The organism is Comamonas sp. A23 (genome assembly GCF_004522605.1).
In the GTDB taxonomy this organism is placed as follows: domain Bacteria; phylum Pseudomonadota; class Gammaproteobacteria; order Burkholderiales; family Burkholderiaceae_C; genus Comamonas; species Comamonas thiooxydans.
This window is the reverse complement of record NZ_RSDT01000005.1, coordinates 172,097-229,767: the sequence shown is the minus strand read 5'-3', so window position 1 is coordinate 229,767 and position 57,671 is coordinate 172,097. Positions and strand designations below refer to the sequence as shown.

Genomic DNA, 57,671 nt, shown 5'->3' with positions numbered 1-57,671 from the left:
CGCCGAGTATGCCTACCACCTGCTCTGGCGCAAGTCCGAAGTAGTTGTTGCACTGTTCTCTGGCCCAGTAGTTCACCTGCCTGATGTGAAGGCACTCTTGTCTGCGTGGACCGGCTTGAGCCCGGGCATGCATACGCTCTTCATCGCTGGATTTCCAGAATTCATCTTCCTCTTCGGCCAACACGTCCATGTCCTCCACCGCAGCGAAGAATGCACCAAAGCTGCGTATATAGAGGGGGATCACCTGGTCGAAGACATACTTCAGGTCTGCTCCATTTTTTGCAGAATTAAATTCGACAGTCATGTAGTCTTCAAGGCATGGAGCCACCTCTGAATGTCGCCGATACCTCCGGCTCAGAAGTCCAATTTCAAGGCGACTGACCTCCTCGTGAAGTCGATAGCTCACTTCATTGACAGGCCAATCCGATCGGTCTTCAAATGTGATGACATCCACATCTGCCAGCCCCCAAGGTGCAGGAAGCCAAGACAAGCTCTTGCATAGCTTTGCGTAGATTTCAGAAGGACTTTCGTCGAAGTCGAATACTCTGCAAACTCTGGTTTGCTGGGCCGTGCCAACTGCTCTTTATTTGTAGCTGATGATGAATGTGGCATATGCATTCGCACTGCCAGGCGTCGGCTCCTGCACGAGCGATGTCCCGATATAGCGGGCCTTCAGTTTGATATTCACCGACTCATTACCAAATTCGCCAGCCATCCACTGCTCTTCTTCCCCAGATACGGACCCGAATCTCACGAGCTGGTCATTCTCTCGTTGAATCTCGATACCTACGTTCTTGGCCACCGAATCCTCGGTAAGGGACAGCGTCGTTGATCGATTCGCCGGATTCTGCGTATCCGAAAATGCAATGAACATTCTTGTGGTTGTGTCGATATCGCCCCCAGAGCATGTAAGGTTCAGGCTGAAATCCTTCCATGGTCCTTTGCCGGCATCCGCTAGATCGGAGACACTGACGTTATCGAGATATACCGGAACCAGTAGGTTATTCGGTTTGCATGTCGGCACTTTAGGATCTACCACAATGCCGGCTCCGTCGATGTAGATCCTTCTAAAGGTATGCCCCAGGTCGACATATCTGGACTGACCGATCAGTCCGCCAATATATCCCCCTGCCGTGATGGGCCCCGTCTTCACCAATTCCACGACAAAGTCTTCAGCTGAGGTGAGAAAGTAGTTTGTACGGTCGTCATAAATCGTTCTAGGCCACCAATTAGGATTGGAACGCTCCCTGATTCGGATCCCCACGCCAGCAACTGAAGTCCTGAAGGTGCCAAACCCGTCCGACTCGCTGCTGGTCATCACGGTGTAGGCCGTTCTTCCCATGACCCTCTTGCACTGAATGAACCCGCCCGAGCCTACGGCCTGGGCGTTCTTCAAATTAATGACTGTTCCCACGGGGACCGACGGATTAAATTCCCCCGTTTCCCACGACTGAATCCGCAAGGTAACCATCGGAACCTCCTCGCCGCTGTCCAGCTTGATAGTGCAGACGCCTTGAGCCTTGACTGCCATTGGTGCAGCCACAAGAAACGAGGTGCACAAGAATCGCAAAATGACCGGCATCAATTTGCGTTTTAGAAATCGTTGATTCGCCATTGAGATTCCACAAATACCTTTTCTGAGCAGAGCATGGTATTTGTGGTTCAGATGGCAATTTCTAGGAATATTCTCAAAAGCTTGGCGTGGGCCGGCTATCACCGTGTTTCGTGCCTCCCTCACTCAGGCTTGCAATCGAGTCGGCTTCAGGCTGACCTGAGGCACTCACAGACCCATGCCGAAGCGGCGGCAATCGCCAACACCAGTTGCTGCACGCCGCCTGTCTTTAACAGCTGTTTTACGCTCCAAACCGGCTGTTCGAATCGCATGGCCGCCACGCAACGGTTCAAAGGGCCGCTTCTGCGTGCCGCGACAGGTTCGTGTCGTCCCTAAGCAGTCTGTCAACGCCTGAAGAATGAGCGAGCTCTTCGAGAGCACCGCTTGTTATTGCAGACGGCTTCACAGACGAAAACGCGGGCTTGCGCGAGCCATGGCGGGGTCGGACCGGCCTTGCGCACCCTGCGCCGGCGGCCGCAGAAGCACACCAATACAGGTATTAACCCGAATAAAGTCGCTGAAACTGGCTAAAATCGCGCCCATCCCGCGGGAGAGCGGAGCCTTTAGAGGGTTCCCGCCGAAGGCGCAAACTCCCATAATCGCTCAGGCAATAAGTACCGCAGGTGGGTCTGACAAGACCCGGATATCGCCAACTGGAGAGCAGCCCGCAACCACAAGTCTGCAGGGCTCACCGAAGGGGCAAGCATGTCCACCGCGAAGGTGCTCATGCGCAACTCTCAGGTAAAAGGACAGCGGGAGAGGCAAGCCGGACACTCCCGCCGATGTGAGTGGCTGGTCTATTTTCAAGTGCCTTCATGCTTCCTTCCGTCTCTTTGCTGGACTCGTTCCAGGCCTCCAACTTCACCGTCATGCTGGTCATCTATCTGGTGGCCATTACCGCCGAAGCCATGTCCGGCGCACTCGCCGCAGGCCGGCGCAATATGGATATCTTCGGCGTCGTCGTCATCGCCTTTGTCACTGCCCTGGGAGGCGGCACCATCCGCGACATGGTGCTGGGCCACTACCCCATCGGCTGGACCCAGCACCCTGAGTATGTGTATCTGGTCATCAGCTTCGGTCTGCTGACCACCGTGATTGCACGCCATATGCACAGGCTCAAGCAGGTGTTTCTGCTGCTGGACGCCATGGGTCTGATCGCCTTTTCGCTGATCGGCTGCAATACCGCGCTGGAGCTGGGCTACCCCACCATCGTCATCATCATGGCCGGCATGATTACCGGCATCAGCGGCGGCATCTTGCGCGATGTGCTCTGCAACCAGGTCCCCGTGGTGTTCCGCCGCGAGCTGTATGCCAGCGTGTCGCTGTCCGTATGCCTGATGTTCCTGGGCCTGCGCTATCTGGATGTCAGCCCCAATATCAGCACCATCGTGTGCTTTGCCGGCGGTCTTGCCTTCCGTCTGGCCGCCATTCGTTTCAAATGGCGCCTGCCGGTTTTTTCGTACCAGCAGCGCTGGGAATAAGATCGAGCTCCCCCTGTGGCGCTGCGCGCCTTTCCCCTCTCTTGCGACGCAGGAGGGGGACGCAGTCATCGCTGCGGGGCGGCCCTTGCCTGGCTGCTCTGACCTAGACTGCGCCATGCATTACCCATGTAGTTTCACTTTCCATGTCTGAACCGATCACATGGATGCCGGATGGCACCCCCTACAGCTCCAGATTCGGCGATCGCTATCACAGCGAGTTCGGCGGCCTCGACCAGGCCAGCCAGGTTTTTCTCGGTGGCTGCAACCTGCCAGCAGCCTGGGCCGATGCAGCGCAGTGGCGCATCCTGGAGACCGGCTTTGGCTTCGGCCTGAATTTCCTGGTCACCTGGGCGGCATGGAAGGCCGATCCCAGACGCCCGCGCATTCTGCATTTTGTCTCGGTGGAGGCCTACCCTGTCTCGCGCGAGGATCTGCTCGCGTTTTTGCCGGCCGATGAGGTACTGCGCGCGCTTGGCGAACAACTGGCCGAGCAATGGTGGGGACTGCTGCCGGGCGTGCATCGCCTTTCCTTTGATGACGGCCAGGTGCTGCTGACGCTCTATATAGGCGATGCCAGGACCATGCTGCGCAAGCAGCAGATGACGGCGGACAGCGTGTATCTGGATGGCTTCTCTCCCCAGCTCAACCCCGAGATGTGGGATGAAGATGCCATGAAGAACATTGCCCGCCATTGCCGCCGGGGCACGCAGCTTGCCACCTGGTGCGTGGCCGGCCATGTGCGCCTGGCGCTCAAGGCTCAGGGTTTTGAAGTCAAGAAGCGCGCTGGCGTGCCGCCCAAGCGCCATAACCTGCATGCAGCCTACAACCCGGCCTGGGAGCCACGCCATCGCCCGGACGGCCTGCCTGCGCCCGTGAGCCAGGCCGGCCGCTGCCTGGTGCTGGGGGCGGGCCTGGCAGGAGCCGCCGCTGCCGCCAGCCTGGCAAGACGCGGCTGGGAAGTGACGGTTCTGGATGCTGCGGCCGGGCCTGCGGCAGGAGCATCAGGCCTGCCAGCCGGCTTGTTTTGCCCGCATATTTCGCCCGATGACAGTGTTCTATCGCGCCTGTCCAGAAGCGGCGTACGCACAACGCTACAAAATCTGCAGCAACTGAGCCAAGCGCAAAAGTTGCATCCAGCCCAGGACTGGGCCCATGGCGGCGTGCTGGAGCATGACCTGAACGAGCCCTCCCATCTGCCCAGGTCATGGCTGCAACCCGGCAGCGAGAACAGCCCCTGGGGCCTGCACTGGAGTGCGCCTGCGCTGCCGGCTCAGTTGGCTGCGGCACAGCTGCCTGCAGACAGCCACGCCGTATGGCATGAGCAGGCTGGCTGGGTACGCCCCGCACAACTGGTGCGCGCGCTGCTGCAAGCCCCCGGGATTCATTGGCAGGGCCATGCCCGAGCTTCGCGCCTGGTGCGCGATGAAGTGCGCAATAGCTGGCAAGTGCTGGATGCGCAGGGCCAGATCCTGGCCGAAGCCCCCATGCTGGTGCTGGCCCTTGGCCCGGACACCAAGCCCTTGTTGCAAGCCAGCGGCCTGTCAGCAGGAGAATGGGAGCTGCAAGCCATACGCGGCCAGGTCAGCGTGGCCGAGCATGATGCAGGGACGCTGGCGGCCATGCCGCCCTTCCCCGTCAACGGTCATGGCAATCTGGTGCCGGACTTCCCCTCGGCCGACCGGGCCGGCGCGCACCAGTGGATCATGGGATCGACCTTCGAGCGCGATGTGACCGAGCTGCCGCCCACGGCTGCCGACCAGCAGGCCGCCCATGCCAGCAATGGCGAAAAGCTGGCCGCTTTGCTGCCGGGCTGCAGGCAGGCGCTGCGTTCCTTCTTCGATGCTGACCAGCGCCCTGCCACCTGGGCGCGCCTGCGTTGCGCGGCCTATGACCGTCTGCCGCTGGCAGGCCCTGCCGGGCAGTCGGCAGCCGATCTACCGGGCCTGTGGGTGCTGACGGGGCTGGGCTCACGCGGGCTGACGCTGTCCATGCTTTGCGGCGAGCTGCTGGCGGCACGCCTGCATGGCGAGCCGCTGCCGCTGGATGCCAGGCTGGCTCAGGCCCTGGGTACGCAGCGCCTGTGGAGCCGCTCTCTGCAGCAGCCCAGGTAGGCCACTCGCAAAAAAAGCACGCAGCGCTTACGGAGAAGTAAGTGCTGCGTGCCGTTTCGGCCCTGATTCTGAAGCCGGGTTTATTCGCTGCTTAACGATGCCACGGTGACCAGGGGCTCGAGTCTGGTCGCCAGCACCTTGTCCAGCGTCTTGCCGTCCATGTCCACGACTTCAAAGCGCCAGTCTTCCCACTCCACCACGTCGGCCTCGGTGGGCACGCGGCCCAGCAGCAGCATGATCATGCCGCTCAAGGTGTGATAGCGGCCACGCTCTTCCTCGGGCACGGTATGCAGGCTCAGGCGGTCCTTGAGTTCGGGCACGGGAATATGGCCGTCCAGCAGCCAGCTGCCGTCTTCACGCTGCACGGCCCAGCTGGTTTCGGGATCACGCGGCTGGAATTCGCCGGTAATCGCCTCGATCAGGTCCTGAAGCGTGACAATGCCCTGCACCTCGCCGTACTCGTCGATCACAAAGGCCATATGCAGATCGGAAGTGCGGAAGTTGTCCAGCAACTCCATGCCGGTAATGGTCTCGGGCACATAGAGGGCAGCCTGCAGAGGCTGGTCCTTGAGCGCCTGCCTGCCCTTGTTGAGCAAGGCCTGCGTCAGCCACTGGCGGGCGTTGAGCACGCCCACGATATTGTTCATATCGCCGCGCACGACCGGAAAGCGCGCATGGTCGGCCTGTTCGACACGGGCCAGAGTCTCTTCGAGGCTCTCGTCGATATCGAGACAGATGACATCGCTGCGCGGCACCATCAGCGAGCCGATCTGGCGATCGTCCAGACGGAACACATTGCGCACCATGGTGTGCTCCTGCGACTCGATCACGCCGGCTGTGTGGCCTTCCACCAAAATGGCCTGGATTTCCTCTTCGGTCACCACGCTGCCATTGCTTTCCTTGACGCCCAGGACCTTGAGCAGGCCGCGCGTCGATGCCGACAGCAGCCAGACAAAAGGTTTGGTGGCCAGGGCCAGGAAGTTGATGGGACGCGAGATCAGACGCGCCAGGGCCTCGGGATGGGTCTGGCCCAGGCGCTTGGGAACCAGCTCGCCCACAACGATGGAGAAGTAGGTGATCAGCACCACCACCAGGCCGGTGGAGAGGTAGTCGGCGTATTTCTGGGTCATGCCCAGGGTGATCAGCCAGTTCTCCAGCGGGCCGGCCAGAGCCGCCTCGCCGACGATGCCGTTGAGCACGCCGATGGAGGTGATACCGATCTGGATGGTGGAGAGGAAACGCGTCGGATCCTCTCCCAATTTGATAGCAGCTGCCGCGCCGCTGTCGCCCTCATCCACCAGTTTCTGCATGCGGGTCTTGCGGGCGGTGACCAGCGCAATTTCCGACATGGCGAAGACGCCGTTCAGACAGATGAGAGCGAAAAGTATGGCTATTTCCATAGTCAGGCACCCGCTTTCAATCCAGGCGCCTCAATCATTGAACAAGCCTTGATTCTAGAGAATGCCCGGCGCAGGGCCGCTCACAAAATGCAAGCGCGCAGAAAGGAAATTGGTTCAAGCGCTCCGTACGGGCGTTCTGGCAGCTCTTCACATATTCATTCAGATATATATGAAGCACTAAATAATCGTTTGTTTTTATATAAAGCCTCTCTACAGTTCAGTCCAACGATCCAAGTGCAATGCCACCCGAGGCAAGGCATCCGCTCCACGGAAGAACTGAAGACATGTATCAATACACCGATTTCGACAAAGCGTTCGTCAAGCAACGCGCCGACCAGTTCCGTGACCAGCTCCAACGCTGGCAGGCAGGCAAGCTCACGGAAGACGACTTCCGCCCGCTACGCCTGCAAAACGGCTGGTATGTGCAGCGCTATGCCCCCATGCTGCGCGTGGCCGTGCCCTACGGCGAAATCAACTCGGCCCAGATCCGCGTGCTGGCCAAGGTGGCCCGCGAGTACGACGAGCCCGAGGCCGAAGTCTTCAAACAGGCCCTGGAAGGCCAGGGCAAGCTGGGCACGACCTATCTGCCCAAGAACTGCGCCCACTTCACCACCCGCACCAATGTGCAGTTCAACTGGATTCCGCTGAGCAAGTCCGCCGATGTGATGGATCTGCTGGCATCGGTGAACCTGCACGGCATCCAGACCAGCGGCAACTGCATCCGCAACACCACCACCGATGCGCTGGCCGGTATCGCACCCGACGAGATCATCGACCCCCGTCCCTACGCTGAAATTCTGCGTCAGTGGACCACGCTGCACCCCGAGTTCGCGTTTCTGCCACGCAAGTTCAAGATCGCCATCACCGGCGCCAGCGAAGACCGCGCCGCCACGGGCTGGCATGACGTGGGCCTGCACATGGTCAAGAACGAAGCCGGCGAGATCGGCTTCAAGGTCTTCGTGGGCGGCGGCATGGGCCGCACGCCCGTGATCGGCACCGTGATCCGCGAGTTCCTGCCCTGGAACCAGATTATGAATTACATCGAGGCCATCGTCCGCGTCTACAACGAGCTGGGCCGCCGCGACAACAAGTACAAGGCCCGTATCAAGATTCTGGTCAAGGCCGAAGGCCAGGCCTATATCGATGCCGTGGAAGAGGAATTCCGCCAGATCGTCGAAGTGGACGGCGGCCCTCACACCGTGCCCCAGGCCGAGTTCGATCGCGTGTCTGCCATGTTCACCACGCCCGCTCTGCCCGTGGTGGCCGATGCCGCAGGCGATGAGCAGGCCCTGATTGCCCAGACTGCCAAGGAACCCGCCTTTGCACGCTGGATTGCCCGCAACGTCCACGCCCACCGCGTGGCCGGTCTGCGCGCCGTGACCCTGTCCTTCAAGCGTGTGGGCCAGGCCCCCGGCGATGCACAAAGCGAACAGCTCGACGCACTGGCTCATCTGGTGGACAAGTTCTCTGCCGGCGAAGCCCGCGTGACGCACGACCAGAACGTGATGCTGCCCTGGGTGCAGGTCGGCCAGCTGCATGCGCTGTGGACCGAGGCCAAGGCCCTGGGTCTGGCCAGCACCAATGTGGCGCTGCTCACCGACATGATCGCCTGCCCCGGCGGCGACTTCTGCGCGCTGGCCAATGCCCGCAGCCTGCCGATTGCCGACGCCATCACGGCCCGCTACCAGGATCTGGACGAGCTGGACGACATCGGCGAGATCGATCTGCATATCAGCGGTTGCATCAACAGCTGCGGCCACCACCACAGCGGCCATATCGGCATTCTGGGCGTGGATAAGGACGGCAAGGAGTGGTACCAGGTCACGCTGGGCGGCTCCGACGGCTCGACCCTGTCCGGCCAGGCCGTGGCCGGCAAGGTCATCGGCCCCTCGTTCAGCGCAGCCGAAGTGCCCGATGTGATCGAAGCCGTGCTCAGCACCTATCGCGACCTGCGCCAGCCCGGCGAGCACTTCATCGACGCCGTGCGCCGCATCGGCCTGGACCCCTTCAAGGAAGCCGGCAAGGCAGCCCGCCACCCTGTGGAAGCCGAAGAAGAAGCGCTGGCCTGAAGCCATAAGAACAAGGATAGAGTCATGAAAATTCTGGCAAGCAACGAATACCAGGCCCCCAGCGAGAGCACCGGCAATGTGCTGGTGCTGGCCAACGATGTGAACGCCCTTGAGGTGAATCTGGACGGCATCACCCAGGTGGACCTGTACTTCCCCAACTTCACCGACGGCCGCGCCTTCAGCCAGGCCTATCTGCTGCGCCGCCGTCTGAAGTTTGCGGGCGACATCCGTGCCACCGGCGATGTGCTGATCGACCAGCTGGTTCAGATGGAGCGCACGGGCTTCAGCAGCGCCGTGCTGCGCGAAGGCGTGGACGCCGCCGATGCGCAGCGCCAGTTCGAGCGCTTTGGCGGTTTCTACCAGGCCGATGCCGTGCACACACAGCCCCATTTCGTAGAGGTGCAAGCATGAGCCAGCTCGCCCCCGCAGCCAATCTGGCACAAATCAATGCCGAGCTGGGCCGCGACGCCCAGGCACTGGTTAACTGGGCCGTGGGCCTGGGTCAGCCCACCATAGTCACGACCAACTTCCGCCCCTTCGAGGCGGTGATCCTGCACATGGTGACGCGCGCGAATCCCGACGTGCCCGTGGTCTGGATGGACAACGGCTACAACACCGAAGCCACCTATCAGTTTGCCGATGCGGTGACCAAGCAACTTGGGCTCAACCTCAAGATCTACCTGCCGCTGCGCTCACGCGCCCACCGCGAGGCCGTGGAAGGCGCCACGCCGGCGCTGGACGATCCGCGCCATGCGGCCTTCACAGAAGAAGTGAAGCTGGAGCCCTTTGCCCGCGCCCTGCGCGAAACCGCACCCAAGGTCTGGTTCACCGCCCTGCGCGCCACCGACACCGCCGTGCGAGCACAGATGGAGCCCGTGAGCATCAATCCCGACGGTCTGATCAAGGTTGCGCCTCTGCTGCACTGGTCGTCCAAGGAGCTGTACGAGTACTGCGAAAAGCACGGCCTGCCCAACAACTTTGACTATGTGGACCCGACCAAGGGTGAAGACAACCGCGAATGCGGCCTTCATTTGAGTCACTGACGTGCTCCCCCTGAGCCGCTTTGCGGCCTCCCTCTTTCTCGCTGTGCGGAAGGGGGACGACAGCATCGCGGAGGGGCGGCCCTTGCTCGCTGCATCTTGTTCAGGTTGCGCCAGCTTTTAGGTCTTGCTTAATAAAAAAAGATAGCTGCTAGCCAAATAGCCATAAGCGCTACAGCATTATTTGATTGGATAAAAAATGAACGCTCGTGTGGATACTTCCGTGTTGAGCCATCTCAGCAACCGCCACCTGGATGCACTGGAAGAAGAAACCATTTTCATCCTGCGCGAAGTGGCCGCCACCTTTGAACGCCCCACCCTGCTGTTTTCGGGCGGCAAGGATTCGCTGGTCATGCTGCGCTGCGCCGAAAAGGCCTTTGGCGCGGGCCGCATTCCCTATCCCTTGCTGATGATCGACACCGGCCACAACTTCCCTGAAGTGACCGATTTCCGCGACCAGCGAGCCAAGGAACTGGGCGCCGAGCTGATCGTGCGCAGCGTGGAAGACTCCATGGCGCGCGGCACTGTGCGTCTGGCACACCCCGGCGAATCGCGCAATGTGCACCAGTCGGTGACGCTGCTGGAGGCGATTGACGAGTTCCGCTTCGATGCCCTGATCGGCGGCGCGCGCCGCGACGAGGAAAAGGCCCGCGCCAAGGAGCGTATCTTCAGCCACCGCGACAGCTTCGGCCAGTGGCAGCCCAAGGCCCAGCGCCCCGAGCTGTGGACGCTGTTCAACACCCGCATTGCACAGGGCGAGCATTTCCGTGTCTTCCCCATCAGCAACTGGACCGAGCTGGATGTGTGGCAGTACATCGCCCGTGAAAACATCGCCCTGCCATCGATCTACTACACCCACAAGCGCGATGTCGTGGAGCGCAAGGGCCTGCTGGTGCCCGTGACTGAACTGACCCCGCCGCGTGAGGGCGAGGAAGTCGTGCAGCGCGATGTGCGTTTCCGTACCGTGGGCGACATCACCTGCACCTGCCCCGTGGAAAGCACGGCAGCAACGGCCGAAGACATCGTGATCGAAACCCTGGCCGCCGAGGTCAGCGAACGTGGCGCGACGCGCATGGACGACAAGACCAGCGAAGCGTCCATGGAAAAGCGCAAGAAAGACGGTTACTTCTAAGGCATCCCCTGAGGCGCTACGCGCCTTCCCCTTCTCTGGAGCTTCGCTCCGGAAGGGGACGACACCCTCGGTGCGCGGCGGCGCTTCCTCGGTGTCTCTGAGTTGGGACATGTCGGTTTTTAGAAAGAATGCGATGACTGAGACTATTAATTCCGTAGCTGCTAGCGCAAACCCATCAAGCGCTTCAGGCCAATTTGATGCACATAACAGCAGCGCACTGCGCTTTATCACCTGCGGCTCGGTCGATGACGGCAAGAGCACGCTGATCGGTCGTCTGCTGGTGGACACCCGCGCCGTGCTGCAGGATCAGCTGGCCGGCGTCACCAAGTCCGGCGAGACGGATCTGGCCCTGCTGACCGACGGCCTGGCCGCCGAGCGCGAGCAAGGCATCACGATCGATGTGGCCTACCGCTACTTCGCCACCGAGTCGCGCAAGTTCATCATCGGCGATGCTCCCGGTCACGAGCAGTACACACGCAATATGGTGACGGCCGCATCGAGCGCCGATGCCGCCGTGGTGCTGGTCGATGCCACCAAGCTGGACTGGAAGAATGCCGATCTGGAGCTGCTGCCCCAGACCCGCCGCCACAGCCTGCTGGCCCATCTGCTGCGCGTGAATTCGCTGGTGTTTGCCGTCAACAAGCTCGATGCCGTGGAAGACCCGGCCCTGGCCTTTTCCCATATCAGCGCGGCGCTGCAGAAGTTCACTGCCTCCGCAGACATCAAGATTACGGCCACCGTGCCCGTGTCCGCGCTCAAGGGCTACAACGTGGTCAACAGCACTGACGGCTGGGCCGGCTACCACGGCCCCAGCCTGCTGCAACTGCTGGAACAACTGCCCAACACGCCGACCGACAGCGATCTGGCGCTGGCCTTCCCCGTGCAGTGGGTGGAGAAGTTCTCTTCTTCGTCCGACACCAGCCAGGGCCGCCGCGTGTTCTGGGGCCGTGTCGCCACAGGGGTGGCCCAAGTCGGTGCCCAGGTGCAGATTCTGCCCAGCGGCCAGCTCGCGACCGTGGCCCAGGTCATCGACCATGCCCGCGCGCCCAAGGAAGTGGCGGCAGGCCTGTCCGCCGGCATCACGCTGGACCGCGAGGTCGATGTCTCGCGCGGCGACTGGATCATTGCCGCCCCCGTGCAAGCCGAAGTGGCCGAGGACGACTTTGATGCCCCTGCTGCCGCAAGCCCATGGCCCAGCAGCCGCGAGATCACCGCCACCGTGGCCTGGATGGACACCGAGCCCCTGGTGCCCGGTCGCGTTTACTGGGCGCTGCATGGCCATCGCTGGGTCAAGGCCAAGGCGCGCCGCTTGGTGCACCGCCTCAATATCAATACACTGGACAAGGAAGACGCCCAGCAGCTCGAGGCCAATGCCATCGGCCAGGTGGAGCTGGTGCTGCAGGAAGCCATCCCGACCGCCCCCTTCACCCAAGCTCGCCAGCTGGGCTCGCTGATTCTGGTGGACACCGCCAGCAATGCAACAGCCGGTGCTGCGCTGGTGAACTGAAGCCAATGAAGACAGGGCCGCAACGGCGATCTGACCGTCAAACCAGATCTCCATACGGCCTTATCCAGCCAGGCACTGGCGCTGCGCGGGAAAAAACCTAAAATCACGGGGTTTTACCAATCCCCACCCAAGAAGAAGATTCTCAATGACTCACGTCGTTACCGAAAACTGCATCAAGTGCAAGTACACCGATTGCGTGGACGTTTGCCCCGTGGACTGCTTCCGTGAAGGCCCCAACTTTCTGGTGATCGATCCCGATGAATGCATTGACTGCGCCGTCTGCATTCCCGAGTGCCCGGCCAATGCCATCTTTGCCGAAGAAGATGTGCCTGCCGATCAACTGGCCTTCATCAAGCTGAACGTGGATCTGTCCCAGCTCAAGAGCTGGAAGAGCATCACCAAGCGCAAGGCTTCGCTGCCCGACGCCGACGAGTGGAATGGCAAGCCGAACAAAGTGGATTTGCTGGAGCGCTAACCCAGTCTGGGCGCGGACTGCGCTACGCTTGCCTGCATGAGCCTGTCCAACGCAACGACCAACGCTTCCCTCTCACTACAACCCGCCGTGGAAACCGACGCCATCATCATTGGCGCAGGTCCGGCGGGTTTGTTTCAGGCCTTTCAGCTTGGCCTGCAGGGCATTCAAGCCCATTTGATCGATGCCCTGCCCCATGTGGGCGGCCAGTGCAGCCAGCTCTACGCACACAAGCCCATCTACGACATCCCCGGCATTCCCGTCTGCACGGGCCTGGAGCTGGTGCAACTGCTGGAAAAGCAGATCGCGCCCATGCAGGTGACCCGCCATCTGTCCCAGCAAGTACAGACTCTGCAAGCCCTTGACGACGGGCGCTGGCAGGTCGGCACCACGGCAGGAGCGCTGTTCCATACCCGCACCGTCTTCATCGCCGCAGGCGTCGGCGCGTTCGTGCCCAAGGCCCTCAAGGCGCCAGGAGTGGATGAGCTCGGCACGGGCCAGTTGCACTATCACCCGCAGCAGCTGGACATGGCTGCAGGCCGCCAGGCGCTGGTCTATGGCGGCGATGAGGAAGCCGTAGCAGCAGCCATTGACTGCAGTTCAAGCGCGGCCAGAACCGTTCTCATGCACCGCCGTGACAGCTTCAATGCCGAGCCGGCGCAACTGACCCGGCTTCAGCAGTTGCGCGAATCTGGCGCTGTCGAAGTGCTGATCGGCCAGATCACCGAGGTGCGGCACGGCGATGGCCGGCTGGAGGCCGTGCAATGGATGGACGGCGAAGGCAATGAACATCTGCAGCCTGTCGAACAGCTGCTGGTCTACCAGGGCATTTCACCCAAGCTGGGTCCTTTGACGGACTGGGGACTGGCACTGGAGCGCAAACAACTGGCGGTGGATCCGGCAACGCTTGCCACCAGCGCCCCGGGGATTTATGCCATTGGCGACATCGTCAGCTACAGCGGCAAGAAACGGCTGATCCTCTGCGCCTTCCACGAGGCCACCATGGCCGCGTTTGCAGCCGCCGAATACCTGCAAGGCAGCAAGCCTTTGCTGGAGTACACGACGACCAGCGCGCGCCTGCATGCCATCCTGGGCGTGTCTCACTGAAGAGCCGCCAGTGCCTTGTCTCGGACTCCTTGGAGTCTGCTGCTTCTGAGGCAGGCATAAAAAAACCGCTATCCCTCGGGATAGCGGTGTAAATCACGACGGGGTCAGACCCCACCGCGCGCACTTTGATCTCGGCTCAATGGCCATGTGCCGGCTTGACCGGAATGATGGGCACTTCCTTGCCTTCCTTGTCGTAGACCTTGCCACCTTCGACGCGGTCGCCATCGGCCAGGGCTTCCAGCACATGCTGGCTCAGGGCGCGGCCATAGCCGGCTTCAAAGACGGAAGGCTGATCGGAATTGCCTTGCTTGAAGTGGTTGTAGAGCAGGTTCAGGGTCACGGCAACCAGGGCCGTTGCGCTGATGCCCGAGTGAAAGATCGTGGCAAACCATGCGGGGAACTGGTCATAGAACTTGGGAGCCACCACCGGCAGCAGACCCGCGCTCACCGAGGTGGCAACAATGATCAGATTCATATTGTTGTTGTATTCCACCTTGGCCAGGGTACGGATGCCGCTGGCAGCCACGGTACCGAACAGCACCAGACCGGCACCGCCCAGCACGGAGGGAGGCACGCAGGCCACGATGCGGCCCATCACCGGCAGCACGCCAAACACGATCAGGATCAGGCCGGAGAAAGCCACCACGAAACGGCTCTTGATTCCGGTCACGGCCACCAGACCCACGTTCTGTGCAAAAGCGCTTTGCGTGAAGCCGCCGAAGATGGGAGCCACGATGCTGGAGAGCATGTCGGCGCGCAGACCATCACCCAGACGGCGACCGTCCACGGGGCTGTCCACGATTTCGCCCACGGCCAGCACGTCGGCCGAGGTTTCCACCAGGATCACCAGAATCACGATGAACATGGAGATGGTGGCAGCCATGTCGAAAGTGGGCCAGCCGAAGTGCAAAGGCGTAGGCACCGCAAAAATGGGGCCGTTGAACACTTGCGAGAAATCGGCCTTGCCGATGAAGACGGCCGTGATGGTACCCACCACGATCGCCACCAGAATCGACAGGCGCGACAGCATGGCATTGCCCAGCTTGCTGAACAGCAGCACCATGAACAGCGACAGACCGGCCAGGCCGATATTGCCCATGCTGCCGTAATCAGCAGACTTGGCATTGCCGCCCATGGCCCAATGCGCAGCCACAGGCATCAGCGACATGCCGATCACCGTGATCACGCAGCCGTTGACCAGCGGCGGGAAGAATTTGGTGATGCGTGAGAAAACCGGCGCAATGATCAGACCCAGTACCGAGGCGTACATGACGGCCCCCAGCACGCCCTGCATGCCACCACCGGTGTGCAGAATGCTGACCATGGTGGCCACGCCTGCGAACGAAACGCCCTGAACCAGAGGCAGACGGCAGCCGAAGAAAGGGATGCCCAGGGTCTGCAGCAAGGTTGCCACACCACCCATGAACAGGCAGGCGGTCACCAGCAGACCGGCATCGGCAGCAGACATGCCAGCCGCTTCAGCGACGATCAGAGGCACCGCCACGATGCCGCCGTACATGGTCAACACATGTTGCAAGCCATACATGAGGTTGGCGGTGACGCCAAGATTCTCATCTTCGGGGCGCTTGACGGCCGCATCCCTGGATGCTCCGGTCTGATCGTTCATCTTTGTCTCCTAAATTACCTACTCACCAAGGCTCTAGAGGCCTTTCGCTCTGTCCGGTCGACTTGCAGCAACTCTTTCGGCAGCGATCTTTTCCGATCGCCCCGGCGAGGCCTTGTGCTGCAGCCAGTCGCTCTTCTTCGAGAGCGATCCGACCTATGGAAAAGAGCAAACCACTCTTTCATTCACCCAAGTCAGTCTTTCAATCTCCTTTGATTGCAGGACATCCGCCGGATGGACTATTCCATTACGCAATCAAAGCCATACCCAGAAGGGCATGAGTCGAGACTTTACGTTGCCAGAAGACCAAAATTGTCTACAGTTTTGTATACAAAGTGCTGACCAGAACCTTTCCAAAGCAAAAAAGCACACGCATTGGCTGCGATCGGGCGCCGGAAATTGATGCAGATCATGCCCGTCAAGGCATTCATGCCCTCTATAAAGAACAAAAGGATGCAAGACACATTCCCAGTTGTGTCTTGCATCCAGCAGAGAAGAGAAAAGAGAAATCTGGAGCGCTGATCAGTCTTCCTCGGCCTGAGCGATGCCGGGAAACAGTACATCGGTAAAGCCGAAACGGCTGAAATCGCGCACCCTCATCGGATAGAGCTTGCCCCAGAGGTGGTCGCACTCATGCTGGACCACGCGCGCGTGAAAGCCCTCGACCGTGCGATCAATCGGGTCGCCGTAGATATCAAAGCCGGTGTAGCGCACCTTGTTCCAGCGTGGCACCATGGCTCGCAGACCGGGAACTGACAGACAGCCTTCCCAATCCAGCTGCTCCTCTTCACCGATGGGTGTGATGACTGGATTGATCAGCACGGTACGAGGCACTATGGGGGCATCCGGATAACGGGGATTGGGCTCACCCGAGCCAAACACCACCATCTGCAAATCCTCGCCGATCTGCGGCGCCGCCAGGCCGGCACCGTTGGCAGCATGCATGGTGTCCAGCAAATCCTTGAGAAGCAGATGCAGCGCATCCGTATCAAATTCAGTCACCGGCTTGGCAAGCCTCAGCAGACGGGGATCACCCATCTTCAAAATGGTACGTACAGTCATATATCAATACAGCGTGCAGCAACCACCGGGTCACCGCACTGTTCAATCATCAAAAGCATAGCGTCGCCACCAATCCACGTGAACGGTGCGGCCAGTTCGGGCATCAGGCACAGAGAATTTAATGAAATTGTGATGAACTTCCTGCGAGCCCATTTTTACACCCTATAATCTAGGTCTTCTTCCTCAATAGCTCAGTCGGTAGAGCGCCGGACTGTTAATCCGTAGGTCCCTGGTTCGAGCCCAGGTTGAGGAGCCAAGAATTTCGATGCTTTGCGGATATCAAAGCATCACACCGACATATTCCTCAATAGCTCAGTCGGTAGAGCGCCGGACTGTTAATCCGTAGGTCCCTGGTTCGAGCCCAGGTTGAGGAGCCAAAATTTAATCGCCTTGCAATCGCTCAAGGCATGTCACACCGACACATTCCTCAATAGCTCAGTCGGTAGAGCGCCGGACTGTTAATCCGTAGGTCCCTGGTTCGAGCCCAGGTTGAGGAGCCATTCAAAAGCCTGTATGCAAGTCATACAGGCTTTTTCTTTTATCTGCTCAGGCGGCTCTCACCACGCCCACCGAAGCACCCACGGGTGGCGCATCTACAGCGACGGCCTTGTGTGCAGAGTGAGGGACATAGGGATAGTGATGCGGCACCACGGGAATATGCTGCTCGCCCTGCTCCCAGGCTCGCAATTCATCTTCCAGTCGAGCAGCACGTTCGGCATACATCTGAGCGGAGGACTGGTAGTACTCCGCCGCGATAGTGTGCTCCAGAACAGCCATGCGCGCCTCTTGCAGATAGGCACGCGTACGGCGGATATAGCGCGGTTCGGAACGTCCAAAACCGAAGATCTTGCCGAAAAACATGACCAGCCTCCTTTTCCGGTAACAACGCAAATCCGTCACGACTCCTCAACCGATGGAGCAATGTTGCCAGCGTAATGTCTCCGTTTCAAGACATCTGTCCCACAGCAAGAGTTCGCCTCGTAGGAGGGGCACCCGCCACTTGCGGCCGCCCGCCCAAAGCCGGCTCCAGGCAGGGCCTGAAACACTGCTTTCCTGTCACAAAGCCCAACTCAGGAATCAATCAGACACATTGTTCGGGTATTTCCGCCCCCACATCGCCCGGCGAGCAAGGGCTTGCCGGCGATTCAAGCAAGGGCAAACACGCAGGACTCCCGCCGCGAACCGCTGCCAATCCCGGCCTGCCCATGCGCTGCGGCAGGCAAGAGCACCCGCCATCAAGACTGGATCGCTACAGAATTCAATGCAGCATCCCTGCCGCACAGACAGGCACAACCCAGCGAGTCAGTTGCCCCGCAGGAAGTTCTGCACCCCTTCGGCCACATGAACACCAGAGGACATACAGGCCGTGAGCAGATAGCCGCCCGTGGGGGCCTCCCAGTCCAGCATTTCTCCCGCACAGAAGACGCCAGGCAGAGCGGCACACATCCCCCGCGCATCCAGAGCCTCCAGACGAACTCCGCCTGCCGTGCTGATGGCCTCATCGATGGGGCGCGGCGCGATCACCGTCAAAGGCACCGCCTTGATCGTGGATGCCAGGCGCTTCATGTCCGCCATGCCATCCTTGCCAAGCACCTCATACAGCAAACCCGCCTTGATGCCATCAAGCCCCAGACGCCCCTTGAGATGACTGCTGAGGCTGCGCGAGCCGCGCGGCCGCATCACCTCCTGCTGCACACGCTCCACACTCCACTGCGGCAACAGGTCCAGCTCGAAGCGCGCAGTGCCCTGGCGGGCAATGCAGTCCCGCAACAGGGAGGAGACAGCATAGATCAGGCTCCCCTCCACCCCTGTCTGCGTCGCAACAAATTCACCTTGACGTTCAAAGCCGGCACTTTGCTCGTCCGCAAACTTCAAGACCACCGACTTGAACGGCTGCCCGGCAAAGCGCTGAGCAAAGACCTCGCTCCAGCCGGCTTCACGCCCTTGCGGCCAGCCCACATCAAAGCCACAGTTGGCCGCCTGCAACGGGGCAATGCCCACCCCCTTGTCCTGCAGCAGCGAAACCCAAGCGCCGTCCGAGCCCAGACGCGCCCAGCTGCCGCCGCCCGTCGCCAGCACCAAAGCCTTGCAGCCAATCTTGACCCTGGCACTTTCTGTCTGAAGAACCGGCTTGCCATCCTCTGCCCAGCCGATCCAGCGGTGACGCATATGAAACTGCACGCCCTGCGACTTCATACGCACCAGCCAGGCACGCAGCAGCGGCGCTGCCTTCATATCCGCAGGGAACACTCTTCCGGATGTCCCCACAAAGGTATCAAAACCCAGCTCCTTGACCCAGGCCTGAAGCTCGCTCGCCCCCCACTTTTCGAGCCAGGGAGTCAAATCTGCAGAGCGGCAGCCATAGCGAGTGACAAAGCTCGAGAACTCCTCGGAGTGCGTAAGATTGAGGCCGCCTTTGCCGGCCATGAGGAATTTGCGAGCCGCCGAGGCTTTCGCCTCGAACACCCTGACCGACAAGCCGGCCTTCGCCAGTTGCTCGGCCGCCATCAGGCCTGCAGGCCCGGCACCGATCACAGCCACATCACAGACCCATTCGGAATCGGCCATCAAGGGCTCCGAGACACTCATACTTCTACCACCTCAATCTGCCGGCAGCCACCGGCCGCCAAAGGGTGCGCAGAATACCACCGACGGCATTTCTGCAATATTGCGGGCACTATTAGCGCGATAGCTGCAAACAACCAGCCACACACCGTGGCGGGAGATGAGTTTCTGTCACAATCAACTCACTAGGCGAATAGACCGCCTACCTTTTTGATTCAAGAAAATCCAGGACTACAAATGGCCAGCGAATTGATCAAGCACATCACGGATGCAAGCTTTGAGTCTGACGTACTGCAACCCGGCACGACCGTGCTGGTGGATTACTGGGCTGAATGGTGCGGCCCTTGCAAGATGATCGCCCCCATCTTGGACGATGTGGCCGAAGGCTACAAAGGCAAGGTGCAGATCGCCAAGATGAATGTGGACGAAAACCGTGAGATCCCTGCCAAGTTCGGCATTCGCGGCATTCCCACACTGATGTTGTTCAAGGACGGCCAGCTGGCCGCCACCAAGGTTGGCGCGCTGAACAAGACGCAACTGTCCGCCTTCCTCGACCAGCACATCTAATGCATTCAACAAACAGAGCTCCCAATGGAGCTCTGTTTGCTTCTGGGCACCCGCTACCCTCCCCCATTTGCATCTGCTACAGACCCGGCACAGGTTGCAGATGACAAGTCCTCGATAAATTGCTTGCAAGCTGCGCCAGTTTTCCTGTCATAATGTATGAACCGCCGGCCACCGCATGGGACCGCGCTGGATTTTTCTTCAGGCAAGCCTGCCCACTTTCACAGTGTCTCGTTAGGCTCTACGCCTCCCCCCCTGGTTATTCTCACTCCACGCTTGGAGTCATTTCATGCACCTTAATGAACTCAAGGCACTGCACGTGTCTGAAGTCTTGAAGCAGGCCGAAGCGCTTGAGATCGAAAACGTCGGTCGCATGCGCAAGCAGGAACTGATGTTCGCCATCATCAAAAAGCGCGCCAAGGCCGGTGAACAGGTCTTTGCCGACGGCGTGCTGGAAATCCTGCCCGATGGCTTCGGCTTTCTGCGTAGCCCCGATACCAGCTACACCGCCAGCACCGACGATATCTACATCTCGCCCAGTCAGGTGCGCCGCTTCAATCTGCACACCGGCGACATGATCGAAGGCGAAGTGCGCATCCCCAAGGATGGCGAGCGCTACTTTGCCCTGACCAAGCTCGACAAGGTCAACGGCGGCCCACCCGAGCAAAACAAGCACAAGGTGCTGTTTGAGAATCTTACCCCTCTGTTCCCCAAGGAGCAGATGCGCCTTGAGCGCGATATCAAGGGCGAAGAAAACATCACCGGCCGCATCATCGACATCATCGCCCCCATCGGCCGCGGCCAGCGCGCGCTGATCGTGGCACCGCCCAAGAGCGGCAAGACCATGATGATGCAGAGCATTGCGCACGCCATCACAGCCAACCATCCCGATGTGCATCTGATGGTGCTACTGGTGGACGAGCGCCCTGAAGAAGTGACGGAAATGCAGCGCTCGGTGAAGGGCGAAATCATTGCCTCCACGTTCGACGAGCCAGCTACCCGTCACGTGCACGTGGCCGAAATGGTGATCGAGCGCGCCAAGCGCCTGGTGGAACTGGGCAAGGATGTGGTCATCCTGCTGGACTCCATCACCCGCCTGGCCCGCGCCTACAACAACGTCGTGCCCTCGTCGGGCAAGGTGCTGTCGGGCGGTGTGGACTCCAACGCACTGCAGCGCCCCAAACGCTTCTTCGGTGCGGCCCGCAATGTGGAAGAAGGCGGCTCGCTGACCATCATCGCCACGGCACTGGTCGACACCGGCAGCCGCATGGACGAAGTGATCTTTGAAGAATTCAAGGGCACCGGCAACAGCGAACTGCACCTGAACCGTCGCCTCTACGAAAAGCGCGTGTTCCCAGCCATCGAACTCACCAAGAGCGGTACACGCCGCGAGGAGCTGCTGCTGGCTCCCGAGATTCTGCAAAAGACTCGTATCCTGCGCCAGTTCATGTACAACATGGACGAGATCGAGTCCATGGAGCTCATGATCAAGAACATGAAGGCCACCAAAAACAACGTGGAGTTCTTCGACATGATGCGTCGCGGCGGCTAAGGCCTCTTCGTGCATCGAAACAACAAAGCCCCGCCTCGCGGGGCTTTGTTGTTTCTGGCGCTTGACCCCATTGATTGACCTGGCTCAAACTGACTTGCAAGCCGCCCCTCAATACTAGGGATATACATCTATACAAATCTTGCGATAACCGGAAGCCAAAAGCTTTCAAGTCGCAGGTTCTGCATTCATGGCCCCTTCAGCAAATCGCACACCACCCTACAACACCACACCGATGCGCCTGCTGGCAGCAGCCACATTGCTGACAGCGCTGGCAGCCTGCAGCCCGACGGTGCCGATTCTGCAGCCACAGGCCCAGGCCAAGCTACCGGACAAGTGGCCTCAGGAGTGGACAAAAAAACAAGAGAACGCTGCGGCAGCAAATACGGCATCGATTACCTGGCAAGACTTCTACCTTGACCAAAACCTGCAGGAGCTGATTCGCGCAGCTCTTGCCCACAATCAGGACCAGCGCCTCGCATTGCTGCGTGTGCAGGAGGCCCAGGCCGCCTACGACATACAGAGTGCGGCTCGACTGCCGACGATCGGCCTGGGCAGCAGTCATGGCAGAGCACGTGTTCCCGCCGACCTCAACGCCAGCGGCCGCTCCGTCGTCGCCGGCGATCAGCAAGTCTTTGTCGGCCTCAACAGCTGGGAACTCGATCTCTGGGGCCGTGTCAAAAGTCTCAGCGAGGCTGCTTTAGGCAATTATCTGGCGCTGGATGCCACGCAGCATGCGGTTCAATCCAGTCTCGTCAAGCAGGTCGCACTGAATTATCTGGCTCTGCGCAGTCTGGATGAACGCCTGGCCCTGACCCAGCGCACGATTGCCAGCCGAGAGGAATCGCTGCGCATCTTCAAGCGCCGCACCGAGGTGGGCTCCACCTCTCGCTATGCGCTCACGCAGGTACAGACTCTGGTTCACCAGGCCAAGGCCATAGGCACTCAGTTGGCACAGCAGCGCGCGCTGCAGGCCAATGCACTGCAGCAGCTCACGGGGATGGATGCAGACCGCTTGCCGCAAAGCAGCTCCACCGCCGTGATCCTGAAACCGATTCCCGAAGGCCTGCCGTCCGATCTGCTGACACAGCGCCCCGACATCATTGCCGCCGAGTACGGCCTGCAGGCAGCCAAGGCCAATGTGTCTGCCGCGCGCGCTGCGTTTTTGCCTCGCATCGCCCTGACCGGCAGCTGGGGCACGGCCAGTGCGGAGCTCGACGGCCTGTTCAGAAGCGGCAGCCGTGCCTGGCAGTTTGCTCCCACGATTTCGCTACCGATCTTTGACGGCGGCCAGCGCCAGGCCAACCTGAATCTGCAGGCCGTGCGACAGAACATGGCGGTTGTCCAGTACGAAAAAGCCATAGAGACAGCAATGCGCGAAGTGCTGGACGCACTGTCCAGCCGCACCATGCTCGAGCAGCAGCTCGTGGTTCTGACCGATCAGCGCGCTGCACTCAAGGAACGCGCCCGACTGGCCCGGCTGCGCTATGACCAGGGAGCCTCGCCCTATCTCGATGTGCTGGATGCCGAACGCGACCTGCTCAGTGCCGAGCAGCAACTGGTTCAGGGCCGCGAAGCCCTGTTGTCCACCCAGGTCGCTCTCTATGCCGCTTTGGGTGGAGGCTACTTTGCTCAAGGCCAGAGCAGCCCCCCCAGCCCTGCAGCCCTCCAACCTTGACCTGCGAATCCATGTCCATGAACAAGAAATTGACCATCGCCGCGCTCATCGTTGCCGCCGCCGCCCTGGGCGCCTATGGCTGGCAGCAATGGCGCAGCGCACAGGCCTCCGAAGGCCTGGTCAGCGGCAACGGCCGCATCGAAGCCACCGAAATCGACGTCGCCACCAAATACGCCGGCCGCATCGCAGAAATCCTGGTGCAGGAAGGCGAGTTCGTGAAAGCCGGTCAGCCACTGGCGCGCATGCAGATCGAGAGCCTGCAGGCCCAGCAGCGCGAAGCCATCGCCGGTCGTGAGCGCGCCTCTCATGCGGTGACTTCGGCACGCGCCGAAATCGCGCTGCGCGAAAGCCAGTACGCGGCCACCATGGCCACTGTGGCCCAGCGCGAAGCCGAACTGGATGCAGCGCTGCGCCGCGTCAAACGCTCCGAGACACTGGCCCGCGAAGGTGCTTCATCGGAGCAGGAACTGGACGACGACCGGGCCCGGGTCCGCGGCGCCCAGGCCGCGCTCAAGGCCGCCCAGGCCCAGGCCACGGCAGCCAAGGCAGCGATCGACGCGGCCAAGGCCCAGACCATAGGTGCGGAATCGGCGGTGACGGCCGCTGCCGCCACCGTCCAGCGCATCGATGCCGATGTGAAGGACAGCGAACTCACCGCCCCGCGCGACGGCCGCGTGCAATACCGGCTGGCCCAGCCCGGCGAGGTGATCGGCGCCGGCGGCAAGGTGCTGAACATGGTGGATGTCTCGGACGTCTACATCAGCTTCTTCCTGCCCGAGACCGTGGCAGGCCGAGTGGCCCTTGGCACCGAGGTGCGCATCGTGCTGGATGCGGCTCCGCAATATGTGATCCCGGCTCAGGTGTCCTTTGTCGCCAGCACCGCCCAATTCACGCCCAAGACCGTGGAGACGGCCAGCGAAAGACAGAAGCTGATGTTCCGCGTCAAGGCACGTATTGCACCGGATCTGCTGCAAAAGCACCTGACTCAAGTCAAGACAGGCCTGCCCGGCGTGGCCTGGATCAAGCTCGATAAAGAGCGCGAATGGCCGGCCAAGCTGGAGCTGCGCACCGGCGACGCGTCGGCCTCGTGAACGTTGCGGTCCCATTTGCCATGACCCAGCATGTAGCCACCTTGCGCGATGTGACGCTCGCCTACGGCAAGACGCAGGCGCTGCGCGGACTGAGCCTGGAGATTCCTGCAGGCATCATGGTCGGCCTGATCGGCCCTGACGGCGTGGGCAAGTCAAGCCTGTTGTCTTTGATTGCCGGAGCGCGCGCCCTGCAGGGCGGCGAGATACAGGTGCTTGGCGGCGACATGCGCAGCAAAAAGCACCGTGATGCCGTCTGCCCCCGCATTGCCTACATGCCTCAGGGCCTGGGCAAGAACCTCTACCCCACGCTGTCGGTGGAAGAGAATCTGCAGTTCTTCGGGCGCCTTTTCGGTCATGACGCGGCCGAGCGCCGGGCGCGCATCGACGATCTGACCCAGAGCACCGGACTGCAGAAATTCCTCTCCCGCCCTGCCGGCAAGCTCTCGGGCGGCATGAAGCAGAAGCTGGCGCTGTGCTGCGCCCTCATCCACGACCCCGACCTGCTGATTCTCGACGAGCCCACGACCGGCGTGGATCCGCTGGCGCGCGCGCAGTTCTGGGATCTGATCAACCGCATCCGCGGCCAGCGCCCGCAGATGAGCGTGATCGTGGCCACTGCCTATATGGACGAGGCCCAGCGCTTCGACTGGCTGGCGGCCATGGATGACGGCCTGATTCTGGCCACCGGCACCCCCGCCGAGCTGCTGGCGCGCACCGGCATGCCGGCGCTGGAAGCCGCGTTCATCGCGCTGCTGCCCGAGGAGAAGAAACGCGGCCATGCCGCCGTGGTGATCCCTGCACTGCAGACCAGCGATGACGACATCGCCATCGAGGCACGCGATCTCACCATGCGCTTTGGCGACTTTGTGGCCGTGGACCATGTGAATTTCCGTATCCGGCGCGGCGAGATCTTCGGCTTTCTGGGCTCCAACGGCTGCGGCAAATCGACCACCATGAAGATGCTGACCGGGCTGCTGCCCGCCAGCGAGGGCGATGCCTGGCTGTTTGGCAAGAAGATCGATCCGCATGATGTGGCCACGCGCCGGCGCGTGGGCTATATGTCGCAGGCCTTCTCGCTCTACGGCGAGCTGACCGTGCTGCAGAACCTGGTGCTGCACGCCGAACTCTTCCACGTGGATCCGGCCGAGATCCCGGCGCGGGTCGAGGAAATGCTCACCCGTTTCGGGCTCACCGAAGTACGCGAGACGCTGCCCGGCAATATCCCGCTGGGCATGCGCCAGCGCCTGTCGCTGGCCGTGGCCATGGTGCACAAGCCGGAGCTGCTGATTCTCGACGAGCCCACTTCGGGCGTGGACCCCGTGGCTCGCGATCAGTTCTGGCGCCTGCTGATCGAGCTCTCGCGCCGCGACCGCGTGACCATCTTCATCTCCACGCACTTCATGAACGAAGCCGAGCGCTGCGACCGCATGTCCATGATGCATGCGGGCAAGGTGCTGGACAGCGACAGGCCGGCAGCACTGACCGCCAAGCGCGGTGCGGCCACACTGGAGGAGGCCTTCATCGGCTATCTGGTGGAGGCCTCGGGCGAGGCAGCGCCCGTGCTCGATATCAAAAAGGAAGCTGCTGGCGCTGACTCAGACTTATCCCCAGCATCAAAAGTATCTGATACCAATACAGATAAAGCGCAGCAAGCTCCTGTTTCAGAAGCACACAAAGGCCCTGGCTTCAGCCTGCAACGCTTGTGGAGCTATCTGTGGCGCGAGGCGCTGGAGCTGCAGCGTGATCCCGTGCGCGCCACGCTGGCCCTGGTGGGCTCGCTGGTGCTGATGGTGGTGATCGGCTTCGGCATCAGCATGGACGTCGAAGACCTGAAGTTTGCCGTGCTCGACCGCGATCAGAGCACCATCAGCCAGAACTATGTGAACAATCTCGCAGGCTCGCGCTATTTCATTGAAATGCCTCCCATCCAGGATTACGCGGACCTGGACCGGCGCATGAAGAGCGGCGAGCTGGCGCTGGCCATCGAGATACCGCCCGGCTTCGGCCGTGACGTGCTGCGCGGCTCGAAGGTTGCCGTGGGCGCCTGGTTCGACGGCGCCATGCCCCAGCGCGGCGAGACCGTCAAAGGCTATGTCCAGGCCATGCACCAGCTGTGGCTGGTGCAGCAGGCGCGCGAGCGACTGGGCATTCAGCTAGCCAGCCAGGTCAGCCTGGAAACCCGCTTTCGCTACAACCCCGATGTGAAAAGCCTGCCCGCCATGGTGCCGGCCGTGATTCCGCTGCTGCTGATGATGCTGCCCGCCATGCTCACGGCCCTGGCCGTGGTGCGGGAAAAGGAACTGGGCTCCATCGTGAATCTGTACGTCACTCCCGTGACCCGCATCGAGTTTCTGCTGGGCAAGCAGCTGCCTTATGTGGTGCTGGCCATGCTGAATTTCTTTCTGATGTGTGCCATGGCGGTATTCGTGTTCGGCGTGCCCATGACCGGCAGCTTCCCCCTGCTCGTCATGGCCGCCCTGCTCTTCAGCGTCATTGCCACGGGCATGGGACTGCTGGCCTCTGCCGTCACCAGCAGCCAGATTGCCGCCATGTTCTTTGCCATGCTGGGCACCTTGATTCCGGCCACGCAGTTCTCGGGGCTGACCGATCCCGTATCTTCGCTCGAAGGCGCCGGTCGCTGGATTGGCGAGATCTACCCGGCCACCTATATGTTCGCCATCAGCCGCGGCGTCTTCAACAAGGCGCTGGGCCTGCACGATCTGGCGCCTACCTTGCTGCCGCTGCTGATCGCCGTTCCCGTGATCATGGGCGTGGCCATCTGGGCCCTGCCCAAGCAGGAAAAATGATGAAGCTCCCCCTGAGCTGCTGCGCAGCCTCCCCCTCTCTCGCTAACGCGGGAGGGGGACGACAGCCTCGCTGCGGGGCGGCCCTTGCTCGCTGTCCTGGCGGTGGGGCAGCGCCAGTTTCAGCAGCAGCCCTCGTTTTCGTCATGGAGAAACACCATGTGGCATAGCCTGAAAAATATCTGGCGCCTGGGCGTCAAGGAGCTGTGGAGCCTGTGGCGCGACCCGGTGATGCTGGTGCTCATCGTCTACACCTTCACGGCCTCGGTGTACACCGCGGCCACGGCCATGCCCGATACGCTGCACAAGGCGCCGATTGCCATCGTCGACGAAGACCAGTCGCCACTGTCCGCACGCATCACCTCGGCGTTCTACCCGCCTCAGTTCATGCCACCGCAGATGGTGGATTTCAGCCATGTGGATCCCGGGCTGGATGCAGGTGACTTCACCTTCTCGCTGACCATTCCTCCCAACTTCCAGCGCGATGTGCTGGCCGGCAGAAAGGCCGAGCTGCAGCTGAACGTGGATGCCACGCGCATGAGCCAGGCGTTCTCCGGCAGCGGATATGTGCAGCAGATCGTGCTGGCCGAAGTCAACGAGTTCGTGCAGCGTCACCGGGGAGCCAGCGCACTGCCCGTGGACCTGGAGCTGCGCGCCCGCTTCAATCCCGGACTGAACAAGATCTGGTTCGGCGGGCTGATGCAGATCATCAACAACGTCACCATGCTCTCCATCATCCTCACGGGCGCGGCGCTGATCCGCGAACGCGAGCACGGCACCATCGAGCATCTGCTGGTCATGCCCGTGACGCCTACCGAGATCATGCTGGCCAAGGTCTGGTCCATGGGCGCCGTGGTGCTGCTGGCGGCAGGTGTCTCGCTCAATCTGGTCGTGCGCGGCGCGCTCAAGGTGCCCATCGAAGGCAGTCTGCTGCTGTTCATGGCAGGCTCGGCCCTGTGCCTGTTCGCAACCACGGCCATGGGCATCTTTCTGGCCACTGTTGCGCGCAGCATGCCGCAGTTCGGCCTGCTGATGGTGTTGACGCTGCTGCCGCTGCAATTGCTGTCTGGCGGCATGACACCCCGCGAATCCATGCCCCAGCTGGTGCAGGATGTGATGCTGTTCGCCCCCACCACGCACTTTGTGGAGCTGGGTCAGGCGATTCTGTATCGCGGCGCCGGCATAGAAACTGTATGGAAGCCCTTTCTGTGGCTGGCGGGAATCGGCGCCGTGCTGTTCTGGCTGTCGCTGATGCGGTTCAGAAAAACCTTGTCAAGCATGGCCTGAGTTGTGGCCGGGCGCCACGGCAACCATGGCGGGCGTATCGCCTGTTTCTGCTGAAAGTTTTTTCCTTCCAACCCCAAAGCCTCGGCCCATGCCATTCACCACTGAAGAACGCCAATCCCTGCTTGCCCTCAAGGGCGTGGGACCGACGGTACTGAGCCGGCTGGAATCCCTGGGCTACGGCTCGTTTGCCCAGTTGCGTCAGGCCAACGCCCTGGACATCGTCGCCAAGGTCTCGGCCCTCACCGGCTCCAGCTGCTGGAAGAACAGCCCTCAGGCACGCGCCGCCATCCAGGCAAACATCGATGCGGCCAGGCAGCATCCGGCGCAAGAGAGCGAAGCCATTCGGTAAGGCGGCAACCGCCCAGTCTCTGCTCTGGGCCGCCATGAATACCTGCATGGCGTCAAAAAGACTATGAGTCCGCGAGAAGCTGCACCGTATCGCGGGCGGCCACCCACTCCTCATTCGTGGGTTCAACCCCCACCAGTACCCGGCTGTCTGCAGATGAAATGACCGGTGCATGGGCTGCATTGGCCTGGTCATCCAGCCCCAGGCCCAGCCACGCCAGATCGGCGCAGACGCGGGCGCGAATCTCCTCGCTGTGCTCGCCAATGCCCGCCGTGAACACCAGCATGTCCAGCCCGCCCAGCGCAGCGACCAGAGAACCGATCTCGCGCACGATGCGGCGTACAAAGAGGTCCAGCGCGATGCGCGCCCGCTCGCCAGCCTCACCTGAATCCCGGACATGGCGCAGGATCACGCGCGGCTCGGACGAGATGCCCGACACGCCCAGCAGCCCCGAGTCGTGATAGAGCAGACGCCCTACCTCTTGAAGCGTCAGCTTTTCGATCTCCATCAGATAGAGCACGGCTCCCGGGTCCAGCGCCCCGGTGCGCGTGCCCATCATCAATCCGTCCAGGGCCGAGAAGCCCATGGTGGTAGCCACGCTTTGCAGCTGCTGCATGCCGCACAGACTGGCGCCGCTGCCCAGATGGGCGGCGATGGTGCGGCCCCTGGCCCTGTCGCCATGACGCTCGGCCAGCGCGGTCGCCATATAGGCATACGAAAGTCCGTGAAAGCCATAGCGGCGCACGCCGCGCTGCCACCATTCGTAGGGCAGTGGCAGGATCTGTTCCACCTTGGGCAGGCTGTGATGAAAGCCGGTATCAAAGCAGGCAATCTGCACGATGTCGGGGCGCTCGCGCAACAGGATCTCGATGGCCTCCAGCGCAAACGGCTGATGCAGCGGTGCCAGCGGCACATAGCTGCGCAAGTCTCGCAGCACGCCTGCATCGATGCGGGTGGACTCGAAATACTTGCTGCCGCCATGCACCACCCGATGGGCGATCGCCGCCACGGGCCGGTCCTCGAGCCGGGCCGTGATGCGCTCGCGGATGATGCGCAGCGCATCGCGATACGGATGCTCTGTGTCCAGTTCAATGGCAAAGGGCTGGACGCCGGTTTCTCCGAAGTCGGGACCGGGCCCGCCAATCCCCTGCACCTTGCCGTTCCACAGAGGCTTGCGCGGCAGCGGGTGAGCGGCCTCGAATACGGCGAACTTGATGCTCGACGAGCCGCAGTTCAGGACGATGATGACGGAATTGCTCATGCCAGGGCCTTTGTCTGCCGACGGGACAGAGACTGCAGCGTTTGCCAGTTCGGTGCCATCGGCCATGTATTTCAGGGCGGCGTCTGCCGGTAGTGATGTGCGAGCAGCAGCGCAATCGCACAGGATGCAATGCGGGATTCGCGCGAGTCCGCCCGGCTGGTCAGCACGATGGGCACCTTGGCGCCAAGCACGATGCCTGCGCTGGCAGCGCCGCCCAGGTACATGAGCTGCTTGGCCAGCATATTGCCGCTTTCCAGATCGGGCACCAGCAGGATGTCGGCCTGACCGGCCACTGGCGAAGCGATGCCCTTGGTACGCGCGGCCTCGATGGAGACTGCATTGTCGAAAGCCAGCGGCCCGTCCAGCACGCCTCCGGTGATCTGGCCCCGGTCGGCCATCTTGCACAGTGCAGCAGCATCCAGTGTCGCGGGCATGTTGGGGTTGACCGTCTCGACGGCGGCGAGGATGGCGAGCCTGGGCCTTGCCACACCCAGAACCTGTGCCAGCTCGATGGCATTGCGCGCGATATCGGCCTTCTGCAACAGATCGGGGGCCAGATTGATGGCCGCATCGGTGACGATGAAGGGGCGTGGGTAGCTGGCCGTCTGCAACACAAAGCAATGGCTGACACGCCTCTTGGTGCGCAACCCGGCACTGCCGGCAACAACAGCCGCCATCAGCTCGTCGGTGTGCAGGCTGCCTTTCATCAGTGCCTCGACTTCGCCGCTGGCGGCAAGTCTGGCACCACGCTCGGCTGCTGCATGACTGTGCGGCACGTCCTCGATGCGCAGGCCCTGCAGCACGAAACCCTGCGCCAGCGCAATCGCTTCGAGCCTGGCGCGCGGAGCGATCAGGACCGGCTCGATCAGCCCCAGCCGATGCGCATCAAGCGCGGCGGACAGGCTGGTGGCATCGCAGGGATGGACGACCCCCACGCGAACCGGCGGCAGTTCCTTGACAGCCGCCAGCAGCCGGGTCAGGCCGTGATGCGAGGTAACGTCAAGCGGCTGTGCCGCGCCGCCTGATGGCATGGAAACCGCTTGCTGCGAGGCTGGCTGCCGGGGCTGCGCATCGTGGGCGCAGAGCAGCGTCAGCGTGCTCGCGTCACGGGAGGCAACGGTGACGCGCAGGCTGTCGCCGACGTTTATGCCCTCAAACGGCTGCAGCGTCATGTCTGGGCTCGGTTGACTCATCGCACTCCTTTCTTGCCGCGTGGTGCGGCCGGTTTACGTCGCGCAGCAGCCGCAGCCCGCTGGGGAGCTGCAGGAGTCTGCACTGGAGCCGGCGCCAGCTCCAGAGGCTCCTGGATCCGGGGCTGCTGCGCCAGCACGGCCTGCTCGAACAAGGCCTGCACCTGCTGCAAGGCATGTCTCACGGCATCATCCTCTGCGCCGGGCTCCTTATCGATGGCTGCCATCTGGGTGATGGCTTCGCCGGCCTTGCGGATGGTGTCGGCAGGCGTGTTCTTCAGCAGGCCTGGAATGGCTTCAATGGCGGCGCTGCCGCATTGCCTCATCACCAGGGTCTGCTCGCGGATGGCGGCTCGCAGCTCGGCCAGACTCCAGCGCCCAGGTGCTTGCTGCTCCAGCAATTGCGCAGCCAGGTGGTAGTAGCGCTCGTCCACCGCGGGACGCCGGGAGAGCACGCTCAGCAAGCCGCGCAACGTGGCCTCGAGCACGCCCCCCTGATCCACACTGCTCTCGATCTGTCGCTGCCTGCCCGCCATCAGCGCCAGATGCTCGGGGGTGGAGCCAGGATGCTGGCGCACTGCCGCGCTCTCGCCATAAGCATGTCCAGCCAGCGCCTGCATGAGCGGCGAGCCATAGAGCATGTCGAACCACAAGGCGTAGATATGGTCGCGCCGGTCGCGGAAATCATCGAGAGCGCGATCCAGTGCGGCCGAGCACCGCTGCTGCATCTGCAACCAGGGATTGGCCTCATCCACGGGCTGGCGATGTTCGCGTATGTATTCGGCGCTGCTGCGTATCAGGCAAGCCAGCGGGTGCTGGCTGCTCCAGGCTTCAAATTGCAGGCGCATGGGATGCAAGGTCTGCAACCAGTGTGCCGATTGGGAAGTGCTCAGCGCACGCACCCAGGGTTGCCACATGCTGCGATACAGAGCCAGGTTGATGTCGGATACCCGGGCCGCCGCGTCGAAACGGCGATCGGACTCGGGATCGGGCTTGACGATATCGCGCACTTCATCGATGCCGCTGGCACGGATGCTCAACAGATAAGGATCATGGAGCAGCTTTTGCTCCTGCTTCGTGGCATCGTCAACGCTGGCGCGATAAATGCCTGCCGGCAGCAGATTGATCTGCTCGATGGCACTGGCGAACTTGCGGTGCTGCTTGCTGCCGACGGCGCCCGAAACAAAGATGCCCAGGTGGCCGATGCTGTCGTGCGTGCTGAAGATGATGGTCTGGTCGTGGCCGCGCACGTCGTCGTCACTGGCGTACAAATCGGTGATCCAGCCCAGAGCCTGGGCCGGCGGCGTGATGTTGTCGCCATAGGAGCAGAACACGAGGATGGGCGAGCGGATATTGCGCAGATCGATGCGCACCCCGTCCGATGTCAGCAACTGGGCCGTCGACAGCCTGTTGCCTATGAACAGCTTGTCGACGATGTACTGCATCTCCACATCGTTGAGGAAGACATAGCCGCCCCAGTATTTCTCGAAGTCTATATAGCGCTCGGCTTCGGTGTCGGCATTTGCATAGACCTTGTACTGCTTGCTCCAGAGCGTGTTGGCCGGATCGAGCTGCTCGAAGTTCTGCACCAGATGGGCGCCGTCGAAGCGGCCGTGACCCAGATCGCTGGCCAGAGCCGTCATCCAGCTGCCCCCGAGAAGTCCGCCCGAATAACGCATGGGATTGTCACCGGCCCAGTACGACAGGGGCGCTCCGGCAACAATGATGGGCCCGAACAGCTCGGGCCAGACAGCGGCCGTCATCAGGATCTGCCAGCCCGCCTGGCAGTTGCCGATGACCGCCGGCTTTCCCTCACTCTCGGGGTGAAGCTCGGCCACGCGACGCATGAACGCGGCCTCGGCACGCATCACATCTTCCACCGTTTGACCAGGTACGGGATCAGGCAGAAAACCGACGAAGTAGCAAGGGTGACCAGCCTCCAGCGCAGCACCGATCTCGCTGTGGGGCTTGAAGCCACCAATGCCCGGGCCATGCCCGGCACGCGGATCTATCACGACGAATGGACGCTTGGCGGGGTCGGCAGGCCGGTCTTCGGACGCCTGAATGCGCACCAGGCCATAGTTGACAGGTCTTGGGAGGTCCAGCCCCGACATCACGAGTTCCGCGGGGAAATGCAGCACGTTCGGCATCCTGGCCTCACGCTGGGCCCGGTACTGGTCGCCCACCTGCCGCTCGATGTCGGCATACAGCACGGCACGTTGAGCGGCGTCCACCGCATAGGCCCCGGCAGCCCTCCACCACGCAAAAGGATCAACAGACCCGTTGGTCGACGGACCGGCCCCGCTGGGTTTGCTCATGTCGTGCTCCCGAAGTCACAATCTTCTCGCTCAAGAAGATTCAAAAACAATAGCTCCCAGCGCTTTATGGTTCACCACAAAACGCCGAAAACATCGGATTTTTGCAATGGAGGGCCAGCTGACCAGCCGGCCCGCAGGCTGCAGCGCCGCCGTCTTTAGCTGAAGCTGCGCCAGCCTGTTGCCTACTTCTGCGGCGCTTTGCCGCTCTTGGCCTGAGCGGGGTCCTGAGTTGCCGGCGTCCAGGCCGACAGCCATTGCTTGAAGATGTCCTGCAGTGGCAAAGCGGGCAGATTGGACGCGCCGTCTGCACGCAGGGCCTCGGCCACAGATTTTTGCCAGGCCTCCAGGGCCTGCTGCAGACCGCTGGCAAAAGCCTGCTGGTTCTTGATCGCGATATCGCTGGCGCTCTTGGCATCGCTCATGCGGTCTTCGAGCCTGCGCATGAAAGCCTCGGCGGGCAGGCTGGCCAGTGATTGCCAGTCTTCGGCACGCAGCAGGCTTTGCAGTTCCGCCGTGGTTTCACTGATGCCTGCAGCACTGGTCTGCTGCGCGGCTGCCAGCCAGCGATGGCCACTTTCACGCATAAGCTGAGCGATGCGCAGTTGCAGCTCGGCATTGGCCTTGAACAGATTCAGGGGGGTCGCTTGAATGCTCATATCGTTCTCCCTATGGTGATGGTGGTGCCTATCGAGAGGCTGGCGGACCGTCCGGCATATCACCGTGACCGAACGGCTTTTGAAAACTCAATGCCCGAGCACGTACTGGCCCGGAGCGTCATACAAGGGCCCGCCGCTCGTGCCGCCCATGCGCGGCGGAGCTATCGGTGTGCTGGATCTGTTTTTGAGCCACTCGTCCCATGCCGGCCACCAGGAGCCCTGGCGCTGCTCGGCCTCTTGCTGCCACTGCTGGGCGACAATGTCCTGAGCGCCGACAGCCCGATTGAGCAACTGATAGCGGCGTCGCGGATGGCCGGGCTCGCTGACAATGCCGGCGTTGTGGCCGCCACTCGTCAGCACAAAGGTGACTTCAGCCGCAGTGTGATGGTGCAGCTTGAATACCGATTGCCAAGGCGCTACATGATCGGTGAGCGTTCCCACGCAGAAGATGGGCACTTGCAGATTGAGAAGCGAGACCGGCTTGCCATCGACCGGATAGCGGCTTTCACTGAGATCGTTATTCAGAAACAGACGGCGCAGGTATTGCGAGTGCATCCTGGCAGGCATGCGCGTGGCGTCGGCATTCCAGGCCATGAGATCGCTCATCGGTGCCCGCTCGCCCAGCAGGTATTGATTGACCATGCGCGACCACAGCAGATCATGGGAGCGCAGCATCAGGAATGCGCCCGCCATCTGATCGGCGCGCAGATAGCCTTGCTGGGCCATCTGGGCCTCAAGCAGGCTGACCTGCGCTTCGTCGATGAACAGCGCCAGCTCGCCGGGTTCGGTGAAATCGGTCTGCGCGGCCAGCAAGGTCATCGATGCCAGACGCTCGTCTCCATCGCGCGCCATCGCGGCTGCCGCAATGGCCAGCAAGGTTCCGCCCAGACAATAGCCTGCGGCATGCACCTTCTGCCCCGGCACGATGGCCGTGACGACATCCAGCGCCGCGCGCCAGCCCAGCTCGATATAGTCGTCCATGCCCAGATCTCGATCGCCGGCATCAGGGTTCTTCCAGGAGACGCAGAACACCGTATGCCCCTGATCGACCAGATACTTGATCAGCGAATTGTGTGGCGAAAGATCCAGGATGTAGTACTTCATGATCCAGGCCGGCATGATCAATACCGGCTCGGGATGGACCTTGTCGGTTGTCGGCGCGTACTGGATCAGCTCCATCAGTTGGTTGCGCACCACCACCTTGCCTGCGGTGACGGCCACATCGCGCCCCACCTGATACCCCTCGCAACCTGCAGGCGGCTTGTTTGCCAGCTGCGCATGCACATCTTCCATCAGGTACTGGAAGCCACGCACCAGATTCGCCCCGCCCTCTTTGACGGTACGTTCCAGAACTATCGGATTGGTGGCAAAAAAATTCGCGGGCGAAAGCATATCCAGCCACTGCCTGCTCCAGAACCCGACCAGACGCTCGTGATGTCTTTCAACACCCGGAACACCTTGGGTGGCGGCCTGCCACCAGCGCTGCTGAGCAGCAAAGCCCGCACTGATGACATTGAACGGCCATTGCCCCCATTCAGGAGCCTGAAAGAGACGCTCCGCCTCCTGCGTCTGTGGCCCGCCATAGCAAAGCCTGACCCATTCCTCCAGCGCCAGCCCTGCCAGATCCAGACGCTTTCCCGGGCTGATGGCAAGATTGCCGGCCCAATCCATCCAGGCCTGCCATTGGGACTCGGGGGAAACCGACAGCCACTGCTGCGCCCACATCGCACGCACAGCTTGATCAAGCTGCTGGCTGGAACTGAACTGAGCTTCGGCCTCGCGGTCAACCATAGCGGCCCCTTTTTGCTGCATGGCAATAACGCAACATCTTATGCGCTGCAGAAGTTGTTGCATAGTCACGCCCTGCCGGGAGTTGAGCCACATCAAGCTCCCGCAGCCGGAAGCGAAACCGGCTCCAAACACCAGGCTGCTACAGCTAGAAGAACTCTGCAGCCTTGCCTGGATCGGGCCTTCCGCCGAAGCTATCGGCCATGGTTTGCAAGCTGAACGCACACCACCACCTGCTGACGCATGCGGTACTGTTTTCTCATTGTGTGCAATAATGGAGAGCTTTTATGCGGAAAGTACACCGGACAGGCTGGTGCGGCTCCCGCACTTGACCAAAGGAAAGATCATGAAAGAAGGCATTCACCCCAATTACCGCGAAGTTCTGTTCGTTGACATGTCCAACGGCTTCAAGTTCGTGACACGTTCTTGCGTTTCCACCAAGGAAACCGAAAACTTCGAAGGTAAAGAGTACCCTCTGTTCAAGCTGGATACCACTTCTGAATCGCACCCCTTCTACACTGGCACACAAAAGTCGGTGGACAACATGGGTGGCCGCGTGGAGAAGTTCCGCAACCGCTTCGGCAAGAAGTAATTCTTACTTTTTTGCTGAAAAGGCAGCCCGGGCAACCGTGCTGCCTTTTTCTTTTTTGGGTGCCGCCCCACGGAATCCCAATGCTCCTATCATCAGAGCACCAAGCGCTTTGACTTCAAGCGCTTTCGCCTGATCTGGCCGTGCAAATTCGCACAGCCGCTACCGGATTGACTGCGTGAACCAGCCCACACCTGCCATCGTTGCCCAAAGCGCTGTACGCCGCCTGCCGCGCTGGGCCCTGCTTTTGCTGTGCCTGGCCTATGTGATGCCCGGCTTTGTCATGCGTGGCCCCTGGCGCTCCAACGATATGGAGGCCTTTGGCTATATGCGCGAGCTGGCGCTGGGCAAGACCGACTGGCTGGCCCCCAAGCTCTCGGGCCTGGCTCCCAGCATGGACGGCCTGCTGCCCTACTGGCTGGGTGCCTTGTCCTTGCAGGGTTTCGAGTGGCTGCTTGGCGCCGAGATGGCGGCGCGCCTGCCCTTCATCGCCTTGCTGATCGTGACCCTGGGCGCCACCTGGTGGGGAGCCTATTACCTTGCACGCACCCCTGGGGCGCAGCCCGTGGCCTTTGCCTTTGGCGGGGAAGCCCAGCTGATCGACTATGCCCGCGCCATGGCCGATGCGGCTTTGCTGGCCCTGGTTGCCTGCCTGGGCCTGGCCCAGCTCTCGCATGAAACCACCAGCTATGTCACGCAGCTGGGCTGCACGGCGCTGCTGTTTTTTGCAGCGGCGGCCATGGCCTATCACCCCAGGAAGTCAGCCGCGGCACTGCTATTCGGCCTGCTGGGATTGGCCCTGAGCGGCGCCCCCACTCTTTCCGTGCTGTTCGGACTGGGTGGCAGCGTGATCGCCTTCACACAGCGCAGCTGGGGCGACAATCCCGGCCGCGCCCACCGTCAGGCCCGCGCCTGGGCCGCAGCCTGGCTGGCCGCCACGGTGCTCGCAGCAAGCCTGACCACGGCTCTGGATCAATGGGTCTGGCATCTGGTGGACTCGTTCAAGGACTGGGATGCCCTGCTGCAACTGCTGCTGTGGTTCTGCTGGCCCGCCTGGCCCCTGGCTTTGTGGACACTGTGGGTCTGGCGCCGCCAGATTGCACGCCCCGGCCACAACCCGCATCTGTCCATCGCCCTGCTGTTTGCCACAGTCCCTGTGGCTGCCTGCCTGAGCAGCACCCCGGCCGATCGTGCGCTGCTGCTGGGACTTCCCGCCATTGCCACCCTGGCCGCCTTCGCCCTGCCCACATTCCGCCGCAGCATCAGCGCGCTGATCGACTGGTTCACGCTGCTGTTCTTTACGGCATCCGCGATTGCCATCTGGGTGGTCTGGCTGGCGTTTCAGACCGGATTCCCGCCCAAGATCGCCGCCAATATTGCGCGTCTGGCTCCGCAGTTCGAGGCCAGCATCTCCTGGCTCACCGTCATCGTGGCGCTGATCGCCACGGCCGGCTGGTTTGTACTGGTGGTCTGGCGCACCTCGCGCAATCGTGCAGCCATCTGGAAGAGCCTGGTGCTCCCGGCCGGCGGCGCCACACTGAGCTGGGTTTTGCTGTCCACACTCTGGATGGAGCCGCTGGATCATGCTCGCAGCTATGAATTCCAGATGACACAGCTGGGTGGCGAACTCAAGCAGAACGGCGCCACAAGCTGCGTGCTGACCTACGGCCTGGGCCGTTCGCAGATTGCGGCCGTGCGCTACTACACCCATGTGGATACGGCACTATTGCGTCGCAGCAATCCAGGCGACTGCGGCTGGGCGCTGGTCGACGCAGACCGCTGGGCGGGCGATCACAATCGCAAGCTGCGCCAGGGCTGGAGCGAGGTCAGCCGCATCACCCGTCTGGCAGGCCAAAAGGAAGTCCTGGTACTGCTCAAGTACACCGACCCCAAAGCCCCATGAAGGGCGAATTGCAGTACATAGGACGGCATGCGGGCACCGTGCTGGCCGGACAGCTGGCCGTCATGGCCTTTGGTACCACCGACACCATCGTGGCCAGCCGCTATTCCAACGATGCCGTGGCCGCCCTCTCCGTAGGGTCGGCCATTTTCATCAGCGTCTATGCCTCGCTGATGGGCATTTTTCAGGCTCTTCTGCCCTTGTGGTCCGAGCAGCGCGGCGCCGGTCAGCCCCTGGCCATAGGTCAATCGCTGCGCCAGTCCATGTATCTGTGCGCCATGGCCTGCGTGCTCGGCATGGCGGTGCTGCTCATGCCCGGTGCACTGCTGCACTGGACGGGCGTGCCCGATGCGCTGCAACTGGAGGTCAAGCGCTATCTCGCCGTACTGGCCTGGGGCTTGCCACCGGCGCTGCTGTTTCGCATCTACAGCGCGCTCAACCAGGCGCTAGGCCACCCCAAGCTGGTCACCTGGCTGCAACTCATCTCGCTGCTGATCAAGATCCCCTTGTCCATCTGGTTCACCTTTGGCGGGCTGGGGCTTGCGCCCCTGGGAGCAGTGGGCTGCGCACTGGCCACGCTGCTGGTCAACTACACCATGTTTGCCGTGGCTCTGTGGCTGATGCGCACTCAGGATTTCTATGCTCCGCTGGCGCTTTGGCAGAAGCTGGAGCGCCCTGACTGGCGGCAACTGGGCCATTTCTGCCGCCTCGGCATTCCTGCAGGCCTGGCCATTCTGGTGGAAGTCACCTCCTTCACCCTCATGGCCCTGTATGTGGCAAGGCAGGGCTCGCTCTCGTCCGCCAGCCACCAGATCGCCGCCAATCTGGCCGCCATCTGCTATATGGTGCCGCTGTCTCTGGCCATTGCGACCAGCGCCCGCGTCAGCTATTGGCGCGGCGCCGGTGACGAAGCCCAGGCCAGGACGCTGATTCAACAGTGTTTCAAGCTTGCTCTGTTCATCGGTATTGCGACAGCAGCTACGCTCTTGATCGCTCGCACCTGGATTGCAGACATCTACACCGACTCCCCGCGGGTGCTGGCAATGACGTCCTGGCTGCTGATCTGCGTGGCTGCATACCATGTGGCGGACTGCGTGCAGACCTATTGCATTTTCGTGCTGCGCTGCTATCGCGTGACCGTGGCGCCTCTGGTGATCTATTGCCTGCTGCTGTGGGGCTGCGGCCTGGGCCTTGGCTACTGGCTGACCTACCGATGGCAAGCAGCCGAAGGCTGGCTGGACTGGCAGGCCACGCCCATGCCCTTCTGGGTTTGCAGCGCGGCGGCCCTGTTTGTCACGGCCATGGCCTTCAGCAGCATTTTGCACAGAGCCATACGACCTCCAAAGCCGCAGGCCCAGCCTGGAGCCTCCTAGTGAGAAAGTGCCTTGGCGGGCGCTTCAGCAACTGGCCGCACACGGCTGGGCGGGAAGGTGACGGCGAATTCCGAACCCTTGCCCAGCTCACTCTCAATACTGAGCCTTGCGCCATGCCGCTGCAGCACATGCTTGACGATGGCCAGCCCCAGGCCGGTGCCGCCCGTGTCACGTGAGCGGCTGCGATCCACGCGATAAAAGCGCTCCGTCAGGCGCGACACATGCTTCTCGTCGATGCCGGGGCCGGAGTCCTTGACGGCAAAGCGGGCCGATCCATCGGGCAGCAGTTGCCAGCGCACATCGATCTGCCCGCCAGCCGGCGTGTAGCGCATGGCATTGGCCAACAGATTGGAAAACGCGCTGTGCAGCTCTGCGCTCGCGCCTGCCAGATCTCCGGCCTGCCGCAGCGCCTGCTCATCAGGAAAGTTCAGCACATGGGGTTTGGCCTGCTTGCGCGTCAAGGCATTGGACAGGCCACGAGCCTCGTTCTCACAGCGATTGAGCAGTTGCGCCACCGACACCCAGTCATTGTTGCTGGGCAGCGGGCTTCCCTCCAGGCGCGACAGGGTCAGCAAGTCTTCCACCAGATGCTGCATGCGCTCGGCCTGCTGGGCCATCAGCTCCAGATAGCGCCTGCGCTCGTCTTCCTCGAGCGGCAGGTTCTGCAGGGTCTCGACAAAACCGGCCAGCACGGTCAGAGGCGTGCGGATTTCGTGCGAGACATTGGCCACGAAGTCGCGGCGCATGGCCTCGGCCTGCTCCAGCGCCGTCACATCGCGCGCCAGCAGCAGCTTGCGCCCCTCACCGTAGCCGTAGAGCTGCACCGACAGCTTGACCGGCCGCGAAGGTGTGCTTTCGCGCCCCTGCATGACCAGATCATGACTGAAGTCCTGCGCTGCAAAATAGGCACTGAACTGAGGATCTCGCACCAGATTACCGATGCTTTGCAGCACATCGCGCTCGGCATCAAAGCCGAACTGCTTGGCGGAAATCTGATTGCACCATTCGATGCGGCCCTGTGCATCGAGCAGGACCACACCATTGGGACTGGCCTGCAAGGCAGACAGAATGTCATTGAGCCGCTGGTCGCCCTGCTGCACCTGCTGCACGCTCTGGCGAATCCAGCGGCGCATGCGCACGCTGGCCTCGCCCCAGATCCCTGCCAGATTGGGCACTGCGCCCAGCTCCGACTGGCGCAGCCAGTGCAGCAGCCGCGCGCCATTCCAGCTGTCCACCAGCCACCATATCCAGCCGCCGATCAAGGCGCCCGTCATGGCCGCCACGCATTGCTGCAGCACCGTCGCACCGGGTGCAACGAGATAGGCCCACAGCAGCCATACCACCACGGCTGCCGCGACCTGAGAAGCCAACAATCGAAAACCACGCCACCCCATATTTGCTTTCAGTTGTGATTTTTGACGACCCAGCCAGGCCGGGCCGAGGTTCGGGGGGAAGTGCTGTCAGGCCATGGCCTGGGCGCTGAAACGGTAGCCCGCACCGCGCACGGTCTCAATCAGAACACCCGCCACGCCCAGCGATTCTCGCAAGCGCTTGACGTGCACGTCCACGGTGCGCTCTTCAATGAAGACATGATCGCCCCAGACCTTGTCGAGCAACTGCGCACGGCTGTGCACGCGCTCGGGGTGCTTCATCAGATAGTTGAGCAGCTTGAACTCGGTGGGACCGATCTTGAGCAGATCGCCCTGCCAGCTCACGCGGTGGGCCGCGGCATCCAGCACCAGCTCGCCAATGCTGACCTTGTCCTGCACCTGTTCAGGCGCACGGCGGCGCAGCACGGCACGAATGCGGGCCAGCAGCTCCTGGGTGGAGAAAGGCTTGGTGATGTAGTCATCCGCACCGGCATCCAGTCCCGCCACCTTGTCGGGCTCGTCGCCACGCGCCGTCAGCATGAGAATGGGCACGGCCTTGGTGCGGCTGTCGGCACGCCATTTGCGAGCCAGAGACAGACCGCTGGCCCCGGGCAGCATCCAGTCGAGCAAAATCACGTCGGGCAGCACGGCATCAAGCTCGCGCTGCGCCGAAACGCCGTCTTCCGCCCAGACGGGCTGGAAGCCGTTATGCCTCAAATTGACCGCGATCAACTCTGCAATCGCAGGTTCGTCCTCCACGATGAGGACCATGGGCATCTTCTTCATCCCTGAGTAGCCTCCGTCTTACAACACCGCAGATTCGATTTCAGCCATGGTCTGATGGCGCACATCCTTGCCCTCGACCAGGTAGATGATCAGCTCGGCCACGTTCTTGGAGTGGTCGCCGATACGCTCGATGGCCTTGGCCAGGAACAGCAGGTCCAGGCTGGCGGAGATGGTGCGCGGATCTTCCATCATGTAGGTGATGAGCTTGCGCACAAAGCCGTCGAACTCTTCGTCGATCAGGTCGTCTTCACGCAAGATGGCCACTGCCGCCTTGGTGTCCAGTCGTGCGAAGGCATCCAGGGTCTTGCGCAGCAGCTCGGAAGCCATCTGTGCCGCCATGCGCAATTCGCCGCTGGGCAGCGAACGGGCAGCGCCGCTTTCGATGATGGACTTGACCATGCGCGCCATCTTGCAGGCTTCGTCGCCCATGCGCTCCAGGTTGGCCGTGGCCTTGGAGAAGGCGATCAGCAGGCGCAGGTCGCGGGCCGTGGGCTGGCGGCGCGCAATGATGGACGACAGCTCATGGTCGATCTCGACCTCCATGGCGTTGACGCGCTGCTCGGTGCTGATGACCTGCTCAACCGCTTCGGTGCTGAAGCTGGTCAGTGCGTAGACGGCATTGCTGATCTGCGACTCGACCAGACCGCCCAGCTCCATGACGCGTGCCGAGACACGATTGAGTTCGGAGTCGAACTGCGTGGACAAATGTTTTTCTGTCATTTTTAAGTCCTTAGCCGAAGCGGCCTGTGATGTAGTCTTCCGTTTCCTTGCGCTGGGGCTTGAAGAACATTTTTTCGGTGTCGCCAAACTCCACCAGATCCCCCAGATACATATAGGCCGTGTAGTCGCTGCAACGGGCGGCCTGCTGCATGTTGTGTGTCACGATGACCACGGTGTAGTCGTTCTTCAGCTCCGCGATCAGCTCCTCGATCTTGGCCGTGGAGATGGGGTCCAGCGCCGAGCAGGGCTCGTCCAGCAGCAGCACTTCGGGCTTGATGGCAATGCCACGAGCGATGCACAGACGCTGCTGCTGACCGCCCGACAGACCCGAGCCGCTTTGCTGCAGCTTGTCCTTGACTTCGTTCCACAGTGCTGCCTTGCGCAGCGCCCACTCCACGCGGTCGTCCATGTCCGAGGCGTTGAGATTCTCGAACAGCTTCACGCCGAAAGCGATGTTGTCATAAATGGACATGGGGAACGGCGTGGGCTTCTGGAACACCATGCCGACCTTGGCACGAATCAGTGCCACATCCTGCTTGCTGGTCAGCAGATTGTCGCCGTCCAGCATGATCTGACCTTCGGCGCGCTGCTCGGGATAGAGCTCGAACATGCGGTTGAAGGTGCGCAGCAGCGTGGACTTGCCGCAGCCCGAGGGGCCGATGAAGGCCGTGACCTTCTTCTCGGGAATATCGAGATTGATGTTCTTCAGCGCGTGAAACTTGCCGTAGTAGAAGTTCAGGTCGCGCACGGCCAGCTTGATGTTGGCGGGAGCAGTGATTGCAGTCATGATCTTGAACTTTCGAATTATTTCTGGCGGGTGATGAAACGCGCCAGGATATTCAGACCCAGCACAGCCACAGTGATGAGGAAGACACCGGCCCAGGCCAGTTGCTGCCAGTTCTCATACGGGCTCATGGCAAATTTGAAGATGGTGACCGGCAGGCTGGCCATGGGCTTGCTCATGTCGGCATTCCAGAACTGGTTGTTCAGCGCCGTGAACAGCAGCGGAGCGGTCTCTCCTGCAATACGGGCCACTGCCAGCAGCACACCGGTGATCACGCCGGCGCGGGCTGCGCGCAAGGTCACCATGATGATGACCTTCCACTTGGGCGTACCCAGCGCATAAGCTGCTTCACGCAGGCTGGCGGGAACCAGCACCAGCATGTTTTCCGTGGTGCGGATGACCACGGGAATCACGATCAGCGCCAGCGCGATCACGCCGGCCATGCCGGAGAAGCTCTTGAAGCGCACCACCACCACGGTATAGACAAACAGACCGATGACGATGGAGGGTGCCGACAGCAGAATGTCGTTGACGAAGCGGGTGGTGGAAGCCAGCCAGCCTTTTTTGTCGTACTCGGCCAGATAGACCCCGGCCATCACGCCGATAGGCGTGCCCACGAAAGTGGCCAGCGCCACCATCATCAGCGAGCCCCAGATGGCATTGGCAATACCGCCCTCCTCGTTGGGAGGAGGCGTCATCTGCGAGAACAGTGCGAAGTTCAGACCGCCCAAGCCCTGGCGAATGGTTTCCCAGAGAATCCAGACCAGCCAGAACACGCCAAACAGCATGGCGGCCATGGACAGGGTCAGCGCGACCTGATTGAGGCGCTTGCGCTTGTTGTACTTGGCCTGACGCACCGCAGCCAGATCGGCTGCGTCGAGCATTTTGGTGGAGGTGGAGGTCGGGCTCATGAGCGGGCTCCTTCGTTCTTCTGCAGACGGTTGAGCAGCAGCTTGGAGCAGGCCAGCACCACGAAGGTGATGAAGAACAGCACCAGACCCAGATAGATCAGCGACGCCTGATGCAGGCCCTCGCCCGCTTCGGCAAACTCATTGGCCAGCGCCGAGGTGATGCTGTTCGCAGCCTCGAACACGGACAGGGAATTGAGCTGGTTCATGTTGCCGATCACAAAGGTCACGGCCATGGTCTCGCCCAGTGCACGGCCCAGGCCTAGCATGACGCCGCCCAGCACGCCGGTCTTGGTATAGGGCAGCACCACTTTCCAGACCACTTCCCAGGTCGTGGAGCCCAGACCGTAGGCCGACTCCTTGAGCAGCGCCGGCGTGACTTCGAACACATCGCGCATCACGGAGGCGATGAAGGGGATGATCATGATGGCCAGAATGATGCCGGCCGACAAAATACCGATACCCACGGGAGGGCCGGAAACAAAAGCGCCCAGATAGGGCACACCGGTCAGCAGGTTCTGCAAGGGCTGCTGCACATAGGTGGCCAGCACGGGGCCGAACACCATCAGGCCCCACATGCCGTAAACAATGGAGGGAACTGCGGCCAGCAACTCGATGGCAGTGCCCAGAGGGCGCTTGAGCCAGGCGGGCGAGAGTTCCGTCAGAAACAGGGCAATGCCGAAGCTCACGGGCACTGCAATGATGAGCGCGATGGCCGAAGTGGCCAGCGTGCCGTAAATCATGACCAGACCGCCGTATTGATCCTGCACGGGGTCCCAGACACTGCTGGTCAGAAAGCTCAGACCATATTCGGAGATGGCGGGCCAGGCGCCGAAGATCAGCGAAACCATGATGGCCAACAGCAGCACCAGCGTCAAAATTGCTGCGCTGCGTGCCAGGCCACCAAACAAACGATCCGCCATACGTCCCGAGATCATCGGAGCACGTGGCGGAGAGGGAGAGCGTCGCTTGGCGGCATCGGTGGGGGCTGCAGCCAGCGAACTGGAGGGCGACGTAGTGGACACGTGAGCGCCTTTATTCGCAAAGGGTTGAAACAAGCAGCGAACATACCGTCCGGCACGGCAGCCCGCTGCTCACTGATGACACGAAATTACTTGGAAACAACCTTGCCCGAAGCGTCCTTGATATCGTTCCAGGACTTGTAGATCACGTTCTTGACAGCGTCGGGCATGGGCACATAGTCCAGATCGGCGGCAGTCTTGTCACCTTGCTTGTAAGCCCAGTCGAAGAACTTCAGCGAGGTGGCGGCCTGAGCAGGCTTTTCCTGAGTCTTGTGCATCAGGATGAAGGTTGCCGAGGTGATGGGCCAGGCGTTCTTGCCGGGCTGGTTGGTCAGGATCTGGTAGAAGCTCTTGGCCCAGTCAGCGCCAGCAGCAGCTGCCTTGAAGGTCTCGTCGTCAGGAGAGACAAAAGCGCCTTCCTTGTTCTGCAGCTGTGTGTAGGTCAGCTTGTTCTGCTTCACATAGGCGTACTCGACATAGCCGATGGAGTTGGGCAGGCGACCCACAAAGGCGGCAACGCCTTCGTTACCCTTGCCGCCGGCACCGGTAGGCCAGTTCACGGCCTTGCCCTCGCCCACTTTTTCCTTCCACTCGGCATTGACCTTGGAGAGGTAGTTGGTGAAGCCGAAGGTGGTGCCGGAGCCGTCAGCGCGGCGCACGGGAGCGATAGCGGCGTCAGGCAGCGCCACACCGGGGTTCAGAGCCGTGATGGCGGGGTCATTCCACTTGGAGATCTTGCCCAGGTAGATATCGCCCAGCACCTGGCCCGACAGCTTCAGCTGGCCGGGAGCCACGCCCTTGATGTTGACCACGGGAACAATGCCGCCGATCACGGTGGGAAACTGAACCAGCCCCTTCTTGGCCAGTTCGTCATCCTTCAGGGGTTCATCGGAAGCACCGAAGTCCACGGTCTTGGCTTCGATCTGCTTGACACCGGCGCTGGAACCCACGGACTGATAGTTAATCTTGACGCCGGTGGCCTTGTGATAGTCGGCAGCCCACTTGGAATACAGAGGAGCCGGGAAGCTCGCACCGGCACCTGTGGCTTCCTGGCTGGCGTTGGCAATACCCGCTGCAGACAGAGCACCAGCCACCAGAACGTGAATCAAGGACAACTTCATGAAACGACCTCTTAGGGTTGAAAGATTCGATGGAGTGACTTTAAAAACCTTTTATGACAAGGTCGTGACATGAAAATTTCAAGGCGCAACCGAGTGAAAGAGCTCCAAAGCGGTCATGCGAGTGTCATATTTCATTCGCAAACTGCTGAGCCTTGACCCGCAGACCCGGCCCGGGTAACAGCTTGTCGCAAGGCTGGAGTCTGATCGCCGGCAATGTATGACATAGTCTGTCACACAGCGTGAGCACACTCTGGCGGCCCAACCCGGCAAATACCTGCAAATACCTGACTTGGCAGAGGTTGAACCCAGCGCCCCACAAGCTCGATGACGGCCCGTATTGCATATTCCACTGCCCGGTGCATGTGTCGCCTGTTCCATCACGCTCATGCTCTGCCCGTGCCCCAACCCGCATAACAACAACGCATTGATTGGCTCAGAAATGGCTCCTGAATCGCTGCTTGCCGCCGTAGACCTTGGTTCCAATAGCTTTCGCCTTGAAATAGGCCGCATCGGCTCGCATCAACGCATCGAGCGTGTGGAATACCTCAAGGAAACCGTGCGCCAGGGCAATGGCCTGAACTCGCGCCAGGAACTCTCCCGCGAAGCCATGGAGCGCGGCTGGGAGTGCCTGGCTCGCTTTGGCGAACGCCTCAGGGGCTTTGATGCCTCGCATGTCCGCGCTGTAGCCACCCAGACCCTGCGCGAGGCACTGAATGCCGACGAATTCGTGACGCGTGGAAGCCAGTTGCTGGGCTTTCCCATCGAAGTCATTGCCGGCGAGGAGGAAGCCCGGCTGATCTATCGCGGCGTGGCCAGTTCGCTGCCGCCCAGCCAGCAAAAACGCCTGGTCATCGACATTGGCGGACGCTCCACCGAAATCATCATCGGCCAGCACAGCCAGCCTCTGCAAGTGGCATCGTTCGCACTGGGCAGCGTCTCCTGGAGCAGCCGTTTCTTCAGCGACGGCGCACTGAACAAGACCAACTTCCAGGCCGCCGTTGCCGCCGCCAAGCAACGCCTGACCCAGGCCCAGTTCGCCTACCCGGGCACGGCCTGGGACTGCGCCTATGCATCCTCCGGCACGGCCAACGCCGTGGCCGACGCTCTCACGGCCCAGGGCCTGGACGGGCAGGTGATCACGCCCGCCAAGCTGCGCTACCTCTACGAGCTGCTGCTGGACATCGGTCATGTGGAGCGCCTGCGCATGCCGGGCCTCAAGGAAGATCGCCGCCCGGTGGTCGCAGGCGGCATCAGCGTGATGATGGCCGTGGTCGACCTGTTGGGCATTACCGAGCTGGAAGTTGCACAGGGCGCACTGCGCCAGGGAGCTTTGCACGACCTGCTCGACCATGAGCCCCCTGCCGACAAGGAGGCCGCGGAAGTCGGCGCACTGCAACTGGACTTCGGCGTGGACGTACCCCATGCCCAGCGCGTTCAGCGCATTGCCACCCAGCTGTGCCAGCAAATCCTGCCCGCAGAAGCCGCGCCGCTGAGCACTCAGGCCCTGGCCATTGCCGCGCAACTGCACGAGGTGGGCATGCGCGTGGCTCTGAGCGACTATCACCGCCACGGCGCCTACATTGTCGAGCATTGCGGCCTGGCCACCTGGGAGCCCGAGCTGCGCCAGCGCATCTGTCAGCTGGTGCTGGGTCACCAGGGCAAGCTGCGCAAGCTGGAGGACGCCATCGAAGAGCCGCAGCTGGCCCTGCCGCTGATGGCACTGCGCATTGCCGTGCAGTTGAGCCATACCCGCCGCGACCCTGACATGCAGGGCATGCAGATCAAGCGTTCGGGCTCGGAATGCAAGCTCTCCACACCTTCGGGCTGGATGCTGACCTACCCGCAATCCGCCCGCCTGCTCGAGGAGGAAGCCATGGCCTGGAGCAAGACGCCCTGGAGCCTCAAGCTGCAGCTGCGCTGATATCACCTGCCAGGCCGCCGCGGCCTGCAAAAGGTAAAGGGACTGCGAGGCAGTCCCTTTTTTTGCTCTGAAAGCCCTTCAAAAAGATAGCTGCAAGCACCTGTCAAACATTGATTTCAATACTAAAAACATATGAAAACATTGCATATCAGGCGCAAGGCGCTCCTTTTTTCAGAGTATTCAAACGCTCTTGCCGCCATAGCGCACCATCAGGGCCTGCTGGGCGCCCTTGCCCTCCAGCGGACGCGCGGGCTTCTGGTAAACGCCCGAGGCATCCAGCGTCCAGGCATCGCGGTCGTCGCCCAGATAGGCCACCAGGCACTCGTCGATCACACGCTGGCGCAGCTTTTTGTCAAGCACCGGCCAGGCCAGCTCCACGCGGCTGAGCATATTGCGATTCATCCAGTCGGCACTGGACAGCAGCAGCTCTTCTTCCTGGCCCCAGGCAAAGTAGAAGACGCGTGAATGCTCCAGAAAACGGCCGATGATGGAGCGCACGCGGATATTGTCCGTCACGCCCGGGCGCTGCGCCGGCAACATGCATGAGCCGCGCACGATGAGATCGATCTGTGCGCCCTTGCGGCCGGCCTCGACCAGGGCGCGAATCAGGGGCTCGTCGGTCAGCGCATTCATCTTGAGCACCATGCGTGCCTTCTCGCCCCGCGCCGCTGCGGCGGCCACCAGGCCGATCAGCTCCAACATGCGGTTTTGCAGATGGAACGGCGCCATGACCAGCTTTTGCAGCTTGGGCATGGTGTTATGGCTGGACAGGTGGCGAAATACCGCATCCATATCGGCCGTGATCTCGTCATCGCAGGTCAGCTGGCTGATGTCGGTGTAAAGGCGCGCGCTGCGGGCGTTGTAGTTGCCCGTGGACAGATGGGCATAGCGCTTGAGCTGGTTGTTGCGCTTTTCACGGCGCGTGATGAGCAGCATCTTGGCATGGGTCTTGAGACCGACCACCCCGTACACCACCTGCACGCCCAGCGACTCCAGCTTTTCCGCCCAGTTGATATTGGCCTCTTCGTCAAAGCGCGCCTTGAGCTCCAGCACGGCCAGCACCTCCTTGCCGCGGCTCACGGCCTCGGCCAGCAGGCTCATGATCTCGGAGTCGGTGCCCGTGCGGTAGATGGTCTGCTTGATGGCCAGCACCTGCGGATCGTTCACGGCCTCGCGCAGCAACTCCAGCACGCCATCGAAACTCTCGAAGGGCTGATGGATGATGATGTCGCTCTTGCGCATCTGCGCCAGGATGGAGCGGCCTAGCACGAGCTGCGTGGGCCAGGCCGGCTTCCACTTGGGAAACAGCAGGGCCGGGTCGTCGACCAGATCGATCAGCTGCATCTGGCGCACCAGATTCACCGGCCCCTTGACGCGGAACAGCGCCTCGGCCGGCAGGCCGTATTGCTCCAGCAGCAGGTCAGAGAGCACCACAGAGCAGGACGAGGACACCTCCAGACGCACGGCCTGACCGTAATGGCGGTGATGCAGGCCCTGGCGCAGGGCCATGCGCAGATCCACCACATCGTCCTCATCCACGGCCAGATCGGAGTGGCGGGTGACACGGAACTGCGAGAACTCCGACACTTCGCGCCCCGGGAACAGCTCGGCCAGATGGGCACGCACCACGCTGGAGATGCTGACAAACAGCTTTTGCTTGCCCGAGATCTTCTCGGGCAGACGGATCAGGCGCGGCAAGGCACGCGGCACCTTGACAATGGCCACTTCATTGGCCCTCCCGAAGGCATCCACGCCATTGAGGCGCACGATGAAATTCAAGGCCTTGTTGGCGACCTGCGGGAAGGGATGCGACGGATCCAGCCCCACCGGCATCAGCAGGGGCTGCACCTCGCGCATGAAGTACTCGCGCACCCATTTGCGCTGCGCCACGCTGCGCTCGCCGTGAGAAACCAGGCGAATCGCATGCTTGTCGAACGCGGGAATGATGGACTGGTTATAGAGCTGGTACTGCTTGGCCACCAGGCCGTGGGCCGTGGTCATCAGTCGCTCGAAGCTGGCGCGCGAGTATGGCCCCTGTTCATCCCCGACCTTGGCGGCAGAGACATGAGGTGCACAGCGCACCTCGAACCACTCGTCGAGATTGGAAGACACGATGCACAGATAGCGCAGGCGCTCGAGCAGCGGCACATCCTCGCGCTCGGCCCAGTTCAGCACGCGCTCATTGAAGACCAGAATGCTTTGATCGCGGTCCAGCAACTCCAGAGTCGGCTCGATCACAGGCGGCATGGCTACCTCGTTCTTGGACGCCGCTCGGCGTCGGCGCGGCGCTTTTGCAGGGGCCGGTGTCGCAGCGTCAGAAACGGCACCGGGCACACCATGGTGCCCGGCCGCCCCGGCTTGCGCAACTGCAGCCGGTTCGCTCGCGCAGTTGTCGACCGCCGTCGTGACAGGAGGCACAAGCGAGATATGCGCCAGACCCAGGGATGCAGGTCCCGCCTCATGCGCCTGACTATCGGTCTGCGAGGTCACTGGGGAAACTGCAACCGGATCCTGCCCTGAAGATGAAGTGATGGAAGTGGAAAAAAAAGAGTCGGAACCAGATACGGATTGGGACATGTGGCAGCAGCCTGCGAAAGCTTGAAGCGCCCCTGAGGGCATGTCCGCAGTCTGCCCATGGTTTATGACAATTAGATGACCAAAAGATGACTGTCATCGTTGTTCATGACAGTCATCAGGGTTTGCGCAGCTTCAGCTGGCCCTGACCACCTCGGCCAGACGCTCGGCACAGTTGCTGGCCATGTCCGCACTCCTGGCCTCGACCATGACTCGCACCAGGGGCTCGGTACCGCTGGGACGGATCAGCACACGGCCGTCGCTGCCCAGCAGCTTTTCAACCGCTGCCTGCTCACCTGGCAGCTTGGCGTTGCTCTTCCAGTCCTGGCCAGGCTGCAAGCGCACATTGATCATGACCTGGGGGAACAGCTTCACGGACTCCAGCCACTGGGCAATGGTCTTCTTCGAGCGCACGCAGGCTTGCAGCACCTGCAGTGCACTGACCAGGCCGTCACCGGTCGTGTGCTTGTCCAGCGCCAGCAGGTGGCCCGAGCTTTCGCCGCCCAGCTGCCAGCCCTTGGCATTGAGCGCCTCCAGCACATAGCGGTCTCCCACCTTGGCACGGACAAAACCCACGCCCTGCTCCTTGAGCGCCTGCTCCACCGCCATATTGGTCATCAGGGTTCCCGCCACGCCGCTGACTACGTCGCCGCGAGCCAGACGATCGGCCGCCATGAGATAGAGCAGCTCGTCGCCGTTGTAGAGACGGCCTTGCGCATCGACCAGTTGCAGACGGTCGGCATCGCCGTCCAGCGCCACGCCATAGTCGGCATTGTTGGCACGCACCGCCCTCACCAGCGCTTCGGGATGGGTCGCGCCAACTCCCTCGTTGATGTTCAGGCCGTCCGGGGAGCAGCCGATTTCCACCACATTGGCACCCAGCTCGTGAAAGACCTTGGGAGCAATCTGATAGGCCGCGCCATGGGCCGCATCCACTACGATCTTCAGGCCCCGCAACGACAGGCTGTGATCGAAAGTGCTTTTGCAGAACTCGATATAACGGCCGGCGGCATCGGCCAGACGTCGCGCCTTGCCCAAAGAGGCTGAATCCACCCAGACGGGGTCTTCCTTGAGAGCGGCCTCCACATCCTCTTCCCAGGAATCAGGCAGCTTGGTGCCCTCGGCACTGAAGAACTTGATGCCGTTGTCATAAAACGGGTTGTGGCTGGCGCTGATCACCACCCCCAGGCTGGCGCGCTGGGCACGCGTCAGATAGGCCACGCCCGGTGTCGGCAAGGGGCCAAGCAACATGACATCGACACCGGCAGAGTTGAAGCCCGACTCGAGCGCGCTCTCCAGCATGTAGCCAGAGATGCGGGTGTCCTTGCCGATCAGCACCAGAGGGCGCTCTTGCGTGCGACGCAACACGCGCCCCACGGCATGTGCCAGGCGCAGGGCAAAGTCAGGCGTGATGGGCGACTTGCCCACCGTGCCGCGAATCCCGTCGGTGCCGAAATACTGTCGTGCCATATTCTCGTTGTCCTTTTTAGATTCAATACTCTGTCATCAGGCCTGCAGCGCTTGCGCATCATGCATGGCCTGCCAGACTGCCAGCGCAGCCACCGTATCCTTCACATCGTGGACACGCACAATTTTGGCCCCACGCTCGACCGCCAGCAATGCCGCCGCGACGCTGGGCACCATGCGCTGATCCACAGGCAGGCCGGTCACCTGCCCCAGCGAGCCCTTGCGCGACCAACCCGCCAGCAAGGGGAAGTCTAGGCCCAGCAGCTCACGCTGATGTGCAAGCAAGGCAAAATTTTGTACCACGCTCTTGCCGAACCCAATACCGTAATCCCAGGCGATGCGCGAGCGTGCAACGCCTGCATCGAGCAAAGGCTGAGTCACCTGCAGCAGAAAGTCCCGAACTTGAGCCACGGCATCGCCCTGCATATGCTCCAGGTGCATGTCTTGCGGGGTCTTGTGCATATGCATCAGGCACACGCCACAGCTGGCGTGCCTGCTCACCACCTCGAAGGCACCGGGCTGGCGCAGCGCCCAGATGTCGTTGATGATGTCCGCCCCCAGATCCAGAGACGCGGCCATGACTTCGGGCTTGTAGGTATCGATGGAGATGGGCACGTTGAGCTTGACGGCTTCACGCAGCACGGGCAGAACGCGAGCCAGCTCGTCTTCGAGACTCACAGCGGGCGACCCCGGCCTGGTGGACTCGCCACCTATATCCAGAATATGCGCCCCTTGCTCCAGAAGCAGCTCCGCATGGGCCATGGCCTGGGATACACCGGCATGCCTGCCTCCGTCCGAAAAGGAATCCGGGGTCACATTCACAATGCCCATGACCTGAGGCTTGTCAAGCTGCAAGAGAAAACGCGAGGTTTGCCACTGTTGCGACATAAATCTTCCGATATCTGAGAGTGCAAAAACAAAAGGCCCCTGAGGGACCTTTTGTGTATGAGGCTTGGCGCTCAAGCCGTAGTCGGCGAGGGCTCGGCATTCGATGCGGGATTGCCTCCCGAGGAATTGCCACCATCCGACGAGGGTGGGTTGCGAGGCGTCCAGTCCTTGGGAGGACGAGGCTCCTTGCCTGCCATGATGTCGTTGAGCTGCTCGGCGTCGATCGTCTCCCAGTCCAGCATGGCCTTGGCCATGGCATGCATCTTGTCGCTGTTGTCTTCGATCAGCTTGCGCGCCAGAGCATATTGCTCGTCGATGATGCGACGCACTTCGTCGTCCACCTTCTGCATGGTGGACTCGGACAGATTGGAGCCACGGCTGAAGGTACGGCCCAGGAAAGGTTCGCCTTCCTGCTCGGAATAGACCATGGTGCCCAGGGCATCGCTCATGCCGTAGCGCGTCACCATGTCACGGGCGATCTGGGTCGCGCGCTCGAAGTCGTTGGACGCACCAGTCGTCATCTGGTTCATGAACACTTCTTCGGCGATACGGCCACCAAACAGCATGGCGATCTGGTTGAGCATGTACTCCTTGTCATAGGAGTAGCGGTCCTTCTCGGGCAGGCTCATGGTCACGCCCAGCGCACGGCCGCGCGGGATGATGGTGACCTTGTGCACGGGATCGCACTTGGGCAGCAGCTTGCCGATGAGGGCATGGCCGGCTTCATGGTAGGCCGTGTTGCGGCGCTCTTCCTCGGGCATGACCATGGTCTTGCGCTCGGGGCCCATGATGATCTTGTCCTTGGCCTTCTCGAAGTCCTGCATCTCCACAGTGCGCGCATTGCGGCGTGCCGCCATCAGAGCCGCTTCGTTGCAGAGGTTGGCCAGATCGGCGCCCGACATGCCGGGCGTGCCGCGCGCGATGATGGCGGGGTTCACGTCCTGGCCCACGGGAATCTTGCGCATGTGCACGTTCAGGATCTGCTCGCGGCCGCGGATATCGGGCAGCGTCACATAGACCTGACGGTCGAAACGACCGGGGCGCAGCAAGGCCGCATCCAGAATGTCGGGGCGGTTGGTTGCCGCCACCACGATCACACCGAGGTTGGTCTCGAAACCGTCCATCTCGACCAGCATCTGATTCAGTGTCTGCTCGCGCTCGTCGTTGCCGCCGCCCATGCCGGCACCGCGCTGGCGACCGACGGCGTCGATTTCGTCGATGAAGATGATGCAAGGCGCATTCTTCTTGGCGTTCTCGAACATGTCGCGCACGCGGGCCGCGCCCACGCCGACGAACATTTCAACGAAATCGGAACCCGAGATCGAGAAGAAAGGCACCTTGGCTTCGCCCGCGATGGACTTGGCCAGCAGCGTCTTGCCGGTACCGGGAGGGCCGACCAGCAGCAGACCGCGGGGAATGCGGCCGCCGAGCTTCTGGAACTTGTTGGGGTCCTTGAGGAAGTCCACGACTTCCTTGACTTCTTCCTTGGCCTCATCGGCACCAGCCACGTCGGCAAAGGTGACGGTATTGCTGTTCTCGTCGAGCATGCGCGCCTTGGACTTGCCGAAGCTGAAGGCGCCGCCCTTGCCGCCACCCTGCATCTGGCGCATGAAGTACACCCATACGCCGATCAACAGCAGCATGGGGCCCCAGCTCACGAGCAGCGTCATGAGCAGCGAGCCTTCTTCACGTGGCTTGACGTCGAACTTGACGTTGTTGTTGATCAGGTCGCCCACCAGACCGCGATCGAGGTAGGTGGCCGTAGTGCGGATCTTGCGGTCATCGGTGGTGGTGGCTACGACCTCGGTACCGCCAGCACCTTCCTGAATGGTGGCGCTCTTGATACGGTTGTTGCGCACTTGCTCCAGGAATTCCGAGTAGCCAACATGAGAGGCACCGCCAGCACCTCGGGTGTCAAACTGTTTGAACACCGTAAACAGCACCATGGCGATGACCAGCCAGACGGCGACTTTTGAAAACCACTGATTGTTCAAGCGGGGCTCCAATGGAATATTCAGACGTAAAGGCCCGGAGGGGACTCCAGACCTAGTTGAGGTTCATTTTAGGTGTTTCAAGCGCCAAAGACGCCTATTTCCCCCTATAGCGGCCATAGGCAAGGTACGGCCCAGCAGGCAATCGGCCCTAAGCCTGTGTTTTATCAAGGCTTTGCGCTATCAGTTTCACTGGTTTGCTGCAGCAAGGCATGAGGTCAAATGCCCCTATGCAAGCCGGCAACTCCGTCAAGAGCCCTGCTTGAGACCCATCCCCACCAGGAAAATCTCGGCAGACCGGTCGCGCGATGCCTTGGGCTTGATGGGCTTGACCACCTTGAAGGTCTGCTTGAACAGATCCACCAGCTCGTTATAGCCGCTGCCGTGAAAAAGCTTGACCACCAGCGCGCCCTCGGGCTTCATGTTGTTGATCGCAAAATCGACGGCCATCTCGATGAGCACCGCAACCCGCGCCCCGTCCGTGGCACCATGCCCCGACAGATTGGGCGCCATGTCCGAGACCACCACGTCGGCCTTGCCGCCGCCCATGGCCTCTTCCAGCTGCGCCAGCACCGCCTCCTCACGAAAGTCGCCCTGGATGTAATGCACGCCCTCGATGGGCTCCATGGGCAGCAGGTCCAGCGAGATGATGCGGCCGTTGAGCTCGCCCACGGCCGCACCGCTGGGCGAGAGACGACGGCGCACATACTGGCTCCAGGCGCCGGGCGCGCAACCCAGGTCCACCACGGTGTGGCCGGGCTGAATCAGCTTGAGCGACTCGTCAATTTCCTTGAGCTTGTAGGCCGCGCGCGCACGATAGCCGTCCTTTTGGGCAGCTTTCACATAGGGGTCATTGATGTGATCGTGCAGCCAATTCTTATTGACCTTCTTGCTTTTGGTTTTCGTTTTCATGCCTGAATTCTCGCAGCCTTGATAATACGGGTATGCCCCAAATTGAATTAACTCCCGCGCAGCGCCGGGAACACCGCGCCGAAGCCCACCATCTGGACCCCGTCGTCCTCATCGGTGGCGATGGTCTGACCACTGCCGTTCAAAAGGAAGTGGACGCCGCACTCAATGCCCATGGTCTGATCAAGGTCCGCGTTTTCGGCGACGACCGTGCAGCCCGCGAGCAAATCTATCAACAACTCTGCGACGAGCTGAACGCAGCTCCCATCCAGCACATCGGCAAGCTGCTGGTGCTGTGGCGCCCTATTCCCGAAAAGGAAAAGGCCTTTGACGAAGACCGCATGCCCGGTCCTCGCGACGTCAAGGTGCTCAAGTTCGGCCGCGCCGGCCAGAAGCCCGAAGTCAAGCAGCTGCGCGTGCTCGGCAACCAGCGCCTGACCGCTGGCGGCACCATCAAGCGCGCCAAGCCCAAGCAGAAGTCGGTCAAGAAAGGCCGTCAGGACTGATCTGCCGATCCGCCCTGTCTGCCCGCCCCATTGCCTTATTTCCTCGCCGAGACCGCCAACCCATGGTTCAGACCACACAGCAGCAACGCCACATTCTTTGCATGAAATGGGGCACCAAATACGGCCCGGAGTACGTCAACCGACTCTATGCCATGGTGCGCCGCCATCTCAGCGGAGATTTTCGCTTTGTCTGCCTGACCGACAGCACAGAGGGGATTCGCTCCGAAGTGGAGTGCTTTCCCATCCCCGACCTGAACATCCATCTGGCGCCCGGCCAGCGTGACGGCGCCTGGAAGAAGCTCACCACCTTCGAGCGCGACCTGCATGGCCTCAAGGGTCAGGCGCTGTTCCTGGACCTGGACGTGGTGATTGTGGGCAGCCTCGACGAGTTCTTCACGCTGCCCGGCGACTTCCGCATCATTCACGACTACCCGCGTTTCTGGCGCTTTGGCGAACGCATTGTCGGCAACTCCTCGGTCTACCGCTTCGAGCTGGGTGCCCATGCCGATGTGCTGGAGCATTTCCGCGCGCACACCGAAGAGATGCGCGGCAAGTACCGCAACGAGCAGGAGTATCTGTCGCACTTTCTGCACAAGCAGGGCAAGCTGGACTACTGGCCTGCCGCCTGGTGCCCCAGCTTCAAGTACTACTGCATTCCGACCTGGCCCAGCAACTACTGGAAGGAGCCGGTGCCGCCGGCCGATGCGCGCATCGTGATCTTCCACGGCGAAGTGAACCCGCCCGACGCGCTGGAAGGCCGTCGCAACAAGCGCTTTCGCCATATCGAGCCAGCCAGGTGGATCGAGAAGGCCTGGGGCTGAAGGACGGCTGCAGTTGCAGCCTCAAAAACAAAAGGCGTTGACCGCGAGGTTCAACGCCTTTTTTGTGCTCGCCTGACCGATGGATCAGCGATATTTGGCATCGACCAGCGGATGCCCCTTCATGCGCGAGAGAATGGAAAGCGGGCTGGCCGCCGGGTTGTATTCGCTGCCTGGCGGCAGGAACAAGGTCTGCTCCAGCATGTACTGCCCCGACATGACGGCATGCACTGCCTGATCGGAGAAACACACCCAGGTGGAACCTGCCGCGAAAGGCACGGTTTCCTGGGGAGCATTTTTCTGATAGTCG

At 61.6% G+C, this 57,671-nt stretch carries 47 protein-coding genes, 3 tRNA genes and 2 riboswitches (2 of these 52 running past the window's edge); of the genes, 25 read left to right on the top strand and 25 right to left on the bottom strand.

Going from position 1 to position 57,671, the window contains the following annotated elements:
• Together EIC84_RS13985 and EIC84_RS13980 are read right to left on the bottom strand one after the other, a co-directional pair.
• A protein-coding gene (locus EIC84_RS13985) for a hypothetical protein (protein WP_003066682.1) crosses the window boundary here: on the bottom strand, positions 1-304 show its 5' portion. It extends 125 nt beyond the left edge of the window; only the first 304 of its 429 coding nucleotides appear in the window; it begins with the start codon at positions 302-304; its stop codon lies beyond the left edge, outside the window.
• 279 nt (positions 305-583) lie between these two features.
• Positions 584-1,615 (bottom strand): fimbrial protein, encoded by a 1,032-nt coding sequence (locus EIC84_RS13980; protein WP_134737318.1) that lies wholly within the window; start codon positions 1,613-1,615, stop codon positions 584-586.
• 534 nt (positions 1,616-2,149) lie between these two features.
• Positions 2,150-2,242: riboswitch (glycine riboswitch) on the top strand.
• Between the two features lie 13 nt (positions 2,243-2,255).
• Positions 2,256-2,375: riboswitch (glycine riboswitch) on the top strand.
• A gap of 52 nt (positions 2,376-2,427) precedes the next feature.
• Between EIC84_RS13980 and EIC84_RS13975 the strand changes: the two genes are divergently transcribed.
• Together EIC84_RS13975 and mnmC are read left to right on the top strand one after the other, a co-directional pair.
• Positions 2,428-3,093, top strand: a complete 666-nt coding sequence (locus EIC84_RS13975; protein WP_003069687.1) for a trimeric intracellular cation channel family protein — start codon at positions 2,428-2,430, stop codon at positions 3,091-3,093.
• Between the two features lie 164 nt (positions 3,094-3,257).
• Entirely contained in the window at positions 3,258-5,204 is a 1,947-nt protein-coding gene (mnmC, locus tag EIC84_RS13970) for an FAD-dependent 5-carboxymethylaminomethyl-2-thiouridine(34) oxidoreductase MnmC (protein ID WP_003069689.1), read from the top strand.
• 80 nt (positions 5,205-5,284) lie between these two features.
• On the opposite strand, the gene EIC84_RS13965 is transcribed toward mnmC, so the two are convergent.
• Positions 5,285-6,604: a hemolysin family protein gene (locus tag EIC84_RS13965; protein ID WP_003069691.1), complete on the bottom strand. Its 1,320-nt coding sequence runs from the start codon at positions 6,602-6,604 to the stop codon at positions 5,285-5,287.
• Positions 6,605-6,888: 284 nt separating this feature from the next.
• On the opposite strand from EIC84_RS13965, the gene EIC84_RS13960 reads away from it, so the two are divergent.
• The 7 genes from EIC84_RS13960 to EIC84_RS13930 all read left to right on the top strand — a co-directional run bounded on the left by EIC84_RS13960 (position 6,889) and on the right by EIC84_RS13930 (position 13,931).
• Positions 6,889-8,673, top strand: a complete 1,785-nt coding sequence (locus EIC84_RS13960) for a nitrite/sulfite reductase (RefSeq protein WP_003069693.1) — start codon at positions 6,889-6,891, stop codon at positions 8,671-8,673.
• A gap of 24 nt (positions 8,674-8,697) precedes the next feature.
• Positions 8,698-9,084: a DUF934 domain-containing protein gene (locus EIC84_RS13955; protein WP_003069695.1), complete on the top strand. Its 387-nt coding sequence runs from the start codon at positions 8,698-8,700 to the stop codon at positions 9,082-9,084.
• Positions 9,081-9,716 (top strand): phosphoadenosine phosphosulfate reductase family protein, encoded by a 636-nt coding sequence (locus EIC84_RS13950; RefSeq protein WP_003069697.1) that lies wholly within the window; start codon positions 9,081-9,083, stop codon positions 9,714-9,716. Before EIC84_RS13955 ends, EIC84_RS13950 begins: the two co-directional genes overlap by 4 nt.
• A 196-nt stretch (positions 9,717-9,912) precedes the next feature.
• The gene (cysD, locus tag EIC84_RS13945; RefSeq protein WP_003069699.1) at positions 9,913-10,845 is read left to right on the top strand and encodes a sulfate adenylyltransferase subunit CysD; all 933 of its coding nucleotides are present in this window, start codon (positions 9,913-9,915) and stop codon (positions 10,843-10,845) included.
• A gap of 133 nt (positions 10,846-10,978) precedes the next feature.
• Complete coding sequence (locus tag EIC84_RS13940; RefSeq protein ID WP_003069701.1) at positions 10,979-12,352, top strand: sulfate adenylyltransferase subunit 1; 1,374 nt, start codon at positions 10,979-10,981, stop codon at positions 12,350-12,352.
• Positions 12,353-12,497: 145 nt separating this feature from the next.
• Complete coding sequence (gene fdxA, locus EIC84_RS13935) at positions 12,498-12,827, top strand: ferredoxin FdxA (RefSeq protein WP_003053491.1); 330 nt, start codon at positions 12,498-12,500, stop codon at positions 12,825-12,827.
• A 36-nt stretch (positions 12,828-12,863) separates the two neighbouring features.
• Complete coding sequence (locus EIC84_RS13930) at positions 12,864-13,931, top strand: NAD(P)/FAD-dependent oxidoreductase (RefSeq protein WP_050789007.1); 1,068 nt, start codon at positions 12,864-12,866, stop codon at positions 13,929-13,931.
• A gap of 136 nt (positions 13,932-14,067) precedes the next feature.
• Here the strand turns inward: EIC84_RS13930 and EIC84_RS13925 are convergent, their stop codons facing one another.
• Both EIC84_RS13925 and def read right to left on the bottom strand, forming a co-directional pair.
• Positions 14,068-15,558: a nucleobase:cation symporter-2 family protein gene (locus tag EIC84_RS13925; RefSeq protein WP_003069706.1), complete on the bottom strand. Its 1,491-nt coding sequence runs from the start codon at positions 15,556-15,558 to the stop codon at positions 14,068-14,070.
• Positions 15,559-16,077: 519 nt separating this feature from the next.
• The gene (gene def / locus EIC84_RS13920; protein WP_034358695.1) at positions 16,078-16,617 is read right to left on the bottom strand and encodes a peptide deformylase; all 540 of its coding nucleotides are present in this window, start codon (positions 16,615-16,617) and stop codon (positions 16,078-16,080) included.
• Positions 16,618-16,797: 180 nt separating this feature from the next.
• On the opposite strand from def, the gene EIC84_RS13915 reads away from it, so the two are divergent.
• The 3 genes from EIC84_RS13915 (at position 16,798) to EIC84_RS13905 (ending at position 17,117) form a co-directional block, all read left to right on the top strand.
• Positions 16,798-16,873: transfer RNA gene (locus EIC84_RS13915), tRNA-Asn, on the top strand.
• 45 nt (positions 16,874-16,918) lie between these two features.
• Positions 16,919-16,994: transfer RNA gene (locus EIC84_RS13910), tRNA-Asn, on the top strand.
• A 47-nt stretch (positions 16,995-17,041) separates the two neighbouring features.
• Positions 17,042-17,117, top strand: a tRNA-Asn gene (locus tag EIC84_RS13905).
• 46 nt (positions 17,118-17,163) lie between these two features.
• On the opposite strand, the gene EIC84_RS13900 is transcribed toward EIC84_RS13905, so the two are convergent.
• Both EIC84_RS13900 and EIC84_RS13895 read right to left on the bottom strand, forming a co-directional pair.
• A complete protein-coding gene (locus EIC84_RS13900) occupies positions 17,164-17,478 on the bottom strand; it encodes a hypothetical protein (protein WP_003067300.1) in 315 nt (104 codons plus the stop codon).
• A gap of 441 nt (positions 17,479-17,919) precedes the next feature.
• Positions 17,920-19,206, bottom strand: a complete 1,287-nt coding sequence (locus tag EIC84_RS13895) for a TIGR03862 family flavoprotein (RefSeq protein WP_080554195.1) — start codon at positions 19,204-19,206, stop codon at positions 17,920-17,922.
• A 213-nt stretch (positions 19,207-19,419) separates the two neighbouring features.
• Here EIC84_RS13895 and trxA point away from each other — a divergent pair, with 213 nt between their 5' ends.
• The 7 genes from trxA (at position 19,420) to EIC84_RS13860 (ending at position 28,504) form a co-directional block, all read left to right on the top strand.
• Positions 19,420-19,749, top strand: a complete 330-nt coding sequence (gene trxA / locus EIC84_RS13890) for a thioredoxin TrxA (RefSeq protein WP_003053480.1) — start codon at positions 19,420-19,422, stop codon at positions 19,747-19,749.
• A gap of 286 nt (positions 19,750-20,035) precedes the next feature.
• Positions 20,036-21,298 carry a transcription termination factor Rho gene (rho, locus tag EIC84_RS13885; protein ID WP_003053478.1) on the top strand — a complete coding sequence of 421 codons (1,263 nt, stop codon included), beginning with the start codon at positions 20,036-20,038 and terminating at the stop codon, positions 21,296-21,298.
• 232 nt (positions 21,299-21,530) lie between these two features.
• Positions 21,531-22,973, top strand: a complete 1,443-nt coding sequence (locus EIC84_RS13880; protein ID WP_003067302.1) for an efflux transporter outer membrane subunit — start codon at positions 21,531-21,533, stop codon at positions 22,971-22,973.
• A gap of 11 nt (positions 22,974-22,984) precedes the next feature.
• Entirely contained in the window at positions 22,985-24,064 is a 1,080-nt protein-coding gene (locus tag EIC84_RS13875; RefSeq protein WP_034362613.1) for an HlyD family secretion protein, read from the top strand.
• A 20-nt stretch (positions 24,065-24,084) separates the two neighbouring features.
• Positions 24,085-26,871, top strand: coding sequence for a ribosome-associated ATPase/putative transporter RbbA (rbbA, locus tag EIC84_RS13870; RefSeq protein WP_034362615.1), 2,787 nt, complete (start codon positions 24,085-24,087; stop codon positions 26,869-26,871).
• A 156-nt stretch (positions 26,872-27,027) separates the two neighbouring features.
• Complete coding sequence (locus tag EIC84_RS13865) at positions 27,028-28,155, top strand: ABC transporter permease (protein WP_003067305.1); 1,128 nt, start codon at positions 27,028-27,030, stop codon at positions 28,153-28,155.
• 88 nt (positions 28,156-28,243) lie between these two features.
• A complete protein-coding gene (locus EIC84_RS13860; protein WP_003067306.1) occupies positions 28,244-28,504 on the top strand; it encodes a hypothetical protein in 261 nt (86 codons plus the stop codon).
• 61 nt (positions 28,505-28,565) lie between these two features.
• On the opposite strand, the gene EIC84_RS13855 is transcribed toward EIC84_RS13860, so the two are convergent.
• From EIC84_RS13855 to EIC84_RS13835, 5 genes are all read right to left on the bottom strand, one after another.
• Entirely contained in the window at positions 28,566-29,762 is a 1,197-nt protein-coding gene (locus EIC84_RS13855) for an acetate/propionate family kinase (protein WP_034362619.1), read from the bottom strand.
• A 71-nt stretch (positions 29,763-29,833) separates the two neighbouring features.
• Entirely contained in the window at positions 29,834-30,955 is a 1,122-nt protein-coding gene (locus tag EIC84_RS13850; RefSeq protein ID WP_080554197.1) for a bifunctional enoyl-CoA hydratase/phosphate acetyltransferase, read from the bottom strand.
• On the bottom strand, positions 30,952-33,270 hold the full coding sequence (locus EIC84_RS13845; protein WP_034362600.1) for a DUF3141 domain-containing protein: 2,319 nt from the start codon (positions 33,268-33,270) through the stop codon (positions 30,952-30,954). Before EIC84_RS13845 ends, EIC84_RS13850 begins: the two co-directional genes overlap by 4 nt.
• 182 nt (positions 33,271-33,452) lie before the next feature.
• On the bottom strand, positions 33,453-33,926 hold the full coding sequence (locus tag EIC84_RS13840; protein WP_003067311.1) for a phasin family protein: 474 nt from the start codon (positions 33,924-33,926) through the stop codon (positions 33,453-33,455).
• An 87-nt stretch (positions 33,927-34,013) separates the two neighbouring features.
• A complete protein-coding gene (locus tag EIC84_RS13835) occupies positions 34,014-35,717 on the bottom strand; it encodes an alpha/beta hydrolase (RefSeq protein ID WP_003067312.1) in 1,704 nt (567 codons plus the stop codon).
• A 343-nt stretch (positions 35,718-36,060) separates the two neighbouring features.
• Between EIC84_RS13835 and EIC84_RS13830 the strand changes: the two genes are divergently transcribed.
• The 3 genes from EIC84_RS13830 (at position 36,061) to EIC84_RS13820 (ending at position 39,576) form a co-directional block, all read left to right on the top strand.
• Positions 36,061-36,306: a type B 50S ribosomal protein L31 gene (locus EIC84_RS13830; protein ID WP_003053459.1), complete on the top strand. Its 246-nt coding sequence runs from the start codon at positions 36,061-36,063 to the stop codon at positions 36,304-36,306.
• A 175-nt stretch (positions 36,307-36,481) separates the two neighbouring features.
• Positions 36,482-38,206: a hypothetical protein gene (locus EIC84_RS13825; protein WP_003067315.1), complete on the top strand. Its 1,725-nt coding sequence runs from the start codon at positions 36,482-36,484 to the stop codon at positions 38,204-38,206.
• Complete coding sequence (locus EIC84_RS13820; RefSeq protein WP_003067318.1) at positions 38,203-39,576, top strand: MATE family efflux transporter; 1,374 nt, start codon at positions 38,203-38,205, stop codon at positions 39,574-39,576. The genes EIC84_RS13825 and EIC84_RS13820 overlap by 4 nt, the downstream gene beginning before the upstream one ends.
• On the opposite strand, the gene phoR is transcribed toward EIC84_RS13820, so the two are convergent.
• From phoR to pstS, 7 genes are all read right to left on the bottom strand, one after another.
• On the bottom strand, positions 39,573-40,949 hold the full coding sequence (phoR, locus tag EIC84_RS13815) for a phosphate regulon sensor histidine kinase PhoR (protein ID WP_003067320.1): 1,377 nt from the start codon (positions 40,947-40,949) through the stop codon (positions 39,573-39,575). The genes EIC84_RS13820 and phoR overlap by 4 nt on opposite strands.
• 87 nt (positions 40,950-41,036) lie before the next feature.
• The gene (gene phoB / locus EIC84_RS13810) at positions 41,037-41,732 is read right to left on the bottom strand and encodes a phosphate regulon transcriptional regulator PhoB (RefSeq protein ID WP_003053455.1); all 696 of its coding nucleotides are present in this window, start codon (positions 41,730-41,732) and stop codon (positions 41,037-41,039) included.
• 18 nt (positions 41,733-41,750) lie between these two features.
• The gene (gene phoU / locus EIC84_RS13805; protein ID WP_003067322.1) at positions 41,751-42,452 is read right to left on the bottom strand and encodes a phosphate signaling complex protein PhoU; all 702 of its coding nucleotides are present in this window, start codon (positions 42,450-42,452) and stop codon (positions 41,751-41,753) included.
• A 10-nt stretch (positions 42,453-42,462) separates the two neighbouring features.
• On the bottom strand, positions 42,463-43,239 hold the full coding sequence (gene pstB / locus EIC84_RS13800; RefSeq protein WP_003067324.1) for a phosphate ABC transporter ATP-binding protein PstB: 777 nt from the start codon (positions 43,237-43,239) through the stop codon (positions 42,463-42,465).
• Positions 43,240-43,256: 17 nt separating this feature from the next.
• A complete protein-coding gene (pstA, locus tag EIC84_RS13795) occupies positions 43,257-44,147 on the bottom strand; it encodes a phosphate ABC transporter permease PstA (protein WP_003067325.1) in 891 nt (296 codons plus the stop codon).
• On the bottom strand, positions 44,144-45,082 hold the full coding sequence (gene pstC / locus EIC84_RS13790) for a phosphate ABC transporter permease PstC (RefSeq protein ID WP_034358718.1): 939 nt from the start codon (positions 45,080-45,082) through the stop codon (positions 44,144-44,146). Before pstC ends, pstA begins: the two co-directional genes overlap by 4 nt.
• Positions 45,083-45,255: 173 nt before the next feature.
• The gene (pstS, locus tag EIC84_RS13785) at positions 45,256-46,287 is read right to left on the bottom strand and encodes a phosphate ABC transporter substrate-binding protein PstS (RefSeq protein WP_003067330.1); all 1,032 of its coding nucleotides are present in this window, start codon (positions 46,285-46,287) and stop codon (positions 45,256-45,258) included.
• 439 nt (positions 46,288-46,726) lie between these two features.
• Here pstS and EIC84_RS13780 point away from each other — a divergent pair, with 439 nt between their 5' ends.
• Entirely contained in the window at positions 46,727-48,208 is a 1,482-nt protein-coding gene (locus EIC84_RS13780; RefSeq protein WP_003067332.1) for a Ppx/GppA phosphatase family protein, read from the top strand.
• 180 nt (positions 48,209-48,388) lie between these two features.
• On the opposite strand, the gene ppk1 is transcribed toward EIC84_RS13780, so the two are convergent.
• The 5 genes from ppk1 to EIC84_RS13755 form a co-directional block, all read right to left on the bottom strand.
• Positions 48,389-50,455 carry a polyphosphate kinase 1 gene (ppk1, locus tag EIC84_RS13775; RefSeq protein ID WP_003067333.1) on the bottom strand — a complete coding sequence of 689 codons (2,067 nt, stop codon included), beginning with the start codon at positions 50,453-50,455 and terminating at the stop codon, positions 48,389-48,391.
• A gap of 462 nt (positions 50,456-50,917) precedes the next feature.
• On the bottom strand, positions 50,918-52,252 hold the full coding sequence (gene glmM, locus EIC84_RS13770) for a phosphoglucosamine mutase (RefSeq protein ID WP_003067335.1): 1,335 nt from the start codon (positions 52,250-52,252) through the stop codon (positions 50,918-50,920).
• Between the two features lie 36 nt (positions 52,253-52,288).
• Positions 52,289-53,137 carry a dihydropteroate synthase gene (gene folP, locus EIC84_RS13765; RefSeq protein ID WP_003067337.1) on the bottom strand — a complete coding sequence of 283 codons (849 nt, stop codon included), beginning with the start codon at positions 53,135-53,137 and terminating at the stop codon, positions 52,289-52,291.
• Positions 53,138-53,208: 71 nt separating this feature from the next.
• On the bottom strand, positions 53,209-55,131 hold the full coding sequence (gene ftsH, locus EIC84_RS13760; RefSeq protein ID WP_003067340.1) for an ATP-dependent zinc metalloprotease FtsH: 1,923 nt from the start codon (positions 55,129-55,131) through the stop codon (positions 53,209-53,211).
• 246 nt (positions 55,132-55,377) lie between these two features.
• Entirely contained in the window at positions 55,378-56,040 is a 663-nt protein-coding gene (locus tag EIC84_RS13755) for an RlmE family RNA methyltransferase (RefSeq protein WP_003053442.1), read from the bottom strand.
• Between the two features lie 32 nt (positions 56,041-56,072).
• Here EIC84_RS13755 and EIC84_RS13750 point away from each other — a divergent pair, with 32 nt between their 5' ends.
• Together EIC84_RS13750 and EIC84_RS13745 are read left to right on the top strand one after the other, a co-directional pair.
• Positions 56,073-56,543 (top strand): YhbY family RNA-binding protein, encoded by a 471-nt coding sequence (locus EIC84_RS13750; RefSeq protein WP_003067342.1) that lies wholly within the window; start codon positions 56,073-56,075, stop codon positions 56,541-56,543.
• Positions 56,544-56,605: 62 nt separating this feature from the next.
• On the top strand, positions 56,606-57,364 hold the full coding sequence (locus EIC84_RS13745; protein ID WP_012839116.1) for a glycosyl transferase: 759 nt from the start codon (positions 56,606-56,608) through the stop codon (positions 57,362-57,364).
• Between the two features lie 84 nt (positions 57,365-57,448).
• Here the strand turns inward: EIC84_RS13745 and EIC84_RS13740 are convergent, their stop codons facing one another.
• A protein-coding gene (locus EIC84_RS13740; RefSeq protein ID WP_003067346.1) for a Kdo hydroxylase family protein crosses the window boundary here: on the bottom strand, positions 57,449-57,671 show its end. Its footprint extends 662 nt past the window's final position; the window shows 223 of its 885 coding nt (coding positions 663-885); its start codon lies off the right edge, out of view; the stop codon is at positions 57,449-57,451.

Bases quoted from the DNA above. Each gene is read 5' to 3' on its own strand.
- EIC84_RS13880 (WP_003067302.1), top strand. From the start codon at position 21,531: ATGCGCCTGCTGGCAGCAGCCACATTGCTGACAGCGCTGGCAGCCTGC.
- EIC84_RS13865 (WP_003067305.1), top strand. From the start codon at position 27,028: ATGTGGCATAGCCTGAAAAATATCTGGCGCCTGGGCGTCAAGGAGCTG.
- EIC84_RS13980 (WP_134737318.1), bottom strand. From the start codon at position 1,615: ATGGCGAATCAACGATTTCTAAAACGCAAATTGATGCCGGTCATTTTG.
- EIC84_RS13840 (WP_003067311.1), bottom strand. From the start codon at position 33,926: ATGAGCATTCAAGCGACCCCCCTGAATCTGTTCAAGGCCAATGCCGAG.
- EIC84_RS13975 (WP_003069687.1), top strand. From the start codon at position 2,428: ATGCTTCCTTCCGTCTCTTTGCTGGACTCGTTCCAGGCCTCCAACTTC.
- EIC84_RS13875 (WP_034362613.1), top strand. From the start codon at position 22,985: ATGTCCATGAACAAGAAATTGACCATCGCCGCGCTCATCGTTGCCGCC.
- fdxA (WP_003053491.1), top strand. From the start codon at position 12,498: ATGACTCACGTCGTTACCGAAAACTGCATCAAGTGCAAGTACACCGAT.
- EIC84_RS13830 (WP_003053459.1), top strand. From the start codon at position 36,061: ATGAAAGAAGGCATTCACCCCAATTACCGCGAAGTTCTGTTCGTTGAC.
- EIC84_RS13750 (WP_003067342.1), top strand. From the start codon at position 56,073: ATGCCCCAAATTGAATTAACTCCCGCGCAGCGCCGGGAACACCGCGCC.
- pstS (WP_003067330.1), bottom strand. From the start codon at position 46,287: ATGAAGTTGTCCTTGATTCACGTTCTGGTGGCTGGTGCTCTGTCTGCA.
- EIC84_RS13860 (WP_003067306.1), top strand. From the start codon at position 28,244: ATGCCATTCACCACTGAAGAACGCCAATCCCTGCTTGCCCTCAAGGGC.
- folP (WP_003067337.1), bottom strand. From the start codon at position 53,137: ATGTCGCAACAGTGGCAAACCTCGCGTTTTCTCTTGCAGCTTGACAAG.
- EIC84_RS13940 (WP_003069701.1), top strand. From the start codon at position 10,979: ATGACTGAGACTATTAATTCCGTAGCTGCTAGCGCAAACCCATCAAGC.
- EIC84_RS13780 (WP_003067332.1), top strand. From the start codon at position 46,727: ATGGCTCCTGAATCGCTGCTTGCCGCCGTAGACCTTGGTTCCAATAGC.
- EIC84_RS13950 (WP_003069697.1), top strand. From the start codon at position 9,081: ATGAGCCAGCTCGCCCCCGCAGCCAATCTGGCACAAATCAATGCCGAG.
- EIC84_RS13925 (WP_003069706.1), bottom strand. From the start codon at position 15,558: ATGAACGATCAGACCGGAGCATCCAGGGATGCGGCCGTCAAGCGCCCC.
- rbbA (WP_034362615.1), top strand. From the start codon at position 24,085: ATGACCCAGCATGTAGCCACCTTGCGCGATGTGACGCTCGCCTACGGC.
- cysD (WP_003069699.1), top strand. From the start codon at position 9,913: ATGAACGCTCGTGTGGATACTTCCGTGTTGAGCCATCTCAGCAACCGC.
- trxA (WP_003053480.1), top strand. From the start codon at position 19,420: ATGGCCAGCGAATTGATCAAGCACATCACGGATGCAAGCTTTGAGTCT.
- EIC84_RS13965 (WP_003069691.1), bottom strand. From the start codon at position 6,604: ATGGAAATAGCCATACTTTTCGCTCTCATCTGTCTGAACGGCGTCTTC.
- EIC84_RS13820 (WP_003067318.1), top strand. From the start codon at position 38,203: ATGAAGGGCGAATTGCAGTACATAGGACGGCATGCGGGCACCGTGCTG.
- rho (WP_003053478.1), top strand. From the start codon at position 20,036: ATGCACCTTAATGAACTCAAGGCACTGCACGTGTCTGAAGTCTTGAAG.
- glmM (WP_003067335.1), bottom strand. From the start codon at position 52,252: ATGGCACGACAGTATTTCGGCACCGACGGGATTCGCGGCACGGTGGGC.
- EIC84_RS13850 (WP_080554197.1), bottom strand. From the start codon at position 30,955: ATGAGTCAACCGAGCCCAGACATGACGCTGCAGCCGTTTGAGGGCATA.
- EIC84_RS13745 (WP_012839116.1), top strand. From the start codon at position 56,606: ATGGTTCAGACCACACAGCAGCAACGCCACATTCTTTGCATGAAATGG.
- pstC (WP_034358718.1), bottom strand. From the start codon at position 45,082: ATGATCTCGGGACGTATGGCGGATCGTTTGTTTGGTGGCCTGGCACGC.
- EIC84_RS13835 (WP_003067312.1), bottom strand. From the start codon at position 35,717: ATGGTTGACCGCGAGGCCGAAGCTCAGTTCAGTTCCAGCCAGCAGCTT.
- pstA (WP_003067325.1), bottom strand. From the start codon at position 44,147: ATGAGCCCGACCTCCACCTCCACCAAAATGCTCGACGCAGCCGATCTG.
- EIC84_RS13845 (WP_034362600.1), bottom strand. From the start codon at position 33,270: ATGAGCAAACCCAGCGGGGCCGGTCCGTCGACCAACGGGTCTGTTGAT.
- EIC84_RS13960 (WP_003069693.1), top strand. From the start codon at position 6,889: ATGTATCAATACACCGATTTCGACAAAGCGTTCGTCAAGCAACGCGCC.
- EIC84_RS13855 (WP_034362619.1), bottom strand. From the start codon at position 29,762: ATGAGCAATTCCGTCATCATCGTCCTGAACTGCGGCTCGTCGAGCATC.
- EIC84_RS13955 (WP_003069695.1), top strand. From the start codon at position 8,698: ATGAAAATTCTGGCAAGCAACGAATACCAGGCCCCCAGCGAGAGCACC.
- EIC84_RS13900 (WP_003067300.1), bottom strand. From the start codon at position 17,478: ATGTTTTTCGGCAAGATCTTCGGTTTTGGACGTTCCGAACCGCGCTAT.
- phoU (WP_003067322.1), bottom strand. From the start codon at position 42,452: ATGACAGAAAAACATTTGTCCACGCAGTTCGACTCCGAACTCAATCGT.
- mnmC (WP_003069689.1), top strand. From the start codon at position 3,258: ATGCCGGATGGCACCCCCTACAGCTCCAGATTCGGCGATCGCTATCAC.
- pstB (WP_003067324.1), bottom strand. From the start codon at position 43,239: ATGACTGCAATCACTGCTCCCGCCAACATCAAGCTGGCCGTGCGCGAC.
- EIC84_RS13930 (WP_050789007.1), top strand. From the start codon at position 12,864: ATGAGCCTGTCCAACGCAACGACCAACGCTTCCCTCTCACTACAACCC.
- def (WP_034358695.1), bottom strand. From the start codon at position 16,617: ATGACTGTACGTACCATTTTGAAGATGGGTGATCCCCGTCTGCTGAGG.
- EIC84_RS13895 (WP_080554195.1), bottom strand. From the start codon at position 19,206: ATGAGTGTCTCGGAGCCCTTGATGGCCGATTCCGAATGGGTCTGTGAT.
- EIC84_RS13755 (WP_003053442.1), bottom strand. From the start codon at position 56,040: ATGAAAACGAAAACCAAAAGCAAGAAGGTCAATAAGAATTGGCTGCAC.
- ppk1 (WP_003067333.1), bottom strand. From the start codon at position 50,455: ATGCCGCCTGTGATCGAGCCGACTCTGGAGTTGCTGGACCGCGATCAA.
- phoB (WP_003053455.1), bottom strand. From the start codon at position 41,732: ATGAAGAAGATGCCCATGGTCCTCATCGTGGAGGACGAACCTGCGATT.